This window comes from Ruegeria sp. YTSC002 (genome assembly GCF_059609845.1).
This window is the reverse complement of sequence record NZ_JBXWML010000005.1, coordinates 168,709-225,352: the sequence shown is the minus strand read 5'-3', so window position 1 is coordinate 225,352 and position 56,644 is coordinate 168,709. Positions and strand designations below refer to the sequence as shown.

54 protein-coding genes, 1 tRNA gene and 1 riboswitch (2 of these 56 running past the window's edge) are annotated in these 56,644 nt (G+C 59.0%); of the genes, 37 read left to right on the top strand and 18 right to left on the bottom strand.

Annotated elements, in window-relative coordinates:
* The 12 genes from dnaJ to radC all read left to right on the top strand — a co-directional run.
* Window positions 1–664, top strand: partial view of a molecular chaperone DnaJ gene (gene dnaJ / locus AC2FFD_RS12395; protein WP_152459574.1) — the 3' portion only. Its footprint begins 485 nt before the window's first position; the window shows 664 of its 1,149 coding nt (coding positions 486–1,149); its start codon lies off the left edge, out of view; its stop codon occupies window positions 662–664.
* Between the two features lie 248 nt (window positions 665–912).
* Window positions 913–1,018: riboswitch (TPP riboswitch) on the top strand.
* A gap of 44 nt (window positions 1,019–1,062) precedes the next feature.
* Window positions 1,063–1,866 carry a bifunctional hydroxymethylpyrimidine kinase/phosphomethylpyrimidine kinase gene (thiD, locus tag AC2FFD_RS12390; protein WP_496873190.1) on the top strand — a complete coding sequence of 268 codons (804 nt, stop codon included), beginning with the start codon at window positions 1,063–1,065 and terminating at the stop codon, window positions 1,864–1,866.
* Window positions 1,863–2,840, top strand: coding sequence for a glycine oxidase ThiO (thiO, locus tag AC2FFD_RS12385; protein WP_170345791.1), 978 nt, complete (start codon window positions 1,863–1,865; stop codon window positions 2,838–2,840). Before thiD ends, thiO begins: the two co-directional genes overlap by 4 nt.
* On the top strand, window positions 2,824–3,018 hold the full coding sequence (thiS, locus tag AC2FFD_RS12380) for a sulfur carrier protein ThiS (protein ID WP_496873189.1): 195 nt from the start codon (window positions 2,824–2,826) through the stop codon (window positions 3,016–3,018). The genes thiO and thiS overlap by 17 nt, the downstream gene beginning before the upstream one ends.
* Window positions 3,019–3,020: 2 nt before the next feature.
* Entirely contained in the window at window positions 3,021–3,785 is a 765-nt protein-coding gene (locus AC2FFD_RS12375) for a thiazole synthase (protein ID WP_425079440.1), read from the top strand.
* Window positions 3,782–4,378 carry a thiamine phosphate synthase gene (locus AC2FFD_RS12370; protein WP_425079439.1) on the top strand — a complete coding sequence of 199 codons (597 nt, stop codon included), beginning with the start codon at window positions 3,782–3,784 and terminating at the stop codon, window positions 4,376–4,378. Before AC2FFD_RS12375 ends, AC2FFD_RS12370 begins: the two co-directional genes overlap by 4 nt.
* Window positions 4,375–5,340 carry a HesA/MoeB/ThiF family protein gene (locus tag AC2FFD_RS12365; RefSeq protein ID WP_496873188.1) on the top strand — a complete coding sequence of 322 codons (966 nt, stop codon included), beginning with the start codon at window positions 4,375–4,377 and terminating at the stop codon, window positions 5,338–5,340. Before AC2FFD_RS12370 ends, AC2FFD_RS12365 begins: the two co-directional genes overlap by 4 nt.
* A gap of 20 nt (window positions 5,341–5,360) precedes the next feature.
* On the top strand, window positions 5,361–6,296 hold the full coding sequence (locus tag AC2FFD_RS12360; protein ID WP_170345786.1) for an ABC transporter substrate-binding protein: 936 nt from the start codon (window positions 5,361–5,363) through the stop codon (window positions 6,294–6,296).
* On the top strand, window positions 6,293–6,967 hold the full coding sequence (gene tenA / locus AC2FFD_RS12355; RefSeq protein ID WP_496873187.1) for a thiaminase II: 675 nt from the start codon (window positions 6,293–6,295) through the stop codon (window positions 6,965–6,967). Before AC2FFD_RS12360 ends, tenA begins: the two co-directional genes overlap by 4 nt.
* The gene (locus AC2FFD_RS12350; RefSeq protein WP_496873186.1) at window positions 6,964–7,692 is read left to right on the top strand and encodes an ABC transporter ATP-binding protein; all 729 of its coding nucleotides are present in this window, start codon (window positions 6,964–6,966) and stop codon (window positions 7,690–7,692) included. Before tenA ends, AC2FFD_RS12350 begins: the two co-directional genes overlap by 4 nt.
* Window positions 7,689–8,423: an ABC transporter permease gene (locus AC2FFD_RS12345; protein WP_425079435.1), complete on the top strand. Its 735-nt coding sequence runs from the start codon at window positions 7,689–7,691 to the stop codon at window positions 8,421–8,423. Before AC2FFD_RS12350 ends, AC2FFD_RS12345 begins: the two co-directional genes overlap by 4 nt.
* 35 nt (window positions 8,424–8,458) lie before the next feature.
* Entirely contained in the window at window positions 8,459–9,214 is a 756-nt protein-coding gene (gene radC, locus AC2FFD_RS12340) for a RadC family protein (protein WP_152459563.1), read from the top strand.
* 3 nt (window positions 9,215–9,217) lie between these two features.
* On the opposite strand, the gene AC2FFD_RS12335 is transcribed toward radC, so the two are convergent.
* The 3 genes from AC2FFD_RS12335 to secA form a co-directional block, all read right to left on the bottom strand.
* Window positions 9,218–10,774: a phosphate ABC transporter substrate-binding/OmpA family protein gene (locus AC2FFD_RS12335; RefSeq protein ID WP_496873185.1), complete on the bottom strand. Its 1,557-nt coding sequence runs from the start codon at window positions 10,772–10,774 to the stop codon at window positions 9,218–9,220.
* A gap of 24 nt (window positions 10,775–10,798) precedes the next feature.
* Window positions 10,799–11,716, bottom strand: a complete 918-nt coding sequence (locus AC2FFD_RS12330) for a hypothetical protein (protein ID WP_496873184.1) — start codon at window positions 11,714–11,716, stop codon at window positions 10,799–10,801.
* Window positions 11,717–11,815: 99 nt separating this feature from the next.
* On the bottom strand, window positions 11,816–14,533 hold the full coding sequence (gene secA, locus AC2FFD_RS12325; RefSeq protein ID WP_496873183.1) for a preprotein translocase subunit SecA: 2,718 nt from the start codon (window positions 14,531–14,533) through the stop codon (window positions 11,816–11,818).
* Window positions 14,534–14,709: 176 nt separating this feature from the next.
* Between secA and AC2FFD_RS12320 the strand changes: the two genes are divergently transcribed.
* The 15 genes from AC2FFD_RS12320 to AC2FFD_RS12250 all read left to right on the top strand — a co-directional run bounded on the left by AC2FFD_RS12320 (window position 14,710) and on the right by AC2FFD_RS12250 (window position 28,894).
* Window positions 14,710–15,558 carry a peptidylprolyl isomerase gene (locus AC2FFD_RS12320; RefSeq protein WP_170345779.1) on the top strand — a complete coding sequence of 283 codons (849 nt, stop codon included), beginning with the start codon at window positions 14,710–14,712 and terminating at the stop codon, window positions 15,556–15,558.
* 6 nt (window positions 15,559–15,564) lie between these two features.
* Window positions 15,565–16,791: a bifunctional glutamate N-acetyltransferase/amino-acid acetyltransferase ArgJ gene (argJ, locus tag AC2FFD_RS12315; protein ID WP_496873182.1), complete on the top strand. Its 1,227-nt coding sequence runs from the start codon at window positions 15,565–15,567 to the stop codon at window positions 16,789–16,791.
* Entirely contained in the window at window positions 16,788–17,186 is a 399-nt protein-coding gene (gene mutT / locus AC2FFD_RS12310; protein WP_058275090.1) for an 8-oxo-dGTP diphosphatase MutT, read from the top strand. Before argJ ends, mutT begins: the two co-directional genes overlap by 4 nt.
* A gap of 173 nt (window positions 17,187–17,359) precedes the next feature.
* Window positions 17,360–19,303 (top strand): AMP-binding protein, encoded by a 1,944-nt coding sequence (locus tag AC2FFD_RS12305; RefSeq protein WP_496873244.1) that lies wholly within the window; start codon window positions 17,360–17,362, stop codon window positions 19,301–19,303.
* On the top strand, window positions 19,300–19,563 hold the full coding sequence (locus tag AC2FFD_RS12300) for a hypothetical protein (protein WP_257599759.1): 264 nt from the start codon (window positions 19,300–19,302) through the stop codon (window positions 19,561–19,563). The genes AC2FFD_RS12305 and AC2FFD_RS12300 overlap by 4 nt, the downstream gene beginning before the upstream one ends.
* Window positions 19,553–20,371, top strand: coding sequence for an ABC transporter ATP-binding protein (locus tag AC2FFD_RS12295; protein ID WP_171635456.1), 819 nt, complete (start codon window positions 19,553–19,555; stop codon window positions 20,369–20,371). Before AC2FFD_RS12300 ends, AC2FFD_RS12295 begins: the two co-directional genes overlap by 11 nt.
* A gap of 29 nt (window positions 20,372–20,400) precedes the next feature.
* Window positions 20,401–21,387, top strand: a complete 987-nt coding sequence (locus AC2FFD_RS12290; protein WP_257599761.1) for a branched-chain amino acid ABC transporter permease — start codon at window positions 20,401–20,403, stop codon at window positions 21,385–21,387.
* Window positions 21,374–21,808 carry a hypothetical protein gene (locus AC2FFD_RS12285; protein WP_496873181.1) on the top strand — a complete coding sequence of 145 codons (435 nt, stop codon included), beginning with the start codon at window positions 21,374–21,376 and terminating at the stop codon, window positions 21,806–21,808. Before AC2FFD_RS12290 ends, AC2FFD_RS12285 begins: the two co-directional genes overlap by 14 nt.
* On the top strand, window positions 21,808–22,065 hold the full coding sequence (locus AC2FFD_RS12280; protein ID WP_170345775.1) for a hypothetical protein: 258 nt from the start codon (window positions 21,808–21,810) through the stop codon (window positions 22,063–22,065). Before AC2FFD_RS12285 ends, AC2FFD_RS12280 begins: the two co-directional genes overlap by 1 nt.
* A gap of 3 nt (window positions 22,066–22,068) precedes the next feature.
* Window positions 22,069–23,145: a branched-chain amino acid ABC transporter permease gene (locus AC2FFD_RS12275; protein ID WP_257599762.1), complete on the top strand. Its 1,077-nt coding sequence runs from the start codon at window positions 22,069–22,071 to the stop codon at window positions 23,143–23,145.
* A gap of 74 nt (window positions 23,146–23,219) precedes the next feature.
* Window positions 23,220–24,503, top strand: coding sequence for an ABC transporter substrate-binding protein (locus tag AC2FFD_RS12270; protein WP_257599763.1), 1,284 nt, complete (start codon window positions 23,220–23,222; stop codon window positions 24,501–24,503).
* Window positions 24,504–24,612: 109 nt separating this feature from the next.
* Complete coding sequence (locus tag AC2FFD_RS12265) at window positions 24,613–25,446, top strand: ABC transporter ATP-binding protein (RefSeq protein ID WP_257599764.1); 834 nt, start codon at window positions 24,613–24,615, stop codon at window positions 25,444–25,446.
* Window positions 25,447–25,465: 19 nt separating this feature from the next.
* Complete coding sequence (locus AC2FFD_RS12260; RefSeq protein ID WP_170345772.1) at window positions 25,466–26,683, top strand: phenylacetate--CoA ligase family protein; 1,218 nt, start codon at window positions 25,466–25,468, stop codon at window positions 26,681–26,683.
* Between the two features lie 122 nt (window positions 26,684–26,805).
* Window positions 26,806–28,470, top strand: a complete 1,665-nt coding sequence (locus AC2FFD_RS12255; protein ID WP_496873243.1) for an ABC transporter permease — start codon at window positions 26,806–26,808, stop codon at window positions 28,468–28,470.
* A gap of 73 nt (window positions 28,471–28,543) precedes the next feature.
* Complete coding sequence (locus AC2FFD_RS12250; protein ID WP_480685588.1) at window positions 28,544–28,894, top strand: DUF2794 domain-containing protein; 351 nt, start codon at window positions 28,544–28,546, stop codon at window positions 28,892–28,894.
* Here AC2FFD_RS12250 and AC2FFD_RS12245 read toward each other — a convergent pair.
* The 3 genes from AC2FFD_RS12245 to AC2FFD_RS12235 form a co-directional block, all read right to left on the bottom strand.
* Entirely contained in the window at window positions 28,891–29,628 is a 738-nt protein-coding gene (locus AC2FFD_RS12245; protein WP_480685589.1) for a C40 family peptidase, read from the bottom strand. The two genes, AC2FFD_RS12250 and AC2FFD_RS12245, sit on opposite strands and share 4 nt — an antisense overlap.
* Window positions 29,625–31,007 carry a leucyl aminopeptidase family protein gene (locus tag AC2FFD_RS12240; protein WP_496873180.1) on the bottom strand — a complete coding sequence of 461 codons (1,383 nt, stop codon included), beginning with the start codon at window positions 31,005–31,007 and terminating at the stop codon, window positions 29,625–29,627. The genes AC2FFD_RS12245 and AC2FFD_RS12240 overlap by 4 nt, the downstream gene beginning before the upstream one ends.
* Before the next feature lie 63 nt (window positions 31,008–31,070).
* Complete coding sequence (locus tag AC2FFD_RS12235; protein WP_171230088.1) at window positions 31,071–31,460, bottom strand: hypothetical protein; 390 nt, start codon at window positions 31,458–31,460, stop codon at window positions 31,071–31,073.
* A 144-nt stretch (window positions 31,461–31,604) separates the two neighbouring features.
* On the opposite strand from AC2FFD_RS12235, the gene AC2FFD_RS12230 reads away from it, so the two are divergent.
* Window positions 31,605–32,255 carry a carbonic anhydrase gene (locus AC2FFD_RS12230; RefSeq protein ID WP_170345767.1) on the top strand — a complete coding sequence of 217 codons (651 nt, stop codon included), beginning with the start codon at window positions 31,605–31,607 and terminating at the stop codon, window positions 32,253–32,255.
* A 101-nt stretch (window positions 32,256–32,356) separates the two neighbouring features.
* On the top strand, window positions 32,357–32,893 hold the full coding sequence (locus tag AC2FFD_RS12225; RefSeq protein ID WP_480685592.1) for an SRPBCC family protein: 537 nt from the start codon (window positions 32,357–32,359) through the stop codon (window positions 32,891–32,893).
* 47 nt (window positions 32,894–32,940) lie between these two features.
* Here AC2FFD_RS12225 and AC2FFD_RS12220 read toward each other — a convergent pair whose 3' ends face one another.
* Complete coding sequence (locus AC2FFD_RS12220) at window positions 32,941–33,858, bottom strand: endonuclease/exonuclease/phosphatase family protein (protein WP_496873179.1); 918 nt, start codon at window positions 33,856–33,858, stop codon at window positions 32,941–32,943.
* 539 nt (window positions 33,859–34,397) lie between these two features.
* On the opposite strand from AC2FFD_RS12220, the gene AC2FFD_RS12215 reads away from it, so the two are divergent.
* Window positions 34,398–35,333: a S41 family peptidase gene (locus tag AC2FFD_RS12215; RefSeq protein ID WP_496873178.1), complete on the top strand. Its 936-nt coding sequence runs from the start codon at window positions 34,398–34,400 to the stop codon at window positions 35,331–35,333.
* Window positions 35,334–35,437: 104 nt separating this feature from the next.
* On the opposite strand, the gene AC2FFD_RS12210 is transcribed toward AC2FFD_RS12215, so the two are convergent.
* The 3 genes from AC2FFD_RS12210 to AC2FFD_RS12200 all read right to left on the bottom strand — a co-directional run bounded on the left by AC2FFD_RS12210 (window position 35,438) and on the right by AC2FFD_RS12200 (window position 38,803).
* The gene (locus AC2FFD_RS12210; RefSeq protein ID WP_496873177.1) at window positions 35,438–36,460 is read right to left on the bottom strand and encodes an aspartate-semialdehyde dehydrogenase; all 1,023 of its coding nucleotides are present in this window, start codon (window positions 36,458–36,460) and stop codon (window positions 35,438–35,440) included.
* Between the two features lie 95 nt (window positions 36,461–36,555).
* The gene (locus AC2FFD_RS12205) at window positions 36,556–37,611 is read right to left on the bottom strand and encodes a glycosyltransferase family 4 protein (protein ID WP_496873176.1); all 1,056 of its coding nucleotides are present in this window, start codon (window positions 37,609–37,611) and stop codon (window positions 36,556–36,558) included.
* A 19-nt stretch (window positions 37,612–37,630) separates the two neighbouring features.
* Window positions 37,631–38,803: an MFS transporter gene (locus AC2FFD_RS12200; protein ID WP_496873175.1), complete on the bottom strand. Its 1,173-nt coding sequence runs from the start codon at window positions 38,801–38,803 to the stop codon at window positions 37,631–37,633.
* 141 nt (window positions 38,804–38,944) lie between these two features.
* Between AC2FFD_RS12200 and AC2FFD_RS12195 the strand changes: the two genes are divergently transcribed.
* Window positions 38,945–40,087, top strand: coding sequence for a DUF3095 domain-containing protein (locus AC2FFD_RS12195; protein ID WP_496873174.1), 1,143 nt, complete (start codon window positions 38,945–38,947; stop codon window positions 40,085–40,087).
* A gap of 4 nt (window positions 40,088–40,091) precedes the next feature.
* Here the strand turns inward: AC2FFD_RS12195 and AC2FFD_RS12190 are convergent, their stop codons facing one another.
* On the bottom strand, window positions 40,092–40,862 hold the full coding sequence (locus tag AC2FFD_RS12190) for an HpcH/HpaI aldolase family protein (protein ID WP_496873173.1): 771 nt from the start codon (window positions 40,860–40,862) through the stop codon (window positions 40,092–40,094).
* A 233-nt stretch (window positions 40,863–41,095) separates the two neighbouring features.
* Between AC2FFD_RS12190 and hpaR the strand changes: the two genes are divergently transcribed.
* Window positions 41,096–41,530 (top strand): homoprotocatechuate degradation operon regulator HpaR, encoded by a 435-nt coding sequence (gene hpaR, locus AC2FFD_RS12185; protein WP_170345758.1) that lies wholly within the window; start codon window positions 41,096–41,098, stop codon window positions 41,528–41,530.
* Between the two features lie 608 nt (window positions 41,531–42,138).
* Window positions 42,139–42,837: a fumarylacetoacetate hydrolase family protein gene (locus AC2FFD_RS12180; protein ID WP_496873242.1), complete on the top strand. Its 699-nt coding sequence runs from the start codon at window positions 42,139–42,141 to the stop codon at window positions 42,835–42,837.
* Window positions 42,838–42,840: 3 nt separating this feature from the next.
* On the opposite strand, the gene AC2FFD_RS12175 is transcribed toward AC2FFD_RS12180, so the two are convergent.
* Both AC2FFD_RS12175 and AC2FFD_RS12170 read right to left on the bottom strand, forming a co-directional pair.
* Complete coding sequence (locus tag AC2FFD_RS12175) at window positions 42,841–44,061, bottom strand: winged helix-turn-helix domain-containing protein (protein ID WP_496873172.1); 1,221 nt, start codon at window positions 44,059–44,061, stop codon at window positions 42,841–42,843.
* Window positions 44,058–45,083, bottom strand: a complete 1,026-nt coding sequence (locus AC2FFD_RS12170) for a LacI family DNA-binding transcriptional regulator (RefSeq protein WP_170345755.1) — start codon at window positions 45,081–45,083, stop codon at window positions 44,058–44,060. The genes AC2FFD_RS12175 and AC2FFD_RS12170 overlap by 4 nt, the downstream gene beginning before the upstream one ends.
* Window positions 45,084–45,198: 115 nt before the next feature.
* On the opposite strand from AC2FFD_RS12170, the gene AC2FFD_RS12165 reads away from it, so the two are divergent.
* Window positions 45,199–45,275: transfer RNA gene (locus AC2FFD_RS12165), tRNA-Arg, on the top strand.
* Between the two features lie 465 nt (window positions 45,276–45,740).
* On the opposite strand, the gene AC2FFD_RS12160 is transcribed toward AC2FFD_RS12165, so the two are convergent.
* Genes AC2FFD_RS12160 through AC2FFD_RS12140 form a run of 5 tightly spaced genes read right to left on the bottom strand, consistent with a single transcriptional unit; the run spans window position 45,741 to window position 51,504 of the window.
* Window positions 45,741–46,757 carry an Ldh family oxidoreductase gene (locus AC2FFD_RS12160; RefSeq protein WP_480685601.1) on the bottom strand — a complete coding sequence of 339 codons (1,017 nt, stop codon included), beginning with the start codon at window positions 46,755–46,757 and terminating at the stop codon, window positions 45,741–45,743.
* 11 nt (window positions 46,758–46,768) lie between these two features.
* Window positions 46,769–47,398, bottom strand: coding sequence for a DUF3726 domain-containing protein (locus AC2FFD_RS12155; RefSeq protein WP_496873171.1), 630 nt, complete (start codon window positions 47,396–47,398; stop codon window positions 46,769–46,771).
* The gene (locus AC2FFD_RS12150) at window positions 47,395–49,083 is read right to left on the bottom strand and encodes a hypothetical protein (protein ID WP_496873170.1); all 1,689 of its coding nucleotides are present in this window, start codon (window positions 49,081–49,083) and stop codon (window positions 47,395–47,397) included. Before AC2FFD_RS12150 ends, AC2FFD_RS12155 begins: the two co-directional genes overlap by 4 nt.
* A 4-nt stretch (window positions 49,084–49,087) precedes the next feature.
* Window positions 49,088–50,062: a membrane dipeptidase gene (locus AC2FFD_RS12145; RefSeq protein WP_496873169.1), complete on the bottom strand. Its 975-nt coding sequence runs from the start codon at window positions 50,060–50,062 to the stop codon at window positions 49,088–49,090.
* Entirely contained in the window at window positions 50,062–51,504 is a 1,443-nt protein-coding gene (locus tag AC2FFD_RS12140; protein WP_496873168.1) for an aldehyde dehydrogenase family protein, read from the bottom strand. Before AC2FFD_RS12140 ends, AC2FFD_RS12145 begins: the two co-directional genes overlap by 1 nt.
* A gap of 103 nt (window positions 51,505–51,607) precedes the next feature.
* Here AC2FFD_RS12140 and AC2FFD_RS12135 point away from each other — a divergent pair, with 103 nt between their 5' ends.
* From AC2FFD_RS12135 to AC2FFD_RS12125, 3 genes are all read left to right on the top strand, one after another.
* Window positions 51,608–52,501: a LysR family transcriptional regulator gene (locus tag AC2FFD_RS12135; protein WP_496873167.1), complete on the top strand. Its 894-nt coding sequence runs from the start codon at window positions 51,608–51,610 to the stop codon at window positions 52,499–52,501.
* 108 nt (window positions 52,502–52,609) lie between these two features.
* On the top strand, window positions 52,610–55,885 hold the full coding sequence (locus AC2FFD_RS12130) for an adenylate/guanylate cyclase domain-containing protein (RefSeq protein ID WP_496873166.1): 3,276 nt from the start codon (window positions 52,610–52,612) through the stop codon (window positions 55,883–55,885).
* Between the two features lie 20 nt (window positions 55,886–55,905).
* On the top strand, window positions 55,906–56,644 hold the 5' portion of the coding sequence (locus AC2FFD_RS12125) for a hypothetical protein (protein WP_170345747.1). 425 nt of this gene lie beyond the right edge of the window; 739 of the gene's 1,164 nt are visible here — the first part of the coding sequence; the start codon lies at window positions 55,906–55,908; its stop codon lies off the right edge, out of view.

Genomic DNA, 56,644 nt, shown 5'->3' with positions numbered 1-56,644 from the left:
TGAAGGTGGCGTTGAGCCCACGTCCTGCCCCACCTGTTCAGGCATGGGAAAAGTGCGGGCACAACAGGGCTTCTTTACGGTGGAACGGACCTGCCCTACCTGTTCGGGACTGGGTCAGATCATCAAGAACCCCTGTAAATCCTGTCAGGGGGCCGGCAGGGTCGAAAAAGACCGCGCTTTGTCGGTGAACATTCCTGCTGGTGTCGAAACCGGAACGCGAATTCGTCTGGCGGGCGAAGGTGAGGCCGGAATGCGTGGCGGCCCTCCGGGCGATCTGTACATTTTCGTCGAAGTGGCCGAGCACAAACTGTTCGAACGCGACAGCGTGAACCTCTATTGCCGCGTGCCGGTCAGCATGGCCAAGGCGGCGCTGGGCGGATCGATCGAGGTTCCGACCATCGATGGCGGTCGCGGCCGCGTTCAGATTCCGGCCGGAAGCCAGTCGGGTCGGCAAATGCGCCTGCGCGGAAAAGGCATGCCTGCGTTGCGCGGCGGTGGCGTGGGTGACATGTTCATTGAACTGGCCGTGGAAACCCCGGTCAACCTGACCAGCCGCCAGAAAGAACTGCTCCGGGAATTCGACGATTTGGGTGAAGATAACCATCCGGAATCGAAAAGCTTTTTCTCGTCCGTCAAATCTTTCTGGGACGGTATGAAAGGCTGAACGACCGGGAACGGGGGCGCTGCCCCCGCCGCCCTTCGGGCGACTCCCCCGGGATATTTTCAGCCAGATGAAGCAAGGGGTCCTGTATTCATCTGGCCAAAAATATCCCGGAGCGCGAGGCAGAGCCTCGCATGTCACTGTCTTACACATGCAGTCACATGCAGTTTTGGCCTTAGCAGAAAGCTGAAAGTGGCAATACATCTGGAAAATTGAGACTTGATTCCGGCCCTCGACCCTGAGATTGTCCGCCTCAACCGTTGGGGTGCCCTTTGACAGGGCTGAGAGACGCAGCCGCGTTAACCCATCGAACCTGATCCGGGCAATGCCGGCGTAGGGAACGGTCTCTTGAACACAGACGTTTTCTCTACTCCGTTGCCCATAGAAGATGGAGCAACGACATGGCGGCAATTGCCCTGACCATAGCAGGATCCGACAGCGGCGGCGGCGCAGGCATTCAGGCTGACCTGAAGGCAATGTCGGCGTTGGGTGTTTTTGGCGCAAGCGTCGTCACCGCCGTTACCGCGCAGAACACGCAAGCTGTTACCGCGGTGCATGGGATTCCCTTGGATGTGATTTCCGCCCAAATTGACGCGGTTCTGAGCGATCTGGACGTTAAGGCCGTCAAAATCGGCATGCTTGGCACACCTGAGATCATTCATACGGTCGCCAGGGGGCTGGCGGCGTTCCAGGGTCCCGTGGTTCTTGATCCGGTCATGATCGCCAAATCCGGCGACGCTCTGTTGGCGCAAGAGGCGGTCCGGACGCTGCGCGATGTGTTGTTGCCAACGGCGACGGTTCTTACGCCGAATCTGCCTGAGGCGGCGTGCCTGCTGAACATGCTAGCGGCAGAAACGCGTGAGCAGATGGCTGAACAGGGCCGGGCATTGTGTGCCTTGGGTGCGGGTGCAGTCGTGATGAAAGGCGGGCACGGGTCAGGTGATATCTGCCACGATTTGCTGATCGATTCGTCGGGTGCCATGGCCGAGTTTCAGGCCCCGCGTCAGGATACGAAAAACACCCATGGGACAGGATGCACCCTGTCGTCATCCATCACTGCCGGTTTGGCCAATGGGCTGACCCTGAGGGACGCGGTTGCGCAGGCGCATGACTATCTGCAAGGGGCCATCGCGCGCGCGGATGAGCTGAATGTCGGCGCTGGGCACGGCCCGGTGCATCATTTCCACCGGGTTTGGCCCACGTGACGCTTTGGTCTGTCATAGGGGCAGGGGTTGCCGGTCTTGCCGTTGCCAGCGAACTGGTGTCGCGCGGTGCGAAGGTGCAGATATACGACCCCGGCGGGCCACCGGGCCCGCATGGGTGTTCGTGGTGGGCCGGGGGAATGCTGGCGCCGTGGTGCGAATATGAAAACGCAGAAGAACCGGTGCTGCGCCTGGGTCAGACGGCGATCGAATGGTGGGCTCAACGCACCAAGGTGATCCAGCGGGGAACGCTTGTTGTCGCAAGCGCCCGCGATGTACCGGACCTGCGCCGCTTCGCGCGTCGAACAAAAGAGTTCACCAAGGTCGAACGGGCAGAAATAACGGAATTAGAGCCTGATCTGGCAGGGTTTGGCCAGGGCCTGTTTTTCGAACGCGAAGCCCATGTCGATCCGCGTCAGGCGCTGCGCGATCTGTATCGTCAACTGCAAACTCAGGGCGTGGAGTTCCACCGGAAACTGGCCCCCGCTCAGTTGGAGAATGCCATTGACTGCCGTGGTCTTCACGCGCGCGAATACCTGCATGACCTGCGCGGCGTGAAGGGCGAGATGCTGGTCATACGATGCCCTGACGTGGAACTGACGCGCCCGGTTCGTTTGCTGCACCCGCGGATGCCGCTTTATATCGTTCCGCGCGGCGACGGCGTCTATATGTTGGGTGCGACCATGATCGAATCCGAGGACAGCAGCCGCATCACCGCCCGTTCGATGCTGGAACTGCTCAGCGCAGCCTATGCCGTGAACCCGGCTTTTGGCGAAGCCGAGGTTTTGGAGATAGGCGTCGATCTGCGCCCCGCCTTCCCTGACAACTTGCCGCGTATCCGGCGTTTGGGTCGGACGATCTATGCCAACGGGCTCTATCGCCACGGGTATCTGCTGGCACCGGCGCTGGCGCGGGGTGTTGCGGATCTGGCGCTGCACAACACACATTCGGAGATGGTCGATGAAGATCGTGCTTAACGGCGAGGCGCGCGAGGTACGCGCCGAAACCCTGTCGGAATTGTTGGACGAATGCGGTTTCTCGGGCCGTGTGGCCACCGCCGTGAACGAAGATTTTGTGCCCTCAAGCCTGCGCGTCGCTCACAAGCTGGCCGAAGGTGACCGGGTCGAGGTCGTCGCACCGATGCAGGGGGGCTGAAGATGAAGACGTTTTACGGCACTGAACTGCCCAACCCGTTGATGCTGGGCACGGCGCAATATCCAAGCCCGGCCATTCTGGAACAGGCGTTTCGCGAAAGCGGTGCAGGCGTTGCCACTGTATCCCTGCGGCGCGAAGCGGGTGCGGGTCAGACCTTTTGGAACATGATCCGCGACCTGGGTGTACGCATTCTGCCCAACACCGCCGGTTGCCATACGGTGAAAGAGGCCGTGACGACCGCCCATATGGCCCGCGAAGTGTTTGAGACCCGTTGGATCAAGCTGGAACTCATCGGACACACGGACAGCCTGCAACCGGACGTTTTCCAACTGGTCGAAGCCGCACGTATTCTGACCGAGGACGGGTTTGAGGTGTTTCCCTACACCACCGATGACCTGATCGTGGGGGAACGCCTGCTGGAAGCGGGGTGCGAGGTACTGATGCCCTGGGGCGCACCGATCGGGTCAGGACAGGGGCTGAACAACGAATACGCCCTGCGTGCGATGCGGGCGGAATTTCCTGACATTCCGCTGGTGGTGGATGCCGGAATCGGTTTGCCCAGCCACGCGGCCCGCGCGATGGAGCTGGGTTATGACGCGGTTCTGCTCAACACCGCCGTGGCCCGTGCCGGAGATCCGGTTCTGATGGCCAGGGCGATGGCGCAGGCAACCCTTGCCGGGCAGTTGGCCCATCAGGCCGACCCGATCGAGCCGCGCGATATGGCTGAGCCCTCTACTCCTGTTGTTGGAAAGGCTTTCCTGTCATGACGCTGGACCGTTTCTATCCGATCTTTGATCACTCGGACTGGCTGCGTCGGATGCTGCCGCTGGGTGTCAAACTGGTGCAGCTGCGCATCAAGGATCAACCGGATGATGTGGTGCGCGACCAGATTGCCGTCTCACGCGATCTGTGCCGCGACCATGGGGCGGTTCTGGTGATCAATGACTATTGGCAACACGCGATCGATCTGGGCTGCGACTGGATTCATCTGGGGCAGGAAGATCTGGACGATGCAGACCTGAAAGCCATTCGAAAAGCGGGTGTGAAACTGGGTGTTTCCACCCATGACGATGATGAGCTTGAGCGTGTACTGGCCATGGATCCCGATTACGTGGCATTGGGACCGGTCTACCCCACCATTCTGAAAAAGATGAAATGGCATCAGCAGGGCCTGCCCCGCGTAACGGAATGGAAGGCGCGGGTTGGTGATATTCCCTTGGTTGGTATCGGCGGCATGAGTGTTGAGCGCGCGGCCGGTGTGCTGGAGGCCGGGGCGGACATTGTCTCGGCGGTCACGGATATCACACTGAACTCCGACCCCGAAGCACGGGTGCGCGCGTGGATCGAGGTCACACGATGAGCCGGTATGCCCGCCAGACGCTTCTGCCCGAAGTTGGGGCACAAGGGCAGGCACGTCTGTCAGAGGCTCGTGTTCTGGTCGTCGGTGCGGGCGGTCTGGCTGCTCCGGTCCTGCCGCTTTTGGCCGGGGCCGGGGTGGGGCAAATGACTATTATGGACGGTGATTCCGTCGATCTGTCGAACCTGCACCGTCAAACGTTTTTCTCCGAGGCCGATTGCGGGCAACCCAAGGCGGAAACCGTCGCCGCCCGCTGCCGCGCGCTGAATGGCGAAACTTATGCCATCGGTCTGAATCAGGCTCTGACCAGTGAAAATGCGCCTGGTTCGGTGTCGCAAGCCGATATCATTCTGGATTGCGCTGACAGCTACGCGGCCAGCTACATCCTGTCGGACACGTGTCTGGCGCAGGGCAAGCCTTTGATCAGCGCCTCGGTGCTGGGGCTTTCGGGTTATGTGGGCGGGTTCTGCGGCGGGGGCCCATCGCTGCGCGCTGTCTTTCCCGATGCGCCGGACAGTGGCGCCAGCTGTGCCACTGCCGGGGTTCTGGGTCCCGTGGTTGGCGTGATCGGGGCGATGCAGGCGCAGATGGCGCTTAACGTGATCCTTGGGCTTGATCCCTCGCCCCTTGGGCAGTTGGTTCAATATGACGCAAGAACCTTGCGCAGCACCGGGTTTCGCTTTGATGACGCACCCGAGCCCGGCAACTGTTTTCGCTTTCTGTCCACAAGCCAGCTGAAGGACACGGATCAGATCATCGAACTGCGCAGTTCGCAGGAAGCCCCTGTTCCCATCCATTCGAACGCGACGCGCGTATCACCGGATAATTTGCACGAAATAGACCCTAACAAGGGAAAAAGGCTGGCTCTGTGCTGTGCCACGGGTTTACGGGCATGGCGTGCCGCCGAACAGATTCAACCAGATTGGCCGGGCGAGATTGTCCTCGTCGCGGCCTCAACCTCGTGAAGAAAAGGGAAACGCGAGACATGAAAAAGCTGATGACAGCCATCGCCCTTCTGGCCGCCGCGCCGGCATGGGCCGAAGACAAAATGACCGTCCTGCTGGACTGGTTCATCAACCCTGATCATGGTCCCATCATCGTGGCGCAGGAAAACGGCTATTTTGCCGAACAGGGGCTTGAGGTCGAGATCGTTCCGCCCGCCGACCCGTCCGCCCCGCCCCGTTTGGTGGCTGCCGGCCAAGCCGATCTGGCGGTGTCTTACCAGCCGCAATTGCACTTGCAGATTCACGAGGGCCTGCCACTGAAGCGTGTCGGCACGTTGGTTGCGACGCCACTGAACTGCCTTCTGGTGCTGGAAGACGGGCCAATCAAGTCGCCGGCCGACCTCAAGGGTAAAAAAATCGGCTTCTCGGTTGCAGGGGTCGAAGAAGCCATCCTTGGCACCGTTCTGGGCAAGTATGATGTTGCGCTGGGCGATGTTGAGCTGATCAACGTCAACTTTTCCCTCTCGCCGTCGCTGATGACCGGTCAGGTGGATGCGGTCATTGGCGCATATCGCAACTTTGAGCTGAACCAGATGGATATCGAAGGTCGTCCCGGCACCTGCTTCTATATCGAGGAAGAAGGCGTTCCGTCTTATGACGAACTGATCTATGTCGCCAATCCGGATACGATGGACAAGGACAAGATTGCCCGGTTCCTCGCCGCGACTGAAAAAGCGACCCAATATATCGTCAACAACCCGGAAAAAAGCTGGGAAATCTTCGCGGCCACCTCGCCCGAACTTCAGGACGAGTTGAATGCCCGCGCCTGGGTCGATACACTGCCGCGCTTTGCACTGCGTCCGGCAGGTTTTGATGCCGGTCGTTATGCCCGGTTCGAAACCTTCCTGAACGAAAGCGGGATGATCGACAGCGTCCTTCCGGTCAGTGACATCGCCATCGACGTGACCGCGCAATGAGCAACTATGGCAAAGCCTTCGCGCTGATGCGTGATGCTGCGGCGGGGCCGTGGCGGGATTATACCCGCCACGCCTTCGTAGAGGGCATGAAAGACGGAACGCTGCCACGCGAGGCGTTTCTGCATTATCTGCGGCAGGATTATGTGTTCCTTATCCACTTCAGCCGCGCGTGGGCCCTGGCGGTGGTGAAATCGGAAACGCATGAAGAAATGCTTGCCGCATCGCGAACCGTGAACGGTTTGATCAGCGAAGAGATGAAACTGCATATCGGTCTCTGCGCGGCAGAAGGCATCTCGCAGGCAGAGCTGTTTGCAACGCCAGAGCGTCACGAGAATCTGGCCTATACCCGGTTTGTCCTGGAAGCAGGCTACAGCGGAGACCTTCTGGATCTGCTGGCGGCGCTTGTTCCTTGCGTCATGGGATATGGCGAGATCGGTACACGGCTGTCCGCCGAGGCAACGTCCGGGACATATCGCGGCTGGATCGACACGTATGCCGGTGAAGATTACCAAGGCGCATGTGTCGCGGTCGGCGAGTTGCTGGATCAGGCTCTAACACGACGTATTGGGGCTGATTTTCAGGGTTCGCCACGCTGGGATCGACTGTGCCAGACCTTCCGCAAGGCGACAGAGCTTGAGGTTGACTTCTGGCAGATGGGTTTGACGCCATGACCCCTGCGCCCGAACTGACCATCAACGGCACTGCCACGATCGACGGCGCGACCCTGTTTGCGCCGCTGACCCTGACCCTTGGGGCCGGGGCGTGGACGTGCCTGCTGGGCGGTTCGGGCGTGGGAAAAACCACGGTTCTGAGGTTGATTGCAGGGCTCGAGACCGGGGCCGCCTTCGCTGGCCATATCACGGCCAGTGATGGCTTGCCGGTATCCGAGCGTGTCTCATACATGGCGCAGGATGATCTTCTGTTGCCTTGGGCGACCGTCGCGCAGAATGTCTCGCTGGGCGCGCGTTTGCGTGGTGAAACCGTTGATCTTGATCGACGCGACCGCCTTATAAAACGTATGCGGTTGCAGGATCACATGAACAAGAAGCCCAACGCGTTGTCCGGTGGGCAACGCCAGCGTGTCGCTTTGGCCCGGACCTTGATGGAAGATCGTCCCGTTGTTTTGCTGGACGAACCCTTTTCGGCGCTCGATGCCCGCACCCGCGCTGACATGCAGGATCTGGCCGCCGAAGCTTTGAACGGGCGCACCGTCCTTCTTGTGACCCATGATCCGGCGGAAGCTGCGCGTTTGGGGCAATCCATCGTGGTGATGACGCAGCACGGATTGACGCCCTGCGATCCGCCCCGGGCCCCGGCCCCGCGCCGCGTGGATGATCTGGAGACACTGGAAACCCAGGGTGCCTTGCTGCGTCTTCTCCGCGAGGGCGCGCCATGAGGTATTTTTCTGCATTGGCCGCAACTTTGTTTGCCTTGCTGATTTGGCAGGGCATCGTGACCCTGACCGGATTGCCTAAGTTCATCCTGCCCGGACCCGCCGTCGTGGCCGAAACCTGGTGGCAGAACCGCTGGGTGATCGCCGAGCACACCTGGATCACCGCGATCGAAGTGGTGATCGGTATGGCGTGCGGGACGCTGCTGGGTGTCGTCACCGCGTTGCAACTGGCAAATTCGCGGGCGGCGCGGGTGCTGGTGCAGCCGATGCTCGTGTTCACGCAGGCTCTGCCGGTTTTCGCATTGGCACCGTTGCTGACGCTGTGGCTGGGCTATGGGCTCTGGTCCAAGGTCGCCATGGCGGTGCTGATCATCTATTTCCCCATCACCTCGTCTTTCTTCGACGGGCTGATGCGCACCCCTTCGGGATATCTGGATCTGGCCCGAACGATGCAGGCCAGCAAGCGCGCCGTATTGTGGCATATCCGCATCCCGGCGGCGCTGCCCTCGCTGGCGTCGGGGATGCGGTTGGCGGCGGTGTATGCTCCGATTGGGGCAGTGATCGGTGAATGGGTCGGCTCGTCGCAGGGGCTGGGCTATCTGATGCTGCTGGCCAATGGGCGGGCCAAGACCGATCTCATGTTTGCCGCGATGCTGACGCTGGGTGTGTTCTCGATCCTTCTGCACATGGTTGTCCGTCGGGCCACGGCACGCATGGCGGGCGAGATGCATTAACCAATCAGAAACCGATTCTGGGTGAGGGTGAGCCCATGACACAGGACGCCTTTGCCGAAGCCCCGATGCTGTTTGATACGGACGAAGCGCCGGCGCAGCCGCTGCCCTCTGGTCGGCTACCCTCCTACATAAAAGACCACCGCAAGCGGCTGCGCGAACGGTTCATGACTGGCGGGTCGGCGGCGATGCCGGATTACGAACTGCTGGAGCTGGTTCTGTTCCGGTCCATTCCCCGGCAGGATGTGAAGCCACTGGCGCGGGCGTTGATGGACACTTTTGGTGATTTCAATCGTGTCCTGACCGCGCCCGAGGAACGACTGCGCCAGATCAAGGGCGTTGGCGATACCGTCGTTACCGACCTGAAAATTCTTGAGGCCTGCGCCCATCGGATGGCGCGCGCCCGGGTGATGCAGCGGCATGTGATCTCGGGCTGGGATGCACTGCTGGATTATTGTCACACCACCATGGCACATCGTGAGATCGAACAGTTTCGCGTGTTCTATCTGGACCGCAAGAACGTAATGATCGCGGATGAGGAACAGGCCAAGGGCACCGTGGATCACGTGCCGGTTTACCCGCGCGAGGTTGCCAAACGAGCGCTGGAACTGAATGCCTCGGCCCTGATTCTGGTGCACAACCACCCGTCGGGTGATCCGACGCCCTCGCAATCGGATATCGACATGACAAACCGTATTCAGGATGCCTGTTCGGCATTGGGCCTGACCCTTCACGACCACCTGATCATTGGAAAATCGACCGAGTTGAGCTTTCGCTCCGAAGGGTATCTGTGACCTTCACTGCACCCAGATTTCAACCCGGCGGTTGACCTTGCGGCCCCATTCGGTGTCGTCACAGGCCATCGGCATTGCTTCGCCAAACCCTTCCGCGACCACCTCGATACTGTCTGATATCGATGTCTCGGCCGCAGCCAATACCGCGTTTCGTACGGTCTGTGCACGCCGCAGGGCAATGCGGGCGTTGGTGGCGGCCCCGCCATCCCCGTCGCTGAAGCCGGCAAACACCAGCTTGCGTGCCTTCAGTGTTCCGGCGTCAAGCATATGTGCCAGTTGCTGAATATTGGAGCGTGACTGCGCATCCGGACGGGATGATCCGGGCTCGAACCGAACCGACAGGGACAGGCGCGACAGCGGGCGCAGGGTTTCGATCATGCGCTGAAGCTCGTCCAGCCCAACTTCGGGCCCTCCGGTGGCGATGGCATTGGCAAGCCGGTCGCCTTGTACGCCAACCGGCAAGGTTTCAGGCGACTGATCCACATAACCTGCGTCACGAATGGCCATCTGGGCCCCGGGGCTTAGACTAAAGGCCAGAAACTGCCGTGCGATCCGCGGCAGGCGGCGTTCGGGCAGATACAGGAACATCGGCAGATTCAGCGGATAATCTTCGGTCTTGATCGATTGACGGGTTGCGGCCAGCGGATGCCCACACCCTCCGGTCAACGGCAGGGCGCGGGTATCGCCGGCTGTCGCCTTGCTGGCGATTCCGATGGAAAACGGGTCTTTTGCCACGGCCTTGGTCAGGTCGCTTGTTCGAATATGACGAATTGCGGTATCGGTCAGTTCCACACCAGCGGTCTTCAATACCTGATCCTCGACAGCCTGCGCCAGCCCCGAACCCGGATCCGGCACATGCAAGGCGATCGGAGCATCCGGCCCGCCCAGGTCCACCCAGTTCTTCACTTCACCTGACAGAATGCGCGCCAAATCGGCCAGCGAAATCTGACGCATCACACTATCGGGCGCCACCACCGGAACCATGGCGTCCAATGCAACAACCCTGGATCGCCGGGCCCGTTTCAAATCACCCAGCCCCGCGGCTTCGGCTGCATCCCGCTCTGCCTCGCGTACTTCGCGCAGGGCCATCACGATATCTGTCTGGGCTTCGATCAGCTTGGCGAATCCACGATCCGTGGTCCCAACGTCAAAGTAGAACCGCGCCAACGGGGCGTCACGGCCTGACTGAAAAAGTTCATAGACGAAGGTGTCCGAATCCACGCGGGCAGGCGTTGCGGTCAGATCTTCCTGCCGCGCAAACCCGATGATCAGGGCGGGCAGGACCGTTTCGGCCATGACAGACGATCCGGAAAACCACAACTCGGCTACGAAATCCGTCAGGCTGGGGCACGCAGGTCCGTCGCATGTGACGCCCGAACCATCAACGGTCAACTCACCGAACTGCGTATCAACGCGGTAGAATTCGCCGTCAAAGCCCAGCAGGTTGCCTGTTACTTCGACCTTGCCGTCATGAGACGTCAGCGTGATGTCCTGCGCCATTGCACAGGTCGCACCTGCAACGGTAAACAGCGCGGTCACAGCCGCACGAAAGAAAGTCATAAGAGAGTCGAGCCTGCCTGCGGATTACTTTGCCGCAATTGTCAGGTCTGAGAGCAGATTATTCAACACCAGAAACTCACCGGCCTGCGAACAATCCGGAAGGGTCAGGGACATGTCGCGCGACCGCAGGCGGCTATCCGAGAGAAGTTCCAGCGCCTGCACATTCAGCGTTTGCCCGCAGTTGGCTTCGGTTACTTCGGCTTCGACCGTCAGGTCGATGGTGCCGGACCGGCCCGATGCGCCTGTCGGAAAGGAATAGACTTCGATATTCTTGGCACTGCCCAGACCCGTCTGGCCCAGGCGCAGAACCTCTCCTGCGCCATTTGCCGAGGACTCATCCCACACATGGCCGCTGCTGCCATAGCTTGCCCCGAATTCCAGCGCGTGAATCTGCAACTCGGTATCACCCTGCCATTGCAGGACGACGCGGTCATATTCGGCAATGTCGGTCACGTGAGTGGTGGCGACCGTACCGGTTTCATCTTCGAATGAAATCAGGAAAATCGCGTATTCCGACAGTGCCGGGATGGTCATGCCCAAGGCACCGGAATCGTCGGTGCTCTGGCTGACCGTCAGGCCGCTGTGATGAATTTCAACGCGTTCGTTTCGGTGGCAGGGTGCCCGCAGCGACAGCTGTGCCATTGCGCCGGGGACGGCAACGGCGCGCGCGCTGATGTTGCAATCCGTCGTTTTCGGGGCTGACGGAACCGCGCGGGGTTCGGGCGCTGCCGCCCCGGAATCTGCGTCAGACGCCGGAGCCGAAGTCAGTACGATAGCATCCAACCCCGACAAAACCGAAGATTGCTGAGATGCCGAGGCAACATCAACACTATCCCCCGCGTTCGCCGGCTGCGCGGTTGGTCCGTTCTGCATCAGGTAGCCTATGCCCAAAGCACAAGCGACCGTGCCGCACATGGTCACGTAGTTTCGAACTACAAACAAGACACCCTCCCCAGTTGAAGGAGCAAATCGCACATTCGCCACGAATCGCGGCCAATTTGTGGCCGCGAGACGAACACATTGTGGATTCGGCGGGTGACGTTAGGTCAGTCGGCCATGGCAGTGTTTGAACTTCTTGCCCGAGCCACACGGGCAGGGATCATTTCGCGACGGGTTCCCCCAGGTCGATGGATCGCTTTCGTCGAACCCGGGAAGCGCATCGCCCGAGGCCGCAGCCTCTGCCTTGGCTTCGGCCTGTTTCGCGGCCTTGTCCACGGCCTCCTGCGCCTGCGCCTGCTGCCCTGCCATCTGCGCCAGCATTTCTTTCTGCTCTTCTTCGGTCAGCGGACGTACGCGTGACAATTGCTGTGTCACGGTTTCGCGCAGGGAATCCAGCATGCTTTCGAACAGCTGGAAGCTTTCGTTCTTGTATTCGTTCAGCGGATCGCGCTGGGCATAACCGCGGAACCCAACGACCGAGCGCAGATGTTCCAGGGTCAGCAGATGCTCGCGCCATTTGCTGTCGATGGTCTGAAGCAGAACCTGCTTTTCGATGTTGCGCATGTTTTCAGGGCCAAAGGCGACGGCCTTCTGCGCCATCATCTCATCCGCAGCCTTGATCAGACGTTCGCGCACCTGCTCGTCATCCACGCCTTCTTCGGCGGCCCAGTCCTGAACCGGGACGTCCATGTTCAGCTTGTCCTTTATCGCCTCGTGCAGGCCCTCGGTATCCCACTGATCCGCATAGGATTTCGGCGGCATGTATTCGTCAATCAGGTCGTCAATCACCTGTTCGCGCATATCCGAGACGATCTCGGACAGGTCGTTCGCAGACATGATTTCGCGGCGCTGGCTGAAGATCACCTTCCGCTGGTCGTTCATCACGTCGTCGAACTTCAGAACGTTCTTGCGCATGTCAAAGTTGCGGCCTTCGACCTTGGATTGCGCGCGTTCCAGCGATTTGTTCACCCAGGGGTGAATGATCGCTTCGCCTTCCTTCATGCCTAGCGTGGTCAATACCTTGTCCAGCCGTTCCGAGCCGAAGATGCGCATCAGGTCATCCTCGAGGCTCAGGTAAAACACCGTTCGGCCCGGATCGCCCTGACGGCCGGAACGACCGCGCAGCTGGTTGTCGATTCGACGGCTTTCGTGGCGTTCGGATGCCATGACGTAAAGGCCGCCAGCAGCCAGAACCTTTTCTTTTTCCTCGGCGTGGCGTGCTTCTTCGGCGGCCCGCAGTTCAGATGGATCCGCGTCTGGATTCTCGGCAATCGCTTTCATCACCTTCATATCTACATTGCCGCCAAGCTGAATGTCGGTGCCGCGACCGGCCATGTTGGTGGCGATGGTTACTGCACCCAGACGACCGGCATCAGCAACGATCTGAGCCTCTTGTTCGTGCTGGCGGGCGTTCAGAACGTTGTGCTTGATACCTTCCTTGGTCAGCATCTGGCTGAGCAGTTCGGATTTTTCGATCGACGTGGTCCCCAGCAGAACCGGCTGGCCCTTCTCCTGCGCCTTTTTCGTCTCGGCGATCATCGCGTTGTATTTTTCGGCGGCCGTACGATAGACCTGATCATCTTCGTCGATACGGGCAATCGGCAGATTGGTCGGAACTTCGACCACGCCCAGACCGTAGATCTCGGCAAATTCTTCGGCTTCGGTCAGCGCGGTGCCGGTCATGCCGCTCAGTTTGTCATACAGGCGGAAATAGTTCTGGAATGTCACGCTGGCCAATGTGACGTTTTCCGGCTGGATCTGAACCTTTTCCTTGGCTTCGATCGCCTGATGCAGACCTTCGGACAGGCGACGGCCCGGCATCATGCGGCCGGTGAATTCATCGATCAGAACGACATTGCCGTCGCGCACGATGTAATCCTTGTCGCGCTGGAACAGCTTGTGTGCACGCAGCGCCTGATTGACGTGATGCACGACGGTGGTGCTTTCCGGATCATACAGGGAATGGCCTTCGGGAATCAGGCCGGCCTGAAGCAACTGTGCCTCAAGAAATTCGTTGCCTTCATCGGTGAAGGTCACATTGCGCGATTTTTCGTCCAGGGTGTAATGATCTTCGCTCAGCGTCGGGATCAGGGCATCAATCGCGGTGTACAGGTCAGACCGATCCTGCGCAGGACCCGAGATGATCAGCGGCGTCCGCGCTTCATCGATCAGGATCGAGTCGACCTCGTCCACGATCGCAAAGTTGTGATGTTTCTGGTAAACCTGCTCCAGATCCGCCTTCATGTTGTCGCGCAGATAGTCGAAGCCCAGCTCATTGTTGGTGGCATACGTGATGTCACAGGAATACGCTGCCAGTTTTTCCGCGTCGGGCTGGCCGGACCAGATCACACCAGTGGTCATGCCTACGGCCGCAAACACCTTGCCCATCCATTCCGCGTCACGTTTGGCCAGGTATTCGTTCACCGTGACGACATGCACGCCCTTGCCGGTCAGCGCGTTCAAATAGGCCGGGAAGGTGGCGACCAGAGTCTTGCCTTCGCCCGTCTTCATTTCCGAGATGTTGCCCTGATGCAGGAAAATGCCGCCCATCAGCTGCACGTCAAAGGCCCGCAGGCCAAGTGCGCGCTTGGCGCCCTCGCGTACGTTGGCAAAGGCCTCGGGCAGCAGGTCGTCCAGGCTTTCGCCATCCAGTGCGCGCTTGCGCAGGTCTTCGGTCTTGTCGATCAGACCTTGATCTGAAAGCTTTTCAAACTCTGGTTCCAGCGCATTGATCTTTTCGACCAGAGGGCGGGTCGCCTTGATCTTGCGGTCGTTCGGTGTTCCGAACACCTTTTTGGCGAGCGTTCCGAGTCCCAGCATGTTCACTCCAGAGGATCTGTTCTTTTCGTGGTTGCGACAGGCTTGCCCACCTTGCGCGCAACCCATAGATACGGGGGGTGAAAGGCGGCCCTGTCCAAGGCTTCAAAGCGATGTAAGCGGCAGGTTCCAGAGTGTCAACGCCGCGCCCTGTCGCGGCAAGAAAATAGGATGATTCAATGCCCAAAGGTCTCACTTTTCTGCCATCGCTGGCCCTGGCCGCCGTGATGGCCCTGCCGCTGGCTGCCGAAAACCAGCCGGATGCGTCGACCGTTGTCGCTCGGGTAAACGGGGATGAGATCACATTGGGTCACGTGATCGCCACCGTCGCTTCTCTGCCACCGCAATATCAGCAGGCGGAAGACGACGTGCTGTTCGACTTCGTTCTGGAACAGCTGATCCAGCAGCAATTGCTGGGACAGCAACAGGATGGCCTGAACAAGCGGAACGCGCTGACACTCGACAATGAAAAGCGGTCGCTTCAGGCGGTTCAGACGGTCGCGGCCCTGACCAGCGATGTTGTTACCGACGAAGCCATTCAGGCCGCTTACGATGCGCGTTTCAATGAATTCGCGGGTGAAGACGAATTCGACGCCAGCCATATTCTGGTGGAATCGGAAGAAGAAGCCAAAGCGCTCAAGGCACAGCTTGATGATGGTGCCGATTTTGCGGAACTCGCCCGAGAGAACTCGACCGGTCCGTCCGGCCCGAATGGTGGCGCGCTGGGATGGTTCGGAAAAGGCCAGATGGTACCCGAATTCGAGGCGGCAGTGATCGCGCTGGAAAAAGGGCAGGTGTCGGATCCGGTGCAAACCCAATTTGGCTGGCATCTGGTCAAGCTGAACGACAAGCGCAAAACCGAAGCCCCCGAACTGGACGCGGTGCGCGATGAGCTGGCGCAATCCATTCAGCAAGAGGCCATTCAGGCGCGGATCGACGAGTTGACCCAGCAGGCACAGATCGAACGCCCCGCGCTGGAAGGCGCAGGCCCCGAGATCATGCGCCAGCTGGACCTGATTCAGGAGTAAAGACCCGTGGCCACGATCACAAAGGTTTCGCCGCTGGCGCCCGCGTCTTTCCCTGAACTGCCTGCGATTGACGGTGTGCGTTTTGCCACCGTCGAAGCGGGTGTGCGCTATCAGGGCCGCACGGATGTCATGCTGGCTGTTCTTGATCCGGGCACGTCGGTGGCGGGCGTCTTCACCCGCTCGGCCACCCGTGCGGCACCGGTTCTGGATTGTCAGGAGAAAATCGGCGGCCCCAGCGACGGACCCGCGGCGATCCTTGTGAACTCGGGCAACGCCAACGCCTTTACCGGGCATTACGGCCAGACATCGGTTGCCGAGGTGACGCAGGCCGTTTCCAAAGCGACCGGTGTCCCGGTCGAGCGGGTCTTTACCTCATCCACCGGAGTCATCGGTGAACCGTTGCCGCATGATCGCATCATCTCGCAGCTCGAGGCGTTGAAATCCGGCCTCAGCCGCCATGCAATCGAAGACGCCGCGCGGGCGATCATGACGACGGACACGTTCCCGAAAGGGGCGGGCGCACAGGTCGAAATCGGCGACAAAACAGTCTCTATTGCAGGGATTGCGAAGGGGTCTGGCATGATCGCGCCAGACATGGCGACGATGCTGGTCTATATCTTCACCGACGCTCAGGTCGAGCAATCCGCGTTGCAGGAAATGCTGAGCGCCCAGACAGACCGCACCTTCAACTGCATCACTGTGGACAGCGACACTTCGACCTCCGACAGCCTTCTTCTCTGCGCGACCGGAGCCTCGGGCGTCGATGCCACCGGCAACGCCGCTTTCGCAGAGGCGCTTGAAACGGTGATGCTGGACCTCGCGCAACAAGTGGTGCGCGACGGCGAAGGCGCCACCAAATTCGTGGAAATCCGCGTGACCGGTGCCGCTTCGGCTTCGGATGCCAAGGTGCATGGTCTGTCCATCGCCAACTCGCCCTTGGTCAAGACCGCGATCGCGGGCGAGGACCCGAACTGGGGCCGCATTGTCATGGCCATCGGCAAGTCGGGCGCCGCCGCCGACCGTGACCTGCTGAGCATTTCCTTCGGAGATATCCTGGTGGCGGAAAAAGGCTGGGTCAGCCCGGATTATCGCGAGGAAGACGCCGCCGCCTATATGAAAGGTCAGGACCTCGTGATTGCGGTCGATCTGGGGCTGGGCGAGGGGAAATCCACCGTCTGGACCTGCGATCTGACTCACGGGTATATCGAGATCAACGCGGATTATCGCTCGTGAAGACCTTACTTGTATCTGCTGTCGCCCTGATCGACATCGAGGGCCGCGTGTTACTGGCCCAACGCCCCGAAGGCAAATCCATGGCCGGGCTGTGGGAGTTCCCCGGCGGCAAGATCGAGCCGGGCGAAACCCCCGAGGCCGCCCTGATCCGCGAATTGCACGAGGAACTGGGCATCGACACCTGGGCCTCATGCCTTGCGCCGCTGACCTTCGCCAGCCACAGCTATGACGATTTCCACCTGCTGATGCCACTGTTTGCCTGCCGCAAATGGGAGGGCATCCCGCAGTCGAAAGAGGGTCAGGCGCTGAAATGGGTGCGGGCGAATGACTTGCGCAACTACCCGATGCCAGCGGCGGATGTGCCACTGATCCCGATTTTGCGGGATTGGTTGTAACAATTCGTAAGATTCCGGAAAACATCACGAAAAAGTTGACGCTGATCTTTCTCCTTGTCCTTAATCGGGGCAGCGGCGCGCGGGTCTGACCCGGCGGTGCCGTTCCGGCCCAAACTCGGGCCGGATGGGGAGGAGAGATAGAATTGGCTCAGACGCAGTCGGGCGCCGAGGGGATGCACTCCCTTCCGGCGCTGCTACATCGCAATGCGACGCAGTTCGGGGATGCCCCGGCTTACCGCGAAAAGGAATTCGGGATCTGGCAATGCTGGACCTGGGCGGAAACGGCCGCCGAGATCCGCGCGTTGGCGCTGGGATTTCTTGAACTTGGCGTTGAAAAGGGTGACCACATCGCCGTGATCGGGCGCAACCGTCCGGCACATTACTGGTCAATGGTTGCGGCGCAGATGGTCGGTGCCGTTCCGGTGCCTCTCTATCAGGACGCGGTTGCCGAAGAGATGGCCTATGTGCTGGAGCACTGCGGCGCGAAATATGTCGTCTGCGGCGATCAGGAGCAGGTCGACAAGGTCATCGAGATTCAGGAAAACCTGCATCAGGTCAAACACATCCTCTATACCGACAAGCGGGGGATGCGGAAATACGACCACAGCCAGATGAATGCCCTTGACGACATCAAGGCCGAGGGCAGCGCCGGTCATGCGCGTTTCGACGCCGAACTGGACAGGCGCATCGGTGAGATCACCTATGACGACACCTGCGTGATGCTCTATACCTCGGGCACCACGGGCAAGCCCAAGGGCGTGGTGCTGTCGAACCGCAACGTGATCGAAAGCGCCAGGAACTCGGCCGAGTTCGATCACCTGACCCGGAACGAAGACATCCTGTCCTATCTGCCGATGGCCTGGGTTGGTGATTTCATCTTTTCCATCGGTCAGGCTTATTGGTGCGGGTTCTGCGTGAACTGCCCCGAAAGCGCAGACACGATGATGACCGACCTGCGCGAGATCGGGCCGACCTATTTCTTCGCCCCGCCGCGCGTGTTCGAGACCCAGCTGACCAATGTGATGATCCGCATGCAGGATGCCAGCGCGCTCAAGCAGCGGATGTTCAACTTTTTCATGGACCACGCCAAGAAGGTGGGCGGGCGCATCCTGGATGGCCAACCCGTCGGCTTCATGGACCGCCTGAAATACGCGATCGGCAACATCCTGGTCTATGGGCCGCTCAAGGATACGCTGGGCTATGGCCGGATCCGCGTGGGTTACACCGCGGGCGAGGCGATCGGGCCCGAGATCTTCGAGTTCTACCGCTCGCTGGGGATCAACCTCAAACAGCTCTATGGCCAGACCGAGGCGACCGTGTTCATCACCGTCCAGCCCGACGGCGAGGTGCGCGCCGACACCGTTGGCGTCCCGGCCCCCGATGTCGAGCTGAAGATCGCCGACAATGGCGAGATCTACTATCGCTCGCCCGGCGTGTTCGTCGAGTATTACAAGAACCCGGACTCGACCGCATCAACCAAGGACCCTGAAGGCTGGGTGGCCACGGGCGACGCGGGGTTCATCGAGGAACGCTCGGGTCATCTGCGGATCATCGACCGCGCCAAGGACGTGGGCAAGATGGCAGACGGGTCGATGTTCGCGCCGAAATATGTCGAGAACAAGCTGAAGTTCTATCCGGATATTCTGGAGGCGGTGCTGTTCGGCAATGGCAAGGATCGCTGCGTGGCCTTCATCAATATCGATCTGACCGCGGTCGGCAACTGGGCCGAGCGCAACAACGTGGCCTATGCCTCGTATCAGGAACTGGCGGGACATCCGCGCGTGTTAGAGACGATCAAGGCCCATGTGGAAGAGGTGAACAAGTCGGTTGCCGCTGACGAGATGCTGTCGGGCTGTCAGGTGCACCGCTTTGTGGTTCTGCACAAGGAACTGGATGCCGACGATGGCGAGATGACCCGGACCCGAAAGGTGCGGCGCGGGTTTGTCGAGGACAAGTTCAGCGACATCATTGCCGCGCTTTATGACGGGTCCAAGACGGTTTCGACCACGACCGAGGTGACCTATGAGGATGGGCGCAAGGGGTCGATCTCGGCGACGCTGGAAATCGTCGATGCGCCGGTTGTTCCCGTCGCCCAACACAAGGTTGCCGCAGAATGAGTTTCATTTTGCCAATCTTGATTGTCGCTTTGTCGATGGGTGTTGGTGCCGGAGCGGTCGTCTATTTTTCCGAGCGAGTTTCGAACGCTTATTCCTACGTTTTCAGCGGGTTCATCGGCCTAATCGTGGGTATTCTGAGCGCCCTTGCCTATCCCGCGAAGGCTTTCGATGGCGGCGCAATCTACGCGTATGTCGGAGCGGGTGTGCTTAGCTGCCTTTTCCTGAACCGTATTGTGAAGTGGGCGAATGATGCTGGATAATTCCGAAGGATATGTCACCGAAGACGGTCGCAAGATCGGCGGTGTGGTGATGGAAATGAAGAACATCACCCTGCGCTTTGGTGGTGTGGTTGCGATCAAGGATATCTCGTTCGACATTCGGGAAGGCGAGATCCGCGCCATCATCGGGCCGAACGGTGCCGGAAAATCCTCGATGCTGAACGTGATCTCGGGCTTCTATGTTCCGCAGGAAGGCGAGGTCTGGTTTCATGGGTCAAAACGCCCGCCGATGCGGCCCTTTGAGGTGGCGCAGCAGGGCATTGCCCGGACGTTCCAGAATATTGCTTTGTTCGAAGGGATGAGCGTTCTGGACAACGTGATGACCGGGCGGCTGGGGTACATGAAGACCAATATCCTTCAGCAGGCACTGTGGAAGGGCAAGGCCGAGAAGGAAGAGACAGAAAACCGCGAGGCGGTCGAGAAGATCATCGACTTTCTTGAAATTCAGCACATCCGCAAGACGCCGGTGTCGCGCTTGCCCTATGGCCTGAAAAAGCGCGTCGAACTGGCCCGCGCGCTGGCGGCGGAGCCCAAGCTGTTGCTGCTGGACGAGCCGATGGCGGGCATGAACGTCGAAGAGAAAGAGGACATGAGCCGCTTTATCCTCGACGTGAATGACGAATTCGGCACCACCATCGCTCTGATCGAACACGACATGGGCGTTGTGATGGATCTGAGCGACCGGGTGGTCGTGATGGATTACGGCAAGAAGATCGGTGACGGCACGCCTGACGAAGTGCGCAACAACCAAGAGGTTATCGACGCCTATCTGGGGGTCAGCCATGATTAAGCTCTGGGCAGAATTGGGGAGGGGCTGGCATGCCTGAACAACTCGTATTCGCGATGGAGGTCATCCTCAACGGTCTGATGGCCGGGGTGCTGTATGCTCTGGTCGCGTTGGGCTTTGTACTGATCTACAAGGCGTCTGGGATTTTCAATTATGCCCAAGGGGTTATGGCCCTGTTCGCGGCGATGACGCTGGTCGGGATCATGAACGGGCAGGTGCCGTTTGCGCATCTGATCAACGCGACTTTCGGCACCCATATCCACTATTTCGGGTGGAATGTGCCCGCGTTGCTGGCGATCATTCTGACGATGGGTGTGATGGTGTTGCTGGCCTGGTGTGTGCAGCGGTTCGTCATGCGACATCTGGTTGGGCAGGAGCCAATCATCCTGTTCATGGCGACCATCGGTCTGGCATATTTCCTGGAAGGCGTCGCCGACCTGATGTGGGGGTCCGAGATCAAGACGCTGGATGTGGGCTTGCCGCAGGGGATCAACCTGTGGATTGACGAGACGACGTTCAACATCTTCGGCTATGGCTTCTTCATCGACAATCTGGACATCGTGGCGACGGTCATCGCGGCGCTTCTGGTCGCGGCGCTGGTCGCGTTCAGCCAATACACAAAGCAGGGCCGCGCGATGCGGGCGGTAGCAGATGACCACCAGGCGGCGCTGTCCGTTGGCATCTCTTTGAACTTCATCTGGGTCATGGTCTGGTCGGTTGCGGGATTTGTCGCCCTGGTCGCAGGTATCATGTGGGGCACCAAGTCGGGCGTGCAATTCTCGCTGTCGCTGATCGCCCTCAAGGCGTTGCCAGTGCTGATGCTGGGCGGGTTCACCTCGATCCCCGGAGCCATCGTTGGCGGGCTGATCATCGGCGTGGGTGAAAAGCTGTTCGAGTTTGCCATCGGCCCGATGGTCGGCGGCGCGACCGAGAACTGGTTCGCCTATGTGCTGGCGCTGATCTTTCTGGTGTTCCGACCGCAGGGCCTGTTTGGGGAGAAGATCATTGAGAGGGTTTAGGTTAAAAACACTGTATCCTCTTTTTTGCTCCATTGCGGCTACCGTTTTGATCGCTGGTTTCGCTTCGGCAGGATGCACCGCAATCAGTGAACCGACAGAAAACGCAGGCCTGGAAACGGTCAAGACTCGCATGCAGGAAAGGCGCTTCAATACCGCCTTTGGGTCTTTTGAAATCGAGGATGCGGCCAAGAAAAACTTGGCAGATCAGATCTCGAGTTTGTCCGGTGAGGGGGAACTTAAGTGTGTGACCCTAAGACGCGTTCGCCAGAGCGAATACTTCATAAGTGAAGTCGTGATGTTCGAAAGTGATAACACGATATTCTATTTCACGGTCTCAGGCGAAACCGCTTCAGATGAATTCCGGATGATCAATATTTGGGCAACTACGGACTTCGAAAAAATCAGAGGGTTTTTGTACTGATGACCAAGCTGATCGCCATCATCAACGTGATCGCATGGGCGGGGTTCTGGGCCTTTGGCTACATCGCCCTCACATCAGACGATCTGACCGAAGGCCAACTGACGATTGCAGCGATCCTGGCCTTTGCAGGGCTGATCATGGGGGTTCTGGCCTACCTGAAACTGGTGCGCGCCTCGGAGGCGAGTGGATATGCCAAAGGGTCCAATCAACTGGACGCCGAAGCCCGGAACCGGGCGCAGGAACAATGGGGAAAGTAAGACATGTTCTATCGTGAGGCCGGAGATTTCAAAACCTCCTACGTGGATGACAGCCAGACTTTCCCGATCAAGTTCGATCGGTATCGGTACTATGTCGTCCTTGCCGTAGCGTTCGGGATCATTCCGTTCATCATCAACGACTATTGGGCCAATGCACTTCTGCTGCCTTTCCTGATCTATGCCATTGCGGCAATCGGTTTGAACATTCTGGTGGGGTATTGCGGGCAGGTCAGCCTGGGTACCGGGGGGTTCATGGCCGTTGGGGCCTATGCCTGCTACAAGCTGATGACCGCTTTCCCGGATGTCAGCATGTTTATTCACGTGTTGCTGGCCGGCGGGATAACGGCCATCGTCGGTGTGCTGTTCGGCTTGCCATCCTTGCGGATCAAGGGGTTCTACCTTGCGGTGGCGACGCTGGCGGCGCAGTTCTTTCTGGTCTGGCTGTTCAACCGGGTGCCGTGGTTCTACAACTATTCGGCCTCGGGGCAGATCAACGCGCCGGAACGGGATGTGTTCGGCATCATCATCACCGGTCCGAATGCATCGGCCTGGGCCACCTATCTGTTCTGTCTGATTTTCCTGACCTTCTGCGCCATCGTTGCACGCAACTTGACGCGCGGTACGACAGGGCGGACATGGATGGCGATCCGAGACATGGACATCGCCGCCGAGATCATCGGGGTGAACCCGCTCAAGGCGAAACTGACCGCCTTTGCCGTAAGCTCGTTCTTCGTGGGCATCGCGGGCGCGCTGTTCTTCGCGGTCTATCTGGGCGCGGTCGAGGTTGGCGAGGTGTTCGGCATCCAGAAATCGTTCCTGGTGCTGTTCATGGTCATTATCGGCGGATTAGGGTCTATTTTCGGATCCTTTGCCGGAGCCGCCTTCCTGGTGTTGCTGCCGGTTGTTCTGAAACTTGTCGGCGTCGATTTGCTGGGCTGGCCCACTGACATCGTGGCGCACCTCAACCTGGTGATCGTGGGTGCGCTGATCATCATGTTCCTGATCCTCGAACCACACGGGCTGGCGCAGCTGTGGCGTGTGGCGAAAGAGAAACTCAGACTCTGGCCGTTCCCGCACTAAGGGGCAGGCCCAAGGAAAAGACGGGTGCGAAGCCCGAAACTCAACATCGGATCAATCAAGGGAGGACACACCCGATGAACAAGAAACTGGCAACCCTGGCGCTGGGCGCCGTGATGGCCGCAGGTCCGGTCATGGCCGACCTGGTGTTTCCATCGCTCAGCTACCGGACTGGCCCATACGCAGCGGGCGGTATTCCGTTCGCGGATGGCTATGCAGACTATTTCACCCTGCTGAACGAACGCGATGGCGGTATCGGTGGCGTTCCGGCCAAGGTTATCGAGTGCGAAACCGGCTATAACACCGAAAAAGGTGTGGAATGTTATGAATCCACCAAGGGTGAAGGCGCGCTGGTCTATCAGCCTCTGTCAACCGGCATCACCTATCAGCTGATCCCGAAAGTAACGGCAGACGGTATCCCGCTTCACACGATGGGTTATGGCCGGACCTCGGCTGCCAACGGCAAGGTGTTCAGCCATGTGTTCAACTATCCGGCCAACTATTGGAACGGTGCATCCGGCGCGATCAACCATCTGCTGGATGAAAATGGCGGAGATCTGAGCGGCAAGAAGATTGCGCTGGTCTATCACAACTCTGCCTACGGCAAAGAGCCGATCCGTACGCTTGAAACCCTGGCCGAAAAGCATGGCTATGAACTGACCCTGCTGCCCGTTGACCATCCCGGTCAGGAGCAAAAGTCGCAGTGGTTGCAGATCCGCCGTGAAAAGCCCGACTATGTCATCATGTGGGGCTGGGGCGTCATGAACCAGGTTGCGGTTCAGGAAGCCGCCAACATCCGCTTCCCGATGGAAAACTTCATCGGTGTATGGTGGTCGGGCGCGGAATTCGACGTTGAGCCGGCAGGTGAAAAAGCCAATGGTTATAAGGCGTTGACCTTCACCGGCCTGGGTATGGACTATCCGGTCTATGACGATCTGAAGAAGTACGTTGTGGATGCGGGCAAAGCCGCGGGCGCAGGTGATCAGCTGGGAACGGTTCAGTACAACCGCGGTCTGTATGCCGCGATGCTGGCCGCCGAAGCCGTGAAGACCGCGCAGGAGATGCACGGAACCGCCGACATCGACGCATCGATGATGCGTGACGGAATGGAAGCGCTGGAGATCACCAATGCCAAGATGGAAGGTCTGGGCATGGCAGGTTTTGGACCCGAATTCTCGGTAAGCTGTGAAAACCATGGCGGCCCCGGCCTTGTGGGCGTCGTTCAGTGGGATGCGGCAGCAGGAACCTGGAACCCGGTTCAGGATTTCAAACCGACCGATGTCGAGGTGATCAGTGCGCTGATCGAAGAAGACTCGGGCGCATATGCGGCTGAAAACAACATCACTCCGCGTTGTGAATGATAAACCCATCGCCCCGGACATTCCGGGGCGGTGCATACAACCGGAGCGGCGGTTTGCCGCCGCTCCTCACGAACAGTCCCGAAGGGGACAGGCATGAGGACACGCGCTGATGCTGGATGCGGCACAAACCACTGACGTGCAGGCGGAAACCCTGCTTGAGGTCAACAATATCGAAGTGATCTACAACCATGTGATCCTCGTGCTGAAGGGCGTAAGCCTGACTGTGCCCAAGGGCGGTATCACGGCCTTGCTGGGGGGCAATGGCGCGGGCAAGACGACCACGCTCAAGGCAGTGTCGAACCTGCTGCATTCGGAACGCGGCGAGGTCACGAAAGGCACGATCAAGTATCGTGGCCAGAACGTACACGAAAGCGACCCCGCCGTTTTGGTTGAAAAAGGTGTGATTCAGGTGATGGAAGGCCGTCATTGTTTCGAACACCTGACGGTCGAAGAAAACCTGCTGACGGGTGCCTATACCCGCAAGGACGGCAGCGCGGCAATCCAGCGGGATCTGGAACTGGTCTACAATTACTTTCCCCGCCTGAAAGAACGCCGCCGCTCGCAGGCCGGCTATACGTCGGGTGGAGAGCAGCAGATGGTTGCCATGGGCCGGGCATTGATGTCGCGCCCCGAGACGATCCTGCTGGACGAACCATCGATGGGGCTCGCGCCGCAGTTGGTCGAAGAGATTTTCGGCATCGTGAAGGACCTCAACGAGAAAGAGGGCGTGTCCTTCCTGTTGGCCGAGCAGAACACAAACGTCGCCCTGCGGTTTGCGCATTACGGGTACATTCTGGAATCCGGGCGCGTTGTGATGGATGGCCCGGCCGCCGAACTGCGCGAGAACCCGGATGTCAAGGAATTCTACCTTGGTATGTCTGACGAAGGCCGCAAAAGCTTTCGCGACGTGCGGTCCTATCGCCGCCGCAAGAGGTGGCTGTGAGCGGATGGAGGATATGGCGATGACCTTTTTCGACGCACTCGAAACACGCTCGGCGGACGAACGCGCTTCGGATCAGGCCGCAGCGCTGGTAGAGCAGATCAAGCGTGCGGCATCGGCCCCCGGGTTTGCTGCACATTTTTCTGAATCAGACACTAACAAGGTGGTTTCGGCAGATGATTTGCCGATGTTGCCGGTGCTGCGCAAATCGGACCTGATCCGCGCGCAGGCAGAGCGCCCCCCTTTTGGCGGGTTCACCGTGAAGCCTGCGCGCCACTTCCATCACGTGTTCCAGTCTCCCGGTCCGATCTATGAACCGGGCAGCACTGACCGCGATTGGTGGCGCATGGGCCGGTTCCTGCATGCCGCTGGTGTTGCAGCTGGTGATATCGTCCAGAACTGCTTTGGCTATCACCTGACACCGGCAGGCATGATCTTTGAAAACGGTGCCCGCGCTGTTGGTGCTGCCGTTCTGCCGGCGGGAACCGGGCAGACCGAATTGCAGGTGACAGCCGCGCGTGACGTTGGTTGCACCGCCTATGCGGGCACCCCTGATTATCTGAAAGTCATCCTGGACAAGGCCGACGAGATGGGCGTTTCGCTGAATTTCTCCAAGGCCGCCGTTGGTGGTGGCGCGCTGTTCCCGTCCCTGCGGCAGGAATATGCGGATCGCGGTATTTCGTGCCTGCAATGCTATGCGACGGCGGATCTGGGTAACATCGCCTATGAAAGCGCTGCGATGGAGGGGATGATCATCGACGAACACGTGATCGTCGAAATCGTGACGCCCGGAACCGGTACACCGGTAGCACCGGGCGAAGTGGGCGAGGTTGTCGTGACCTCTCTCAACCCGGATTACCCGTTGATCCGCTTTGCGACCGGAGATCTTTCGGCCGTCATGCCGGGTGTCTCACCCTGTGGCCGGACCAATACCCGGATCAAAGGCTGGATGGGGCGCGCCGACCAGACCACCAAGATCAAGGGGATGTTCGTACGCCCGGAACAGGTAGCGGCCCTGGTCGACAAACACGAGGAAATCGTCAAAGCCCGCGTTATCGCAGCCCGTCAGGGTGAGATGGACACGATGACAGTCCGGATTGAAAGCCCACGTGGTGACGACCCGGCATACGCCAAGTCAGTGGCCGAGGTGTTGAAGCTGAAGGGCGCGATCGAGGTTGTGGCCCCCGGATCCCTTCCCAGGGACGGGGTGGTGATCGAGGATCAGCGCGTCTACGAATAATGACCTTTTTCAAGTCTGCGGCAGTTTGCGCCGCAGATTTGTTTACCGATGCACTGGTGTTTCCGAGCTTTTTGGTCGATTAAAGGCGGACCCTTCGCCTTTGCCAATCACAAGCCGGGATGATGGCCGAAATCGAGTTTTCACAGAATGGATCGCGCAATCGCGGTGTGCGTGGTACCCGACTGCTGGCGGGGATCGCCTATGTCGTGGCTGCCGCGTGTCTGTTGCCCATGATCGCTGTGGTCCTGGCGGCTGTGACCGGGGGAACGGACACGATTTCGCACCTGATGGAGACGGTGCTGCCCGGCTATATCGTGACGACCCTGATTCTGGTGGTGTTGGTCGCGGCGGGCACGTTCAGTATCGGCACCGGGGCGGCCTGGCTGGTAACGATGACCCGTTTTCCCGGAGTGCGGTTTCTAGAAATCGCACTGGTCCTTCCGCTGGCCTTTCCGGCCTATGTTCTTGCCTATGCCTACACCTTCATTCTGGATCACCCAGGCATCGTTCAAAGCACGCTGCGTGATGTAACCGGTTGGGGCCCGCGCGACTACTGGTTCCCGGAAATCCGCTCGACCGAGGGTGCGGCGGTCATGTTGATCCTGGTGCTTTACCCTTATGTCTATCTTCTTGCGCGGGCTGCGTTCCTGCAACAAAGCGCAACCGCATTTCTGGCGGCGCGGGCGCTGGGCAACAATCCATGGCTGGCGTTTCGGCGCGTGTCACTGCCAATGGCGCGGCCTGCCATTGCAGGCGGCGTTCTGCTGGCCGTCATGGAGACCATCGCTGATTTCGGAACCGTGTCGTATTTCGGCGTGCAGACCTTTGCCACCGGGATCTACACAAGCTGGTTTTCCATGGCCGACCGAGCGGCGGCTGCACAACTTGCGCTGTGCCTGCTGGTCTTTGCCCTGATCATGGCCGTGGCCGAGCGCACCCAGCGCGGCAAGGCAAAATACTATCAGGCCGGGAAACAGCATGTGGCGCAACCGGCGGCAAATCTGACGGGCCTGCGGGCCTGTGGCGCATTCCTGCTTTGCGCGATACCTGTTCTTTTCGGATTTTTGCTGCCTGTCATCATTTTGGTCGAGATGGGCCTGGATTCCGAACAGAACCTGCTGTCGCAGCGCTATATCGGCTTCATTCAGAATTCGCTGATCCTTGCTGGTACGGCGGCGGTCATCACCGTTTTTGCGGCGATCAGCGTCGGGTTCTTTCAACGTCTGAGACCGGGGCGCGCCTCGTCTGCGACCGCCTATATGGCGCGTCTGGGATATGCCGTGCCCGGTGGTGTCATCGCGGTTGGTTTGATCGTCCCCTTCGCGAGCTTTGACAACGCGCTGGATGTGTGGATGCGGCAGACCTTCGACGTGTCCACGGGGCTGTTGGTTACAGGTTCGATCTGGCTGCTGGTCGCTGCCTACATGGTGCGGTTCCTGGCTGCTGCGCTCAGCGCATATGAGGGTGGCCAAAGCACGGTGCACGCCAATATGGATGCCGCAGCCCGCTCACTTGGTCAGACGCCGTTGGGAACACTGCGGCGTGTTCACCTGCCCATTCTGACCCCGTCTCTGCTGACGGCCCTGCTGATCGTGTTCGTTGACGTGATGAAGGAGCTTCCGGCCACGCTGATCATGCGCCCGTTCAATTTCGACACGTTGGCGGTGCAGGCATATCGATTGGCCTCGGACGAGAGATTGGAGGGCGCAGCTGTGCCTTCGCTGGTCATTCTGGCCGTAGGTCTGCTGCCTGTAATCCTGATCTGCCGTCAGGTCGGCCGACGGTAACACTTGTGTCGTAATTGTAAGACAACAGCGCATCAGGCTTGATTCAAATACGATTTCCGGCAAGGCTGAAGGTATGAATATGCAGCCTCCCAGCCGGCTCTCGGCAAGCGCAGCGCAGATGCCCGTGGCTTTCGACCGGCATGAGATGTCTCAAATCCTATCCGTTTACGGTCGGATGGTCGCCGCCGGGGAATGGCGCGACTATGGCATTTCCAACCTGCGCGACATGGCGGTGTTCTCGATCTTCCGGCGCACCGCGGAACACCCGATCTACCGAGTCGAAAAGCATCCGCGCCTGCGGTCGAGACAGGGAATGTATTCCGTCATAGGTATGGATGGCCGTATCCTGAAGCGCGGCCATGATCTGCGAGCAGTCCTGCGGGTATTGGAGCGCAAGCTGATCCGGGCCGTAAACCCGGATTAGAGCCTTTTGTGGGCTGTCACAGGCCCGTCACCCTGATCCATTATGCGGTGGATCGCCTGATCCATTGGCTCGAATACCACCGCCATATGGCTGGCGTTCGCATGCAGCAGCATGTTGTCGCCCGAAACCCAGGCCACATGCCCTTTCCAGAACAACAGATCACCCCGTTGCGCAGGGGTCCCTTCGATCACGGTATTGCCCAAAGCGCGCTCCTGATCGCCGCTGTCGCCGGGGCAAGGCAGGCCGCAAGCCAAAAGCCCTGCCTGCACCAACCCGGAACAATCGATGCCGAACCGGCTGTTGCCGCCCCATAAATAGGGTGTGCCCAGAAACAGCTTGGCCACTTCGACCGGGTCGTCAGGCTTTACGGTCATCGGCGCCGTGTGCACCTTTGGGATATAACCCAGTTCGGTTTCAACAAACCGGTCCGTCTCGGTCCTGGCTTGGATTCTGCTTCCGAAACTCAGCGACACCAGATCGCGGCTTTTGAAATCCGCTTCCTGGTAGGCATGCGTTGCAGGCGCCGTGATCCAATGGGTCGCAGGCGCATCCGCCGTCAGCTGATCCGTTCGCAACCAGCCGGTATACCCGTCTTTGTCTGCGATGACCCTGTTCCACCCTGACTTTGTTTCCTCGATCCGAACCGTATCACCGAACAACAATTGCCGGTCGCGTGGTCCGTCTGGGCTGCGCAGCAAATCGACAACGGGTGCGGATATGCGGTGGCGTGTCACAGTCCCAATATCTCTGGCAAGGCCGCCAAAACGGCACGTGGCCCCTGACCCAGACCGCCCTTGGTGCGCCCCGGTTCTTTGCTGGGCTGCCAGGAATAGATGTCAAAGTGTATGTAGCGGCATGCGCCCACGAACCTGCGCAGAAACAGGGCGGCTGTGATCGACCCTGCAAACCCGCCCGACGGCGCGTTGTCCAGATCGGCGATACCGGGTTCAATCATCGCTTCATAGGGCGTGTGGAACGGCATGCGCCAGACCGGATCAGCCGAAGCCTCTGCGGCATGCGACAGGGCAGACGCGCAGCGCTGATCATCGGTGTAGAACGGTGCCAGATCGGGGCCCACAGCCACACGGGCGGCCCCGGTCAGCGTCGCCATCGAGATCACCAGATCGGGCTCTCCTTCAGCCGCCAGCGCCAGCGCATCAGCAAGCACCAGACGCCCTTCGGCATCCGTATTGTTGATCTCGACCGTCAGCCCCTTGCGAGAGGTCAGGATGTCGCCTGGACGGAAGGCATTTCCGGCAAGCGCGTTTTCGACCGCCGGTATCAGGACCCTCAATTGCAGGGGAAAACCCAGCTGCATGATCATCCGCGCCAACCCCAGCACATTGGCCGCGCCACCCATGTCTTTCTTCATCAGACCCATGGATGCGCCCGGTTTCAGGTTCAATCCGCCCGTATCGAAACATACCCCTTTGCCGACCAGAGTCAGCTTGGGGCCGCTGCTGCCCCAATTCAGCTCGATCAGCCGGGGGGCCTGTTCGGCGGCGCGCCCTACGGTGTGGATCATGGGGAAATTCTGTTCCAGCAAGGCCGCGCCGCTGATCACGCTGCACGCGGCACCGAATTCGCCGGCCAGAGCCTCGGCCGCCTGCTGCAACTGCTCAGGACCCATATCCGAGGCTGGCGTATTCACCAGATCGCGGGTCAGAACTTCGGCATTGGCCATCGCTTCGATACGGTTGGCATCGACACCTTCGGGCGCAACCAGCGCCGCAGTTCCAGCGGATTGAGACGCGTAGCGGTCGAAGGCATAGCCTGTCATCAACCAGCCAAAACACTCCATCTCCAGACGATCGGCGGGAATGCCGGACGCGATATGATAGGTTCCTTCGGGCAATGCCATGGCTGCGGCGGCCAATGGGAACCTTCTTCGCGCGCGCTTGTCTTCTGTTCCATACCCGGCCAGCACAAAATCAACCGCGCCATGTGCGTCTGGCACCAGCAGGGTCTGCCCCATCGCACCTGTAAACCCGTTTGCGGCAACCCAGGCCCGGGCGGTATCCGGCTGGTCCTGCAACCAACTGTCCAGATCCGGTTGCGCAATCACATGAAGCGGTATGGACGGGTCAGAGGATGGGGCGAAGGACAGGGTCATGGGCGTCTCGGCTGATGGTTTCTGCGCACAGACTAACCGCGCATGATCTGCCCGCAACCCCTGTCAGACGGAAAGGTCCTGCTGGTCCCAGACGGCGGTCAGCGATCGTTCGCCCACGCGGATCAAACGCCCAAGCGTCGCGCCCGCCGCAACGGCGTCACCGGCATCGACGGTGTGGGCCACGTCACCCGCCACCTGGGCCAGGGCCGTCATCCCGATCTGTTCGGATATAGCGACCAGTGACCTGGCGCATTTGCGCAGGTCCGCCCATTCGCGCTGACGCCAGTAGCGTTCGCAGTTTGACAGGCGCACGGCAAGCTCTTCGACCGTGCGACACAGAACGTCCAGCGCGTTTTTGTCGCCAAGTTGCCGGTACAGCCCGCTCAGCTGATCCGAGTCCAGACGGACGGATTCCTTGTGCTCAAGCGTGATAATCTTTTCCACCACATTCACCCTAATTCAAACGCCCCCACGGCGCGGTCTTGATCCTGGCAGAAAATTCCTTTGCAAAACCTTGCAGGGAAACTGGATAATGGCTCGAATTTTCTTTGAATTCGGTTTAGATCATCCGTCAGCGACAAGAACGGGGACATTGAAATGGAATTTGCCAAACCTCTGCCGAGCTACCTTGTAAAACGGTATCACGGATGGAAGGCCACGACATATTCGGAAAACCAAGTCTGGTATCGCCGTCTTGCCGATGAAGGGCAACGCCCCCGTGCCATGGTCATATCCTGCTGCGACAGCCGGGTTCACGTCACATCCATGTTCGGCGCTGACCAGGGCGATTTCTTTATTCACCGCAATATCGCCAACCTGGTGCCGCCCTATGCTCCGGACGGGGACCACCACGGCACCAGCGCCGCCATCGAATATGCCGTAACGGCGCTCAAGGTCGCTCATTTGATAGTGCTGGGGCATTCGCAATGCGGCGGCGTGCAGGGCTGTATCGACATGTGCAAGGGGCAGGCGCCGCAGCTGGATGCCAAGGACAGTTTTGTTGGTCGCTGGATGGATATTCTCAAGCCGAAATACGAACTGGTCGCGGATATCGAAGACAGTGTCGAACAGGCACGACAGTTCGAACGTCAATCGGTCGTCGCATCACTGGAAAACCTGATGACCTTCCCCTTCGTCTCGTCAGCCGTTGATCAAGGCGCGCTGAGCTTGCACGGCTTGTGGACGGATATCGGTGCAGGCGGGCTTGAAAGCTATGACCCTTACCAAAAAAAGTTCGTCCCGGTCTGACGACAACACATCGACAAATCCGAAACGATACAGATAGCGGCTCTGATTCAGGGCCGTTTTTGGTATACTCCACTCATTGCATTTGAAGATCGGAGCCTACCATGAAAGTCATCAAGCGCATCTTCGCAGGATTGGTCGTTTGCATTCTGGTTCTGGTCGCGGCTTCCTATCTGTTGCCGGGAAAGGCAGAAGTTTCGCGTAGCATTGCGATCGATGCGCCGCCAAAAGCCATCTTTCCTTACGTGAATTCGATGCAGGAAACCGAAAAGTGGTCTCCGTGGCTGCACCGCGATCCCGAAACCAAACTGACCTATTCCGGCCCTGCCGCCGGGGTCGGGAACACTCTGAACTGGGCGTCGGATCACCCGCAGGTCGGCACGGGATCACAGGAAATCGTCGAGAGCGTGGAAAACCAACGGGTCAGAACGGCGCTTGATTTTGGTCCGATGGGTACTGCCGCGGCGTCCTTCATCCTTGAGCCTGACGGGGCGGGAACCAGAGTGACCTGGGGGTTTGACTCGGATCTGGGTCTCAACCCTATCTCCCGCTGGATGGGGGTGATGATGGATACATGGGTGGGCGAGGACTATGAACGTGGTCTGACCAATCTGAAGGAACTGGTTGAAACCCAAGGCTAGGCCGCTTGTTTGTATGGAAGCATGCGGCGGTGTGCTTTGCGGAAGTCCTAGCCCAGTCGAAACCGGGCAAGCTTTCCCAGGTGATCGGATCCCATGAAGGGGCGCAGCTCTACCGTTCCGGTTGTGCCTTTGGGGAACAAAAGGTTGTCTATCGGCAATGGGATTTTCCAACTGCCGAGGTTGTGGGTGTTCAGGACGGTTCCAAAGCTCTGGTTGTTTGCGGCCGCTCCGATCCGTCTGACGCTTTCGCCCCAGGGCACCATGTTGAAATCCCCGGCAATCAGAACCGGCCCTTCAAGTTGGCTGATGCGGTCGGCAATCACCTGGCTTTGCCTGGACTGGTCGTAAGGAAATGGCCAGTTCAGATGAACTGAAACAACCCAGATCAAATCACCGCCGGGCGCTTTGACCTGTAACCCCACAAGCCCATAACCTTGCAGACAGAATTCGGAGTTCTCGACGATCGGCAAGGTCGTCAGGATAGCGACGTTTTGTTCAGGGCGGAATTCACAGATCGCCTTTTCGGGGTAATGCTCGAACAGGTTGCTCATGTACTTGCGATTGTGGCTGGAGACTTCCTGCAACGTCACGATCTGTGCATTGGACTCAATGATGTCTTCGGCCAGTGAATACCGGGGCCAGGCTTTGCTCATGAGGTTCTTCTGGTACAGCGTCAGGCAGGATCCGTTGCAATCGTCCGAGGGCGCGGCAACGCTGGCGGCGATGGATCCAATGGCCGCCCCGGCAAAGACCAAGGTGGTCAATGCAAGAAATCTGGCACGCATGAAAAGAAGTATCACGGCGCAGGCCAGAAGCAGAACACCAGCCTGAGGACGGAGCAGAGCGATTGAATCTCCTACGGCAAAGACCTGCCCCGTAAAGCCGATGACGATCAGTGCCATCAGAACGCATGTGCATCCGATGGTCAGGGACTTGGCAATCCTGTGTCTGGTCGAAATTTGCATGCCCTGCCTCTTTTACCCTGCACCGGGCAGTATTTTTTCTGGACTTCCGGCATCCGCCACGAACAAGGTTCAGTTTTAGGTGGCAAGCGTGTCTGGTTTTGTCAACAGCTTGGCGATTTTCAACGCGCGCAAGACTGTGCGGCTGCACAGGTTTCTTTCGAAGTTACAAGTAGAGGTGAAGTTTGACTGGCAGACGAGACTGAGAGCAAATCCGATTTGGGTGTTGATAGTCCTCTCTTGAGCTCAATCTGGACATTGACGAGCGGCTATGCGCACCGTGAAACATGTCGCTCACGGAAGATCTGAACCAAATTTTGGAAACTGTGCTGCCAACCGATCCCAGCTTTCGGAGGATCGAAAGGGCCGTGATAGACAGCTGTATTTGTGAAACCCGGCGACACGCCTTGGAGGGCTCCAACGAAGCCTTCCTGATGTCAGCGATGCGTCTATTGGCACTTCCCGATAATGGGCACACACGGTTGATCCCGAACGGTGCGATCGAGGTGCTGCCGCTGAGGTTCGTGACCGTAGGGCGTTCCGTGCAACTCATCGGCGCGGCACCAGAGATAACCGCACCTCGAGGAGAGCTGATAGCGGTCAATGGCGCAGATCTGAGCTGGATTGAAGCCGCTGCTGAGCAGTTTCTGGCGGGAAGGCACCAAAGGAAACGGGTCATCGGACCGATTCTTTTGGCTTGGCCGTACGCTCTGGCACGTTTGGGTTTTGCGTCAGGCAGCGGAACGACCGAGTATCGTCTGCGGGACGAAAATGGACAGATAACGAACCTGAAAGTGGCCAATGGACACACCGTTCCCGGATCCGCGCTGTACCCCAGAAACGAGCACGGCAAGGATGATCCCACCTGGCAGCCCGAGGCTTTTGTAGAGATAAAGAACTGGCAGGACCTTGGGCTATCAATTGCGTTGCCAAGCTTCTTCGATCCGAACGAAACTGCGCTGCTTGCAGGCATCTCAGCCGCTGCGGAACGCGTGCGCGCCTGCTCGAACAAACCGCTCTTGATCGACGTTCGCGGAAATACGGGTGGCGACTTTCTTCTGACGATGCCCTTGATCGACGCAATCTCGGAAAGCGCAAACAAGCAGGTTGTTGTGCTTGTCGATAAATTCACGTTTTCCGCAGCGATCGTGTTTGTAGCCATCCTCAAACATCGATTGGGAAACAGGCTCACACTCATTGGAGAGGAGATGGGTGATGGCTTAACGTTCTTTGCAGAGGGCGGGTTGCTCGATCTGCCGGCCAGCAAAGCGGTCGTTCGATATTCATCAGCCTTTCATGATTGGAAGAACGGAACGGCTGACGAAACCACCCCGCCCGAAGTTGCGCGCAAAATCGTAGCTGTAGGTGCACTGAATTTGGATTTGGAATGGGTCCAAGGGTCTGCGGAAGAGGATGCGCAAGGCGAGTTCCATCAACGCGTTCTCAAGAGCATGAGCAATTGGATAAACGACCGTTGAATTCGCACGACGGTCGTCCAGCCCGCAAACCTGGCACTTATCAAAAAACCCGCTGAAAAATCAGCGGGTTTTCTGGTTTTCAGGCTTTGGCGAAAATCGGGATGTCAGCCCTTTTTCAGAACCTCGCGGCCCAGAAGTTCCGCGATCTGCACCGCGTTCAGGGCGGCGCCCTTGCGCAGGTTATCGCTGACGCACCACAGGTTCAGACCGTTCTCGATGGTCGAATCCTGGCGGATACGGCTGATGAACGTGGCGAAATCGCCCGCGCATTCGATCGGTGACACGTAGCCACCCGCTTCGCGTTTGTCGATCACCATGATGCCCGGCGCTTCGCGCAGGATGTCGCGGGCTTCGTCTTCGTCCAGAAACTCTTCGAACTCGATGTTCACGGCCTCGGAATGGCCGACGAAAACCGGCACGCGGACGCAGGTCGCGGTAACCTTGATCGACGGGTCGACGATCTTCTTGGTCTCGACGACCATCTTCCATTCTTCCTTGGTCGAGCCGTCTTCCATGAAGACGTCGATCTGCGGGATGACGTTGAAGGCGATCTGCTTCTGAAACTTGTTCGGCGGCACGTCCGTTGTCGGGTTGTAGATCGCCTTGGTCTGATCCCAAAGCTCGTCCATGCCTTCTTTACCGGCGCCCGACACCGACTGGTAGGTCGAGACCACGACGCGCTTGATCTTGGCGCGGTCATGCAGCGGCTTGAGTGCCACCACCATCTGCGCGGTCGAGCAGTTCGGGTTGGCGATGATGTTCTTGTTCTTGTAGTCTTGGATCGCCTGAGGGTTACATTCCGGCACGATCAGCGGAATGTCCGGGTCATAGCGATACAGCGACGAGTTGTCGATTACCACACAGCCAGCCGCAGCCGCCTTGGGGGCATAGGTCTTGGTTGCGTCCGAGCCGATGGCGAACAGTGCCATGTCCCAGCCGGTGAAGTCGAAGGTGTCGATGTCCTGGGTGGTCAGTGTCTTGTCGCCAAAGCTCACCTCGGTCCCCAGCGAACGACGGCTTGCCAGCACGGCAAGTTCATCGACCGGGAACTGGCGTTCCGCCAGGATGTTCAGCATTTCGCGGCCCACGTTACCCGTGGCGCCGGCGACAACGACGCGATAGCCCATTTCATGTCTCCAAAGTTAAGGACGCGCGTTCATAGCCGCGTTGCAGCGAAGAAAAAAGGGCTATCACGGGTGAATTGGCCGAATTGACGTCGATTTTAACCCGAATGCGCGTTTTCGCCTGTGTTCAGCAAAGACCGATAGACCCGCACGATGGCCTCGGCCTCACCTTCGATTCGAAAATGCTGCTCGACACGCTGTCTTGCGGCCTGACCGGATTGCACCAGCTTGTCCGGATCACTCAGCATCTGTTCAAGTGCTTTGGCCAGTGCCGCGGCGTTGTCCTTTTCGATCAAGCGGCCGGTTTCCCCGTCCTCGATCTGGGCGCTGAACGCGCCAACCCCGTGGCAGGCGATTGCAGGCACGCCGGAAGCCATCGCCTCAAGCGGTGTGAGGCCGAACCCTTCGTGACGGGCCGGGGCCACGAACAGGTCAAGGGCGCGGTAGGTTTCAACGATCTCCTCCCAGGGACGCTCGCCCAGGAAGTGCACCCGGTCCGACAGACCGGCAGCTTTGAGTTTGGCCTCCTGTTCCCGTTGGAACGCTTCAAATTCTTTGGTGGCGCGCCCGGTGAATACGATGCTGGCGTCGGGATGGTTCGGCAGAACCTCGATCGCCGCATCCACCAGCAGATCGACGCCTTTCTGAGGTCGAATGCGCCCGAAACACCCGATCAAGGTCCCTTCTGGCAGCCCCAGTTTCTGCCGCAGGGCGGTTTTGTCCACGGCCGGGTGAAACAGTTCGGTGTTCACACCGTGCATGATGACGGTTGCGGGATGTTCCAGAAACGACGCCGCTTGCGGCGTTGTGGCGATCAGCGCATCCATCTTCGAGATCAGCCACTTGGTGAACCCCGAATGATTTCGTTGCGCAGCCGAAGTGAACAGCAGTTTCAGATTGCGTCGCAGCACATGTTTCAGAAACAGACCCATCAGCATTTCGGTATTGCGCCGCGCATGCCACACCCGGGGCGTCCTGTTCGAAAGGAATGGAACTTTGATCAATCGGATGTGGGGCAGATCATCCGGCAGGCCGGGTCCCGTGGCAACGATCCCGATCATATGCTTCTGGATCGGCAGCAGGCGGATGACGGTTGTGGTGACGCCGGAGAGGCTGTGTTTCAGGTTCGGCGCTATAACCTCGATTTCCTGCACGGCTTGCTCCGCAATTGCTTCAATCCACATTATCCCGGCTGAATAGATAAATCACGCAACCGATGGCAAGGGTTACCGCAAAAAACCCGAATATCGCGGTGTAGGGCGCGGTTGTCCCGATCTCAGCGGTGGCGGCATGAATGCGCCCGGTGACAAATTGGGCAATGCCGACCCCTCCGATCCCGAAAAGGTTCAACAGGGTCACGCCTCGGCCCACCAGATGGGGGGGGACGAAGGCCCGCCCATGGGCCATGATGACCGGAAAGCTGGCCCCGGTGAACCCAATGACGGCCAACAGCAGAACGGACAGCCATGTGGTATGGTCAATCCACACGCAAAGCAGGGTCAGCGCCACCACGCCCAGCACGTTGCCCGTGAAGATAACCCACTTCCGAGTGCCAAATATGCGATCCAGCGGTCCGTAGACAAAGGTACCGACAATCATCGCAGACCCCATGACCAGTGTCGCGGTGCCGATCTGGGTGGTGCTGAGCCTGAAGACATCGTTCAGATACGGCCCGGCCCATAGCCCGCGCAGCGCGGCGGAGGGCGCATAGGCCACCAGCATCAAGGGCATGATCAGCCACAGTGCAGGCTCTTTCAACAGGTCCAGCAGCGTACCCTTGTGTTCCGTATCAACCTTCGCGGGATCACGCAGGCTCAGCCAAATACCCAAAGCAATCGCGGCAGATATCACGGCAAGCCCAACCATGGTGGCGCGCCATCCCATCCATTCGACAGCAAGCGCAGTCGGATAGGAGGCCACGAGATTGCCCACCGAGCCGACACCCAGCATGACGGCGGCCAGTGTCGCGAATTTCGCGGGCGGGTATTCGCGGGCAAAGATGAAATAGGATGCCATCAAAACCGGAGAGCACCCGACGCCGATCAGGCCCATGGCAACACTGACATGCAACGGTGAGGTCGCGACCGCAAAAATCGCGGATCCTCCTGCACCACCAACCAGAAGAAGCGCGGCTGCGGTCAGCCTGGGCCCAACCTTGTCCAGCGCCCAGCCAACCGGGATTTGCATTGCAGCGAACACAAGAAACCAAAGGCCCGACGCAAAGGCCAGATCTTCGGGTGTGGCGCCGATGTCGCGTTCAAGATCCAGGCTGAGCACAGCCAGAAATGCACGGAAAAACTGGCTGAGCACATAGCCCAGGCACAAAACCACCAAACCCGCCTGCATATCCCGCCTCTTTTCCGCTCATCCGAAGGGAATGCTTGGCACGCAATGATGCAACGCACAAGCATGTGTACTATGTTTCAGTAGCAGGACTTGGGCCGCATTCCGGCTATCATTGTCAGAAGTCTGATTTCGAGGGGGAAAATGAAAGACCTCCATTCTGCATTTTATGAAAACCTGCCCCTGTTGCGGGATTTCACCCGCCTGGCAGACCCGGCGCAGTTTTCGCCGGTGCCCGACGACTGGTTTCTGGGGGTCGCCGACATTGTCGATTCAACCGGCGAGATCGCGCGGGGACGATACAAAACCGTCAACACAGTTGGGGCTGCCGTAATCTCGGCGATGATAAACGCGATGGACGGCAAGTTGTTTCCCTATGTCTTTGGCGGCGACGGGGCGGCGTTTGCGGTCCCTCCCAGCGAAGTTGAAGCAGCGCGGGATACTCTTTCAGCTTTGCGGCGCTGGGCGGAAGAGGAGTTTTCCATGCCGTTGCGTGCGGCGCTGGTATCGGTGGCGGAAATCCGAAAAGCGGGCAGGGACTTGCGTGTCGCCCGTTTTGCCCCGTCCTCTGGCGTGGATTATGCCATGTTTTCTGGCGGAGGATTGGCCTGGGCCGAGGCAGAGATGAAGGCGGGTCGTCATATGATCGCGCCTGCCGAACCGGGTGCGCAGCCGAACCTGACAGGCCTGTCATGCAGATGGTCCAACAGCCCGGCGCGGCATGGTCAGATCGTGTCACTGGTTGTTGAACCCACCGCGTCAGCAACTGAACGCGATTTTGCAGACCTTGCGCAATTGGTTCTGTCTGCGTCAGAAGAGCTGGAGCGCGCAGGTCATCCGGTGCCGATGAATGGTCCGCCCATGACGTGGCCGCCCCCCGGCCTCGACATTGACGCGCATGTTTCGCGCAACGGGAGAAATTTGTTTTTGCACAAGCTCGTTCTTCTGATTCAGAACCTGCTGATTGCGATACTCTTCAAGACCGGTAAAAAGCTGGGACAGTTCGAACCCGAACATTACAGGAATATGGTCAGCAGCAATGCCGATTTCCGCAAGTTTGATGACGGTCTGAAGATGACATTGGATTGTGATCCGGCCACTTTGCGACAGATCGAACAGATGCTGGAAGAAGCGCGCGGGCGCGGCAAAATCCGATACGGTCTGCACGTGCAGGACGAGGCGATGATGACGTGTTTCGTCCCGTCGGCCACGCGGGACGATCATGTGCATTTCGTCGATGGTGCCTCGGGCGGATACGCCCAGGCCGCAGCGGCCATGGTCCGTTGAACGTTTAGTCGGCTTTCCATCGTTCGGCGAGATCACGTGCCGTTTGTGCCAGCAGCATCACATCAATGCCAACCGCCAAAAACTGTGCGCCCATATCCAGATATGCCTGCCGGGCCTCGTCATTTGTCGCCAGAATGCCCGGCGCTTTGCCTGCGGCCTTGATCCGGGTCAGTGCATCGCCGATAACCTGTCTCACCTCGGGCGCCGCACTGTTGCCCTGATGGCCCATATCGGTCGACAGATCGGCAGGGCCAATGAATACGCCATCCACGCCGTCAACCTCCAGAATGTCGTCCAGAGCAGCCATTCCGGCGCGTGTTTCAACCTGCAACAACAGGCAAATCTCCTGATCTGCGGTCTGAATATAATCTCCGACCGATCCGTACATCGTCGCCCGCGATGCCATCGCGCCCACGCCGCGGACACCGGCAGGGGGATAGCGGCAGGCCCGAACCAGCTCTTGCGCCTGCGCGGCGCTTTCCACGATCGGAACCAGAATGGTCTGAGCACCCGCATCCAGAACCATCTTGATCAGCCAGGTCTCACCCACGGGGACCCTCACAACCGCATGAGAATTGCTTGCTTCAAGGGCCAGAAGCTGGTCCCGGATCGACCGGATATCGTTAGGGGCATGCTCTCCATCGATTACCAGCCAATCAAAGCCCGCGGTTCCCATCATCTCGGCCGCTGCGGGCTCCGCAAAGCTCATCCAGCACCCGATCTGCATTTCTCCCTTTTTTAGAGCCTGTTTGAACGCGTTCTGCTGCGCAGCCATATTGTTTCCTTTTGTTGCAAAACCTTCGGCGCGACGTAGTCGTGAAAGTGGCCGTTTCCTCATCTTCTTCCGTGGCACGAAATTGTCCAGTTTTAATGCAATTTGGCGTCATCGGATCGACGGCGGCAAAGGCGCGTCACGCAAGGGTGGCGACATTCCGGCGGTTCTTGTGCTTCAAACCGAAAACTGAGGGTTCCCTTGCGTAAATCACGGATTTCGGCGATAATTTTGGCATGACCGACGACCTCCCACTGACGTCGCGATCTTTGCCTATTGCGCTTTTGCGGGCGCGGGAAAAGGTTATGGGACCCATCCGAGCAATGCTGGCCGACGCCGGTGTCACCGAACAGCAGTGGCGCGTATTGCGGGTTTTGAATGAAGAAGGCCCGCAGGAGCCCACGCATATTGCCGAACGCGCCTGTCTATTGTTGCCAAGCCTGACACGGATATTGCAGAAGCTGGAGCATCGCGGCCTGATCTCCCGACGATGCCATCCAGCGGACCGGCGTCGCCAGATTGTCGAGATCGGCGAGCGTGGCGTTCAGATCATTCACGCCAATCAGCCCGCCAGCATGGCGCAGGCGGAACGCATTCGGTCCCGCCTAGGGCCGGAAAAACACGAACTGTTGCTGGACCTTCTGAACGAGTTGAACGACCTGGATACCTGATGCCGGTCGCAAAACACTTGTGTCATCTGCCAGGACCCCGCCGGAGATTCTAGGGGCGATCTCCGACGGGGTGGCCAGACTTGGATTTGGGTTAGGCCTGGCCTGAGGCCGGTTGCGTCACGCCTTGCCTGACGGTCCGGCCTGCGCATCGGAGTATATGGCGAGCCGGAAATGTGGCTCTGATTAGGGCTATTTGGCCTTTGGGGGAAAGGCCTTGCACCCATGCTCTCCGAAACAGACTTGGGCAATTTCCGAACGAAAACCGGTCCCGCAAGGGATGACTTTGCGTCATACTGGCCGAATGCCTCCGCATGCGCGGTGTTTTGCTGCCTTCGCACCCCTCAAGATGGATGCACCCCGCAATTCCAATTCAAAACCTAGCCCGACTTGCGCCAGAGCCAAGTTAATTTTCGATCTACCCAAGTTCCGGTGCATCAATAAAGACGGATGTGAAGCCGCTTTGGAACGGCACTGGCCGTTCAGGTCAGAATTGAGCAGGTTCGCGCTGAAACAACTCGTGGATACTGGCGAAATCCAGCGTGCATTCCCCGCTTGCTGGCAGCTCTGGCAGGCGTAAGATGGCAGCGATGAAAAATTCAGGAACCACGATGTCAAACAGCCTGTTTTCCCTTCCCGATCCCTTAACCATCCCTGTCGTCAGCGAGACGGCCGGGTACCCTGTCGGGCGCGTTTTCTGCGTCGGGCGAAACTATGCCGCGCACGCAGCAGAGATGGGGAACGAGGTGGATCGCGATGCGCCCTTCTATTTCACCAAATCCGCGCCAAACGCGATCCTGTCCGGCGCGACGGTTCCGTACCCGGCGGGGACGAAGAATTACCATCACGAAATGGAGCTGGCGCTGGCAATCGGAAAACCGGTGTTTCGCGCCTCCGGCGCGCAGGCTTGGGATGCGGTTTATGCCTATGGCTGTGCGCTCGACATGACCCGCCGCGATCTGCAATTCCAAGAACGGGACAAACAGCGTCCTTGGGATCTGGGCAAAGATGTCGAAAACGGAGCAGTCTTCGCGCCGCTGACCCCTGCCACGGACTGGTCGCCTGACGATGCCAAACACATCCGGTTGAGCGTGAACGGCGAATTGCGGCAGGACGCTACTTTGGAAGAGCTCATCTGGAAGATCGATGAAATCGTCAGCCATCTGTCCGGTTTCTACCATCTGCGCCCCGGCGATCTGATCCTGACAGGTACACCGGCCGGCGTAGGCCCGGTTGTGCCCGGCGACATCATAACAGGAGAGATTGACGGGCTGGAACCGATCAAACTGACACTGACTGACGCGGAATAGACCCTATTTAGGGTCTTTCAGCCAGCCCCTTGCGAATTCGACCTGTTCAACGCCTGCCAGCCGGCGTATCCGCTCCAGCTCGGCGTTCAGGCGGCGGCTGCGGGCGTCAGACCATCGCACCCCGCGTTCGGGCCAGAGTGCCTTGACATGCAGCAGGTCGCGATCGCGATGCGCCTTCATGTCGATCCGGCCGATCAACCGATCACCTTCAAGCAAAGGGAAGACGTAATACCCATATGTCCGCCTGGCTTCGGGCACGAAAACTTCGATGCGATAGTGAAAGCCAAACAGCCGCTCGGCCCGGTTTCTGTCCCGAAGCATGGGATCAAACGGGCTGAGCACTCGGATCCGTCCGGGCGGTTGCGGCAAGTCGGCCGCCCGATCCATCAAATCAGGGCGGGCAAAGGTTTTGCGCAGGCGTCCATCGGCGCAAGTGATTTCGATCTCTTCGATGTTTCCCTGAGCCAACGCCGTGGCACACCAGTTTTTGGCTTCGGCGGCGCTGACCGTATCCCAGAACGCGGCCAGTTCTCCGGACGTGGCAAACCCCAACCGGTCCAGTGCCGCGTTGCACAGCCAATCCACGGTCGCCGTCGCATCACAGGCCATGTTCCCGGGGCACAGGCGGGTTTCAATCACACGTTCAGTCAGATCATAGCGTTTCTTGAACCCATCGCGACCCACGACGGTCAGGGCCCCGGAACGCCACAGAAACTCCAAAGCGGTTTTTGACGGGTGCCAGTCCCACCAACCGCCCGAGCCTTTTTTTTCATCCTTGCCAACGTCTGACGAACACACTGGTCCATGGTCGCGGATGTGTTGCAAGACAGTCTCAAACTGCTGTTCGAACCCATCCCGCCGCCAGTTCTTCCATCGCGCCTTCAAGAGATCCGCATCACGCTGAAAGCGCAGATGCCAGTGCGGATAGAATGACATCGGGATCACGGCCGCATCATGTGTCCAGTGTTCGAACAGCGCTTTTTCCCTTTCATAGAGCCTTTTCAGATTGGCGCTGCGATACGCAGGCCGTCGGGAAAACAGGATCATGTCATGGGCGCGGGCAACCGTGTTGATGCTGTCGAGCTGCACGAACCCCAGCCGCTGGACAAGGTCCAGAAGCCCGGCGCCCTTGGCCGCGCCCGCGGGCTGTTCGGTCAAAGCGTGACGATCCATGAAAATGGCCCGGGCCGTCCGATTGTCGAGCCGTTTCAGGGGGGTGTTCATCGTCGTTTCAGAGTATCGCCATAGCTGATCTTGGGGGTCAGGGTGACCCGTGTCTCGATTTCAGACTCCGGATCCTTCAGGCGTTCAGCGATGATCTGTGCGGCCTGACGTCCTATGTCCAGACGACAGGCATCCATCGTCGCCAGTTTTCGCGGCAGACCCTGCAAAAGTTCCACGTTGTTGAACCCGGCCAGACCGATCTGCCCCGGAATATCCACGCCTTGTTCCAGCAGGTACAACAGACCACCAGCGCCGATCATGTCGTTGGAATAATACAGGAAATCCAGATCTGGCGACCGTTCAAGCATGGCCTGCGTCATCTCGCGCCCTTTGGCCAGGGCAGAGCCGCCGGAATAGAACTCGCGATCTTCGATCTCGATCCCGTGTTTGCCCAGCACTTCGGTAAACCCTTCAAAGCGTTTTCGGGCGCGGTGATCCAGCGGCATCTTGGTACCCATGAAGCCGATATGCTGATACCCGGCCTTCAGAATCGCCTGCGCCATCTCGCGCCCGGCCCGGCGGTGTGAAATGCCCACCATCGCGTCGACAGGTTTGCCGTCGGTATCCATGATCTCGACCACGGGAATGCCCGCTGAATCCAGCATGGCGCGGGCCGCGTCGGTGTGTTCCAGCCCTGCAATGATCACGCCCGAGGGGCGCCACGAGAGCATCTCGTACAGCACTTTTTCTTCTTTTTCGGGCAGATAATCCGTCACTCCAACCACGGGTTGCAACTCGGTATCTTCGAGCACCTGATTGATGCCGGTCATCACCTCGGGAAATACCATGTTCGAAAGCGAGGGGATGATTACCGCGACCAGGTTGACCCGGCTGGATGCCAGCGCGCCCGCGATCTTGTTGGGGACATATCCCAGCTCTTTGGCGGCGGCCAGAACGCGGGTGCGGGTGGCGTCGGAAACATCCCCCCTGTTACGCAGAACCCGGCTCACCGTCATCTCTGAGACACCGGAAGCCTCTGACACATCACGAAGGGTAAGCGGGCGTTTGGTTTCACTGTTCACGGGAGGCACCTGCGTAGTTGTTTTGTCCGATGCTAGCGTGAACAGGTCGGTGTGTACAACAATTGTGCAAAGGCGATGACAACCCGGAAAATCCCGGTTACAGAAGGCAGGGCGCGGCCCCGTGGCTCAACTGGATAGAGCAGCCCCCTCCTAAGGGGCAGGTTGCAGGTTCGAATCCTGCCGGGGTCGCCAGTTTTCCCAAATGCCCATTTTGAGGACAAATTTTCCGTGGTGTGGCAATACGGTGGAGTTACACCAACAATCCACACCACATACGAACAAACTCTGAGGAGCGGAAGGAATCCCGAGCGGCCATGCGGTGTGGTGAAACATGACGGGTTTGGATCTGGCCGGTTGTGTCAACACCAGCACATGACGACAGCCGATAGGACGACCGTGGGACATCGGTCCTGTCGGGTTTCGACGCGTTGCCAGTTTTTTTTGTCTGCCGAACGTTTTCGCGCGGCATGTATCTCGCCAAATCGGATTTCACACGCGACTTGCGCTTTTTGCGCCCGGGATACAGGCGCATATCCCGTTGCCTTTCAACGCGCCTGCCAACCAGAGACAGGCGAACCCTTTGACCGAATTGTCCGGTGCAGTTTTGGGGATCGCCACCACTTGGCAACTGCACTCAATGGGCGGTGAACCCGTCGCCTAGCCGGAGCCCAAAATCGCTTCAATCTTTGACAGGGTTGCGGAGTTCACCGCGACTCCCGCTTTGCCTGACGAAAGCCGGTTCTTGCGGCGGCCATCACCGGGCAGATGCGCGCCGTCCTGAGATCTGATCGACTCAACCAGAGTTGCCATGGCATTTGAAAACAAACCTGCGGACGACGCCACGGGATCAATCGCAATGAAAAACTGCCCTGTCTTTGGGGGGCCACCGGCCGTTCCGGAAAAAGGCGATGCGTTCAACCCAAGTGTAGATCCCGTAAGGGCAGCGGCCATGACTTCGGTCAGCAAAGCAACACCCACGCCTTTGTAGCCGCCGGACGGGGCCATGCTGCCTTTCAGACCGACGTTAGGGTCCGTTGTCGGGTTGCCGTCGGCGTCCAGCGCCCATCCGACGGGAATGGCCTTTCCTTCCCGTGCATGCTTCATCACTTCGCTTTTGGCGATGGTGCTGGCGCTTTGATCAATCAGCAGTGCGGGTTGACCATCCGTACCCGGTGCCGCGATCGAGAAAGGATTGGTGCCAACAACAGGTTTCGATCCGCCCGAAGGTGCGATGGATGCTGGCGCATTGGTGAACCCCAATCCAACCAGCCCTGCCTGGGCCAGCCGATACGTGTGATAACCCAGCACACCGCAATTGTAGCTGTTTGTAATCGCCAATGCGGCGATGCCCTGTTCCTGTGCCGCCGGGATCAGCGCCTCAAAACCCAGATCAATGGCCGAATGTGCAAACCCGGTTTTGGCATCGACGCGGATGAGGCCCGGACGCGGGGTTTCAAGGGCCGGTTTTGCCTGACCGTCCACCTTGCCGCATTGAACATGCTCGCAATAGATCGGGATATACGCCAGCCCATGGCTGGCCACGCCGTCTGCCTCGGTCGCGGCTGTGGCAACAGCCAAAGGGCGCGCGTTTTCTTCGCTTGTGCCGGCGGCAACCAGCGCATTGAATGACAGCTCTTCGATTTCGGCAAGTGAGAGGGTTCTGGTTTCGGTCATCGGATCGTCCTTCAATCGTTGTCTGACAAGCCTGAACCAGCGCCAAGCAGTCGGGATTGTTCAGTTGCGGGGGCATAGGTGCGATGCGCCACGGTGTTGAGGAGCTTCCACGCCCCCGGATCCGGGGTGGCGCGGCTGTGCATGGAGCGGGCGGGTCTGATTTGGTCGATTTCGGTTATCCCGACGCGGTTTGCCCTGTCCATTCCGAATTCTTCACAGCTCAGATGAACACCATCAGTGGTCACGGAAAACCCGTCCAAAGTGATTTCCACAGTCGATTTCCGCTTTTTCGCCATGGTGGCGACAAAGGGCAGCAACAGAAGAGGAGCGGCAACATTGGAAATCAGAACTTTGTCTTGTGACAGGGCATCCGGGAAATCTGATAATGCCGATCCGGTCACAAGGGGACACAGATCCCGGGCACCGGTCCACATACCGTCCCGGGCCTCTGGGACGTGATGTTCCAGGTGCGGCGCAAATTCCTGCTCAAGCAACTGGGCCAGGATCGCTGGTCCGTCAAACCCCTGAACGCACAGCCATCGGGTTGCTTTCGCGGCTTCTTCCGCCACACCCCAGGCATATCCAGCCCCACGGGTTGCGCGTTTGGCGGTGGCTTCCACTTCGTTCAACGAGAAGGTCATTGCACAACCTCCGGATAAACCCACAGGTCGGCGTTCGCGGTGTTCAGCTCTTCCGGGTAGGGTGCACCTGAATACATGCAGATACGCACCCACCGATCCGAACGCGGGTCGAAATGCGTTGCCCCAAAGAAGGACAGTTTGGCGCGCAGCATATCAATGGGCATCACCTGCGCGCTGATCGTGTTGTCTCGAATTTCACCGTACGGAGCGATGCGGCTGATTTGCGCGCGGCGCACGCTGTGGCGGTGTTCCGGATGGCGCAACAGAAACTCTGCGATCGGAGTGTCATCAGGCCAGTCCTGCATTGCTTCGAAAGCCAGGGTCGCATCCCGTGCCGGTGCAAGAGGTTGTTCATAATCCGAGATCGGTTCTTCGAAGCGTTCCCCCAGCCGGGGTTCCAGCTTTTCTTCGGACACGTACCAGGCCCGCGCGCAGTTTTCGGCGGCGGCCCAATCCAGGTTCAAAGCCCAGTCAAAGCTGTTCCGGATCAACGCACGCACCGCCGATACCGGCATTGCCCCATCAATCACCTGCGCGGCCGTGTTGGTGTCCGCCATGCAACTCGCAAGCCCGTCAACAAGCGTGCCATAAGGTTCAAGGATCAGAGAGGCCAGCAGTTCTTGGCCTTCTTCGGTCAGCGCGGTTTCGGACCAAAGGATCAGACGATTCCAGGGGTGGTCCTGTGTCAGGTCATCCTTGGCCAGATACTCTTCGATTTTATCCAGATCCGAATTCAGGGCCGCCAGCTTTTCCATCTGCACCGGGTGTTCAGATCGCCACCAGGAGATTGACTGTTTACAACGTGCAAAGACATCGCAAAAGACACGTGCTTCATCTGCCGAAGCCGTCCCAATGGACCGAACGCGCGAGATTGCTTCTTCGCGCACCATGATCCAGTTGTTGAACAGCACCGGGTGATTGACGATGAACGGCGCCATACCCAGACCAGTCGAGTTTCCGATGCCCAACCAACGGGCGATGTCTGGATCAAGCTCTGCAGTCCGATCCCCGCCTTTGACCTGCGCCATATGCTGTACCAGATCGCGCACAAAGGCGCGGGTCAGATAGACTGACAGCATCTCGATCTGGAACGGACCACTGACTTCGGCCCGGCCGGCTGTCTTTTCCCGGTCTGCTGCGCCAAATTTGCCCGACCCATAAACAGCCGTGGTCCGCATCAGGTAACCGACTTTGTAGATCTGTTCGAGATCGGGTTGCTGCCCCGCCGCAAGACGATCCACTACATGTGTCCAAAGCCGCACGGAACGGTTGGCCCGAGACAGGGACAGTTCGGCTTCGCTGACACGTCCGGCTTCTTGCAACGGAACATTCTGCGACAGACGGTCGATATCCTGTGCCGTTGGAATGCCGTCAAACAACGCGAAGGTGGCATCCCAGGCCTCGGCAATCACCCGGTCAGATCGCTGTTCGGGGGGCAGGTCATGGGCAAAGGCGACCAGCGAATAGGCCCGATCGGGGCCTTGCGCGGTATAGACCGCATGGCCCACACCCTTGTTGTCAATTTCAAACGCAGGGCGCGAAAAGCTCCAGTTTTCTTCGGCCATGCGGCGCGTCAGTTGCCGCATAAAGCTGAGTCGACATTGGTGCAACGATCCCAACCGTGACAGCCGCATGACCGTGGATGGGTCACGTCTGGCGATCTCTGTCTGCGCGTGTGGTTCCATTTGGTTACCTTTGTGGGACGAAGTTCTCGGCAAAGAACCGGTACCAGTTCCTGCCCATGATCCCGACCACTTCGTCATCGTTCAGGCCGGTCGCGCGTAACCCTTTTTCGATGTTGCCAAAGTCTCGGTTGTCCTGAAACCAGCCCGGCATCGGTGGGAATCCCGGAGCCGAGGCCGAGCCTTCGCCATAGTCGATTTCTTTTGTCCAACGCCCCACACGCATCCATTCAACGACGCTGTCGGGCTGATCCTGACACAAGTCAGTGCCGATCCCCAGATGTTCGGCCCCGTATTTGTCGGCAGTGCGGGCGATCATTTCGCAGAAGCTCTCCAGCGTGCAATCGGACTTGTCCTTCAGGTGGTGAGGGTAGACCGAAAAGCCCAGCATCCCACCTTTTTCCGTTACCGCGCGGATGACGTCATCCCGCTTGTTGCGCAGGGCCGGGGACCATTCGTGCGGATTGGCATGTGTAATCGCGATGGGCCGGTCCGAGATTTCAGCCGCCTCGATCGTGGAACGGTCTGCCGAATGGCTCATGTCGACCACAAGGCCCACGCGGTTCATCTCTTTGATGACCTGCTTGCCCATGCGGGTGATGCCGGTGTCTTCGGCCTCGTAGCAACCGGTCGCCAGCAGGGATTGGTTGTTGTAGGTCAGTTGCATGAACCGCGCGCCCAGATCGTGCAGGATTTCGACCAGCCCGATATCGTCTTCAATGGGCGACGGGTTCTGAAATCCGAAAAACACGGCGGTCCGGCCCGTTTCGCGCGCCGTGTCGATATCGCTGGCCCACCGGCCTTTCATGATCAGATCCGGGTATTGCTCGAACCAGCGGTTCCATTTCTCGAAATTCAGAACCGTTTCGCGGAAATTCTCATGATAGGAGATGGTGACGTGGATCGCGTCCACGCCCCCTTCGCGCAGCTGGCGGAAGATCTTTTCCGACCAGTTGGCATATTGCAGGCCGTCGATCCGCATCAGACGGGGCCGGCGCTGATATAGGCGGTTTTGACGGTCGTGTAGAACTCGGCTGCTGCTTTGCCCTGTTCGCGGGGACCGTACGAACTGTCACCCCGACCGCCGAATGGCACGTGGTAATCGGTGCCTGCGGTGGGCAGGTTCACCGTCACCACGCCGGTGCGTGCGTTGCGGCGGAAATGGGTTGCGCGAGCCAGCGACTTGGTCACGATGCCCGAGGTCAGGCCGAAATTGGTGTCGTTCACGACGCTCAGCGCCTCGTCATAGCTGCCGACCTTGATGACACTGGTCAGCGGTGCGAACATTTCTTCACGGTTGATGCGCATATCGTTGGTGGTGTTCAGGAACACGCCCGGCGACATGTAGAAACCGTCATGGGGCATCTCCAGCCGCTGACCACCACAGGCCAGCTCGGCGCCTTCGGATTTGCCCAGATCGACATAAGCGAGGTTTTCATTCAACTGCTGCTGGCTGACGACCGGACCCATCTGAACGCCGTCCTCCAGCGCGTGGCCGACCTTGATGGCCTGTGCACCGGCCACCAGCTTTTCGACGAAGGCATCATGGATGCCCGCGTGGACGACCAGACGTGACGAAGCCGTGCACTTCTGACCGGTGCCGCCGAATGCCCCGCCCAGCGCCAGCGTCACCGCCAGATCCAGATCGGCATCGTCCATCACGGCCAGCGCGTTTTTGGACCCCATTTCCATCTGCACCTTGGTCAGGTTCTGGATGGCCGCAGCAGCAATGCCTTTACCCACGGGAACCGATCCGGTGAATGAAATCGCATTGACCTTGGGGCTTTCCACCAGACGCTGACCGATGGAACGGCCCGAGCCCATCACCAGGCTGAACAGACCCTTGGGGATGTCTTGCCGCGCGATGATTTCGGTCAGGGCCACGGCCGAGGCAGGGGTGATGTTGGCGGGCTTCCACACAACCGCGTTGCCATAGCAAAGCGCCGGGGCGATCTTCCACGAAGCCGTTGCGGTGGGGAAGTTCCACGGGCTGATGATGGCAACCACGCCAACAGCCTCGCGGCGCACGTCAACCTCGATGTCCGGGCGCACGGAATCGGCGTTTTCTCCGATCTGTCGCAGACATTCGGCCGCATAGTAGGTGAAGAACTGACCGGCGCGGTAGACCTCGCCCTTGCCCTCGGCCAGCGGTTTTCCTTCTTCACGGCTGAGCAGAGTGCCGAGTTCCTCGGCGCGGGCCATCAGTTCATTGCCGATGGCGTTCAGTACGGCCTGCTTGCGCTCCAACCCGTAAGCCGCCCACTCCAACTGTGCCACACGCGCCTGATCCAGCGTTGCCTCAAGCTGATCGGCACTGGCCTGCGCGAACATACCGACCAGATCGCTCAGGTCCGATGGATTGCGGTTTTCAATTTCGCTTTCGCCCGCCAGCCATTCGCCGGCAATCAGATTCAGTTTGGTCACGTCAGGCCCCAAGTTCGCAAAGTTCAGTCTGCGAAAGAATGGAACTTGCTGCCGATATCAGTCAAACTAAAATAACTTTAGAAAACTTCAGAAAGATTGAAACATGGCCGTGAAAGTGGAAATGCTGCGGTGCTTTTGCACCGTGGCCCAAACCGGAAACCTTGCCGAGGCAGCCAGCCGTCTGGGCCGGACACAATCTGCCGTCTCAATGATGCTGAAACAATTCGAAGAGCATCTGGGCAAGAAACTGTTTGAAGGCGAACGGAAAAACCACCTTTCACCGCTGGGTCAGCAAGTTCTCGATCTCGCACTCAAACAGGTGCGGGATTTTGATCAGGCCGTTCAGAACATTGAACTGGCGGCACAGGCCGAGCACGGGTTGATCCGTATCGTATCGGTGCCGTCCGTGGGGGCGTTGGTCTTTCCTGCCCTGCTGGATCATATGACGTCTCGCTTTCCCGGCCTGAAGATCGAGCTGCGAGACGGCGATTCGCAGCAGGTTCTGGATGCGGTTGCCGGCGACACGTCTGATATCGGCATTGCGTCCGGCCATCATCCACTGAACGGGGTCAGTGCAGAGCCGCTGTTTCAGGATCGCTTCGGGCTGGTTGCGGCGTCCGATCATCCGCTGATGACGCGGGCAGAACCGCCAGCCATTTCGGATCTCGTGGCTGAGCCTTTCGTTCGAAACGCCCTGTGTGACTTTATCGAGTCCGCGCCTTTCCGAGAGATTCTGGACGGGGCCGAGGTTACCATTCACAACACGCATTCCCTGATCACGACGGTCAGAGCAGGCCAATGGATCACTGTCCTGCCGCAGACCGTCGCGCAATTCATCCCGGACGCAGTTGCCTTTCGTCCGATTTCGGATTTGCCGGACAGGCGCGAAGTGTATCTTTATGTCAGGGAACGAGCGCGGTTTCGAGAAATCTCCGAGGCCTGCCGTTCATTTGTCCTCTCGAGCGGGTTTGGAAATGCAAGCCAGGTGAACGTATGAAAAATGGATTAACCCTGCTCAAAATCACGAATTAATTTGGTTTTTGCAGACTCGGGCCCGCTGCCATGCTAGGCTCTCGCTTGAAGTGGGGGACTTCAGAGGGGCGATATGTCTCAAGACCTGAGGGGCTGGCTGAGCGCAAATGGATTGAACGAGTATGCGCAGGCCTTCATTGACAACAAGATCGACTTTTCCATTCTGCCAGATTTGACGGCAGAGGATCTGATCGAAATCGGTGTGACTGCTGTCGGCGATCGTCGGCGTCTTTTGCGTGCCATCGAGCAACTTGATTCCACCCACACCGCAGCCGAGCCTGAACCAACGGCACCGCATGAACCCGCGCGGCGGCAGGTCACGGTGATGTTTGCTGACCTGACCGGGTTCACGAAAATTTCCAGCGAGCTGGATGCCGAGGATCTGCACGCGCTGCTCAATCAGTTCTTCAGCAAAGTGGACAATGTGGTCGAAAAATACGGCGGTCGTATCGACAAGCATATTGGTGATGCGGTCATGGCTGTTTTCGGGGCGCCGATCTCACATACCAACGACACGGAAAGGGCAGCACGCGCTGCGGCTGAAATTCACGCGGTTCTTCCGACGTTATCGCCGCCGCTTTCCTGCCATATCGGCATCTCTTCGGGTCAGGTCATTGCCAGTACAACCGGCAGCCAGTCACATACGGAATACACGGTGACAGGAGATGGCGTAAACTTGGCCTCCCGTCTCACGGACATATCAGCGGCAGGGGAAACGCTGGTCTCACATGACATTCAACGCGCGCTGGGTCCGTTGTTCGTGGGCGACTCCATCGGGGTCAAGGCGATCAAGGGGCTGAACGAACCGGTTGAGGTCTGGCGTCTGGACCGGCTGGCCAGGAACATTCGAACGAGACGGCACAAATTCATCGGGCGCGAGCGCGAGATGTCGATTTTCTCGGCCACGTTCGACCGGTGCCAGCGCCATGGCAAAGGAGAAGTTCATATCGTTCTGGGCGAACCCGGAATTGGAAAAACCCACCTGTCCGAGCAGGTGGCGGAACTGGCCACCAGCCTGTCCTACAAAATCCACAACGGCGTTGTGGTGGATTTCGGTGCGCGCGAAGGTCATTCAGCCATTCAGACCGTCGCCCGCAGCATTCTGGGACTTGAAGCGTCAGATGGGGCGGAAACAGGGTCGGCTGTCGCAAAAGACGCGATCAGCAGGGGCTGGGTCAGTCCTTCCAACGCCGCGCATCTCAATGCCTTGCTTGAGCTTGAGCAAGACCCGGGTCTGGCCGAGGTCTATGCGGTGATGGACAACAAGACCCGTCTGCGAGGACGGCGTCAGGTTCTTGAGGAACTGCTTTCGGCCAGCAGCCAGGAATCGCCCCTGCTTATTCAGATTGAGGACATCCACTGGGCGACCCCTGACATCCTGACGGCCTGTTCGCATATCGCCGCAGCGACGCGGAACATTCCCTGTGTGTTGATGATGTCCAGTCGGGCCGAAGGCGATCCGATCGACAGGGACTGGCAGATGGCGACGGACGGCGCGCTGGTGTCAAAGCTGGAACTGGCGCCAATGGGAGAGGAGCATGTCAGACAACTGGTCGAAGAGTTCCGGGCCATCGATCAGGATTTGCTGGAGACATGTGTCCAACGGGCGGGCGGCAACCCGTTGTTTCTGGAACAGCTGTTGCGCAACACAGACGTACTCAAGCAGGAAAGTGTGCCCGGAAGTATTCAGGGTATCGTCCAGTCGCGATTGGATGCGTTGGATCGCGCCAGTCGAACCGCCCTTCAGGCCGCATCGGTTCTGGGGCAAAGATTCTCGCCCGAAGTTCTGAATTTCGTTCTGGGCGAAGGACATCTGGATACGAGTAACCTGATCCGGTCGGCGCTGATCCGAGAGGCCGGACCTGATCTCATGTTTGCCCACGCGCTGATCCGGGACGGGTCCTATGCTACTTTGGTCAAATCCGAACGGGCCCGTCTGCATCGACAGGCGGCACAGTGGTTCGAGGATCGAGACGTCACCTTGCGCGCCCAGCATCTGGACCGGGCCGGGGCCAATAACGCAGCGCAAGCCTATCTGGAGGCTGCGGATAAATTGATCCAAGCCTTCCGGTTCGACGATGCCAGCCCGCTGATCGAGCGTGCTTTGGAATTGCCGTCCCCGGCGGGTGTCCGATTTGACCTGCTGTGCGCGCGGGGCGAAACGCATCGGTTGCAGGGGTTGTCAAACGAAGCTTTGGACGAGTTCAAGGACGCGGCCAGTTTGGCGGAAACCGATGAACAAATCGCCCGGGCCCATATCGGGCTGGCGCAGGCGGCGCGGCAAGCAAGCCTGTATCAGGACGCGCTGGAAGCGCTCGACATTGCCGAGGCAGCAGCACAGCGCTGCGGGTCTGAGGAAGATGAGGCCCAGATAAGCTATGTGCGCGGCAACGTCTACTTCCCGCTGGGACGGAACAAAGAAGCGCTGAAGGCCAACGAGCGGGCGCTCTTGCTTGCCCGCAAGCTGGAATCCCCGCGCCTTGAAGTTGGGGCGCTGAGTGGGTTTGGCGACGCCAATTTCATGAAAGCCTCGATGAAGACGGCGGCGGGGTTCTATACCCAAGCCGCTGAACGGGCGCGCGAAAAAGGGCTGGTTCGGGACCTTGCGGCAAATCTGCACAATCTCAGCGTGGCGCGCAGCTATACTGGGGATGTCGGTCAGGGCCGAGCAGATGCCAATGAGGCGATTGAAATCTCGCAGACGTATTTTGCCTTCGTTCCGGAATGTGTTGCGCAAACATGTCTTGGTGTGGCCGAAACCTTTCTGGGCAGTCTCGACCGTGCGCTTGAAGCCTTTGGTGTCTCTGCCGAAATTGCCGAGCGCGTGGGCGCAAAACGCCTTGAAGCGCAGGCGTTGGAACACATGGCCAGAACGCAGGTTTATGCCGGCCAGGTCGGGCGCGCACGTGAAACTGGTCTGCGAGCAGTCGAAATCGCGCTTGAACATGGCCGCAACTTTGTTGGACCCAAGGCCCTGTCAGCCCTGGCGATGGCCGAAACGGACCCGGATGAGCAAACACGCCTTTTGAAACTGGGGTCCGAGATCATCGCCGAGGGATGTGTCGGCCACAGCCATCTGCATTTTTTCCCCGATGCCAGCGCTGTCATGCTGGCGCGCGGTGATTGGGATGCCGCGATTGAGTATGCGGATGGGCTTGCCGCGTTCACCGAGAATGAGCCTTTGCCAATGGTTGACCTGTCCATTCGTCAAGCACGGCTATTGGCCGAGAGCGGGAAGCAGAAAATCCCACCCTCACAACATAGCGGATTTGCCGATCTGAATGAGCAGTTTGCAGCAATGGGCATCACGCAATCGTTGCTGGGCCGAGCGGATTTTCTGGTGGAATAGGCGGCAGGGCAGGAGGCTGAATGAGCGTCGAAGGAAAGGTGTGGCTTATCTCGGGTTTGCTGACCTTTGGGTTGGCCGCTTTGTTGCTCAAGCTTTGGATCGAACTGAACCACTTCGAAGGAGACCCGACGCAACTGCCTGACCAGGCTGCGGTAGATGCATATCTGTGCAAGCTGGACGTTGCACCGGACTACCGTTTGAGAACGGGGATTTTCATAAAGTCTTTCAGCTTTCTTGGCGCCAGCGATGTACAGCTCACCGGCTATATCTGGCAGCACTACAAAGCAGGTGAACATGACGCGATCATTCCTGCCGAAGGTGAGGCCGGGTTTCTTCTGCCCGAAGCGGTCGATACGGCAAACGGCCTTATCGAACAGGCCTATCGGTTGCCGCAACCCGACGGCGTTTTGATTGGTTGGTATTTCGAACAAACTCTGCGCCAGAGCTTCGACTACACCAGTTACCCGTTCGACCACAAAACGGTTTGGGTACGGTTCTGGCCGGCCTCTTTTGAGGCCAACGTCGCGCTGGTTCCTGACTTCGACGCTTATCCGGCGACCGGACCGGATGACATTTTTGGGATCGACAACCGGATCGTGATGGGCACGTGGGAGCGTGAAAACACCTATTTCGATTACAAGCTGTCAAATCTGGATACGACGCTGGGCATCCGGCAGAATGCTTACCAGACCAACACGCCCGAGTTGCATTACAACTTTGTCATCAAGCGCAATTTCGCAAACGCGTTCATCGTGCACA

What these genes read in the sequence shown, in the direction of transcription:
- AC2FFD_RS12320 (WP_170345779.1), top strand. Translation starts at nt 14,710, where the DNA reads ATGCCCAAAGGTCTCACTTTTCTGCCATCGCTGGCCCTGGCCGCCGTG.
- AC2FFD_RS12360 (WP_170345786.1), top strand. Translation starts at nt 5,361, where the DNA reads ATGAAAAAGCTGATGACAGCCATCGCCCTTCTGGCCGCCGCGCCGGCA.
- AC2FFD_RS12280 (WP_170345775.1), top strand. Translation starts at nt 21,808, where the DNA reads ATGACCAAGCTGATCGCCATCATCAACGTGATCGCATGGGCGGGGTTC.
- AC2FFD_RS12160 (WP_480685601.1), bottom strand. Translation starts at nt 46,757, where the DNA reads ATGACCGAAACCAGAACCCTCTCACTTGCCGAAATCGAAGAGCTGTCA.
- AC2FFD_RS12275 (WP_257599762.1), top strand. Translation starts at nt 22,069, where the DNA reads ATGTTCTATCGTGAGGCCGGAGATTTCAAAACCTCCTACGTGGATGAC.
- AC2FFD_RS12370 (WP_425079439.1), top strand. Translation starts at nt 3,782, where the DNA reads ATGACGCTGGACCGTTTCTATCCGATCTTTGATCACTCGGACTGGCTG.
- AC2FFD_RS12240 (WP_496873180.1), bottom strand. Translation starts at nt 31,007, where the DNA reads ATGACCCTGTCCTTCGCCCCATCCTCTGACCCGTCCATACCGCTTCAT.
- AC2FFD_RS12295 (WP_171635456.1), top strand. Translation starts at nt 19,553, where the DNA reads ATGCTGGATAATTCCGAAGGATATGTCACCGAAGACGGTCGCAAGATC.
- AC2FFD_RS12145 (WP_496873169.1), bottom strand. Translation starts at nt 50,062, where the DNA reads ATGCGGATCGACGGCCTGCAATATGCCAACTGGTCGGAAAAGATCTTC.
- AC2FFD_RS12190 (WP_496873173.1), bottom strand. Translation starts at nt 40,862, where the DNA reads ATGGCTGCGCAGCAGAACGCGTTCAAACAGGCTCTAAAAAAGGGAGAA.
- AC2FFD_RS12290 (WP_257599761.1), top strand. Translation starts at nt 20,401, where the DNA reads ATGCCTGAACAACTCGTATTCGCGATGGAGGTCATCCTCAACGGTCTG.
- AC2FFD_RS12195 (WP_496873174.1), top strand. Translation starts at nt 38,945, where the DNA reads ATGAAAGACCTCCATTCTGCATTTTATGAAAACCTGCCCCTGTTGCGG.
- AC2FFD_RS12210 (WP_496873177.1), bottom strand. Translation starts at nt 36,460, where the DNA reads ATGGGCTATCGCGTCGTTGTCGCCGGCGCCACGGGTAACGTGGGCCGC.
- radC (WP_152459563.1), top strand. Translation starts at nt 8,459, where the DNA reads ATGACACAGGACGCCTTTGCCGAAGCCCCGATGCTGTTTGATACGGAC.
- secA (WP_496873183.1), bottom strand. Translation starts at nt 14,533, where the DNA reads ATGCTGGGACTCGGAACGCTCGCCAAAAAGGTGTTCGGAACACCGAAC.
- AC2FFD_RS12135 (WP_496873167.1), top strand. Translation starts at nt 51,608, where the DNA reads ATGGCCGTGAAAGTGGAAATGCTGCGGTGCTTTTGCACCGTGGCCCAA.
- AC2FFD_RS12180 (WP_496873242.1), top strand. Translation starts at nt 42,139, where the DNA reads ATGTCAAACAGCCTGTTTTCCCTTCCCGATCCCTTAACCATCCCTGTC.
- thiS (WP_496873189.1), top strand. Translation starts at nt 2,824, where the DNA reads ATGAAGATCGTGCTTAACGGCGAGGCGCGCGAGGTACGCGCCGAAACC.
- AC2FFD_RS12250 (WP_480685588.1), top strand. Translation starts at nt 28,544, where the DNA reads ATGAATATGCAGCCTCCCAGCCGGCTCTCGGCAAGCGCAGCGCAGATG.
- thiD (WP_496873190.1), top strand. Translation starts at nt 1,063, where the DNA reads ATGGCGGCAATTGCCCTGACCATAGCAGGATCCGACAGCGGCGGCGGC.
- AC2FFD_RS12255 (WP_496873243.1), top strand. Translation starts at nt 26,806, where the DNA reads ATGGCCGAAATCGAGTTTTCACAGAATGGATCGCGCAATCGCGGTGTG.
- AC2FFD_RS12345 (WP_425079435.1), top strand. Translation starts at nt 7,689, where the DNA reads ATGAGGTATTTTTCTGCATTGGCCGCAACTTTGTTTGCCTTGCTGATT.
- AC2FFD_RS12305 (WP_496873244.1), top strand. Translation starts at nt 17,360, where the DNA reads ATGCACTCCCTTCCGGCGCTGCTACATCGCAATGCGACGCAGTTCGGG.
- AC2FFD_RS12335 (WP_496873185.1), bottom strand. Translation starts at nt 10,774, where the DNA reads ATGACTTTCTTTCGTGCGGCTGTGACCGCGCTGTTTACCGTTGCAGGT.
- hpaR (WP_170345758.1), top strand. Translation starts at nt 41,096, where the DNA reads ATGACCGACGACCTCCCACTGACGTCGCGATCTTTGCCTATTGCGCTT.
- tenA (WP_496873187.1), top strand. Translation starts at nt 6,293, where the DNA reads ATGAGCAACTATGGCAAAGCCTTCGCGCTGATGCGTGATGCTGCGGCG.
- AC2FFD_RS12270 (WP_257599763.1), top strand. Translation starts at nt 23,220, where the DNA reads ATGAACAAGAAACTGGCAACCCTGGCGCTGGGCGCCGTGATGGCCGCA.
- AC2FFD_RS12130 (WP_496873166.1), top strand. Translation starts at nt 52,610, where the DNA reads ATGTCTCAAGACCTGAGGGGCTGGCTGAGCGCAAATGGATTGAACGAG.
- AC2FFD_RS12300 (WP_257599759.1), top strand. Translation starts at nt 19,300, where the DNA reads ATGAGTTTCATTTTGCCAATCTTGATTGTCGCTTTGTCGATGGGTGTT.
- AC2FFD_RS12220 (WP_496873179.1), bottom strand. Translation starts at nt 33,858, where the DNA reads ATGCAAATTTCGACCAGACACAGGATTGCCAAGTCCCTGACCATCGGA.
- AC2FFD_RS12150 (WP_496873170.1), bottom strand. Translation starts at nt 49,083, where the DNA reads ATGGAACCACACGCGCAGACAGAGATCGCCAGACGTGACCCATCCACG.
- AC2FFD_RS12350 (WP_496873186.1), top strand. Translation starts at nt 6,964, where the DNA reads ATGACCCCTGCGCCCGAACTGACCATCAACGGCACTGCCACGATCGAC.
- AC2FFD_RS12365 (WP_496873188.1), top strand. Translation starts at nt 4,375, where the DNA reads ATGAGCCGGTATGCCCGCCAGACGCTTCTGCCCGAAGTTGGGGCACAA.
- AC2FFD_RS12155 (WP_496873171.1), bottom strand. Translation starts at nt 47,398, where the DNA reads ATGACCTTCTCGTTGAACGAAGTGGAAGCCACCGCCAAACGCGCAACC.
- AC2FFD_RS12225 (WP_480685592.1), top strand. Translation starts at nt 32,357, where the DNA reads ATGAAAGTCATCAAGCGCATCTTCGCAGGATTGGTCGTTTGCATTCTG.
- AC2FFD_RS12230 (WP_170345767.1), top strand. Translation starts at nt 31,605, where the DNA reads ATGGAATTTGCCAAACCTCTGCCGAGCTACCTTGTAAAACGGTATCAC.
- AC2FFD_RS12265 (WP_257599764.1), top strand. Translation starts at nt 24,613, where the DNA reads ATGCTGGATGCGGCACAAACCACTGACGTGCAGGCGGAAACCCTGCTT.
- AC2FFD_RS12260 (WP_170345772.1), top strand. Translation starts at nt 25,466, where the DNA reads ATGACCTTTTTCGACGCACTCGAAACACGCTCGGCGGACGAACGCGCT.
- AC2FFD_RS12200 (WP_496873175.1), bottom strand. Translation starts at nt 38,803, where the DNA reads ATGCAGGCGGGTTTGGTGGTTTTGTGCCTGGGCTATGTGCTCAGCCAG.
- AC2FFD_RS12375 (WP_425079440.1), top strand. Translation starts at nt 3,021, where the DNA reads ATGAAGACGTTTTACGGCACTGAACTGCCCAACCCGTTGATGCTGGGC.
- AC2FFD_RS12175 (WP_496873172.1), bottom strand. Translation starts at nt 44,061, where the DNA reads ATGAACACCCCCCTGAAACGGCTCGACAATCGGACGGCCCGGGCCATT.